Consider the following 55,095-nt stretch of genomic DNA (forward strand, 5'->3'; position numbering starts at 1 on the left):
TCGTGCGACTTGCAGCTGGAGCTCTGCAGGACGCTGACCTTGTCACCGCCCTTGCCGCCGTGACCGTCGAGGCCCTGGGCCGTGGCGGTGCCGGCGCTCAGAAGTCCGACGCTGCCGAGGGCGACGACCAGGACGGCAGCCTTGCGAAGCTTGTGCATGTCATCTCCGGTGGAGTGAGGTTGGGTTGCGATCCGTAAGGGATCGACTTCGTACAGTCACTGGAGATTAATAGGAAATATCCGATATGTCCTAGCGACGCGCCGGGTTCATAAGCGCGTGTCGCAAACACCCGGAAGCCGCGCGGCATCCGGGTAAGCCTGTTTCCATGCTGAGTCCGGAAGAGAAAAGTGCTGGTCGCAGCAGCTCGTTGAGGGCTGCGACCAGCACTTTCCCTTCACACCAGGCGTCGGGCCCGGCTCAACTGCGCCTCTGGCGCCGCCCGCTGAGTGTCGTCAGCGGGTGGCGCGGGAGCTCGCGACCGCGTTCGCCTGGCTGTTGGCCTGGTCGCAGTCGACACCGCGGGCGTCGGCGGCGGCGAGGGCGGCGACCGGAACGTTCGCGTTGAGCAGGGACTGCGGGCTGCACTCCTGGTACGGGCGGAAGAGGTTGGTCTGGTCCAGCGGACCGGACTGCGGGGCCTGCTGTGGCGTGATCTGCGGGTTGATCTGCGGGCTCAGTTGGGGGTTGAGCTGCGGGCTGACCTCGGCGCCGCGCTGCGGGGCGGGGGGCGTCTGACGCGAGCCCGGCGTGTTGGAACTCTGGACGGAGGCCTGTGAGCGGGTCCATGAGTGGGCCTGGGCGTCCTGCTGTCCGACGGGGGCCGGGGCACCGCCGTTGTAGGCAACGGGAGCATCGGCGACGCTGGGGCCGACGCCGATGGCTGACAGACCACTGGCTGCTGCGACGACGAGCGCGACGTGATGAAGCTTGCGCATGGAAACTCGGCCCTTCGTTGACCTGGCATGGAACGTATGGAATTGCTGTGAGCCATTGCTCTGACCCGTGGGGAACGAGACAAGTGCGGGTCCGGTCACGTGAGGCGGGATGCGGTCACCCATTTGCCGGGGGCGTTAATCATCAACGATGAGAAGCGCGGTTGACGGCCCGTGCGCAACGGGATGAAAAATCCGCAGAGCCTTTTATCGGATCGATGGCAATGGAGTGACGGACTTTCGTATCCCGTGACCCGGGCTGTTAATTGTCGTTGCCAGCGGGGAGAGGGCAGCGATCAGGAGTCAGAGAGGGGCTACGGGATTCGCTGTCGGCTCCAGCGTGAAGTCCACATGACAGCTCAGGCATTACCCCTGTAAGGGCGCAGTACGAATATCAGACTGAGCGCACGCAAGACTGCACTGAATACACCGGATTCCCTGTACAGGTAATGAAGGGCCGAGGGTTCCATGCGCAAGCTTCACAAGGCCGCGCTCGTCGTCGCAGCGGCCGGCGGTCTGACCGCCATCGGCGCCGGCGTCAGCGAGGCCGCCGAATATCCCGTCGGGTACAACGGTGCCGCCCCGGTGCCGGGTCCGCAGTACGCGCCGCCTCCGTACGCGGCCCCGGCGCCCGCGCCCCAGTACGCGCCGCCCCAGTACGCGCCGCCGCCCCAGTACGCGGCCCCGGCGCCCGCGCCCCAGTACGCGCCGCCGCCCCAGTACGCGCCCGCTCCGCAGTACGCGCCGCAGCCCCAGTACGCGGCGCCGATGCCCGCCCCCCACCACCCGGCCCCCCAGCAGGCCACGGCGGAGGCCCGTTCGACGGGCACCGCGGCGGTCAGCGGTCCGCGGCCCGAGCCTCAGCCGGCGCCTCACTACGCGCCCCCGGCCCCGGCCCCGGCGCCCGCTCCGGCGCCCGCCCCGCAGCAGCAGAGCGGGTACGCCTCCGCCTCGGCCTCGTCGGGAGGCTCCGCGGAGGCCTCCAACGCGCCGCGCCCCGCGCAGGCCGCTCCCCAGCAGTCGGTGCCGCAGGTCGTGCCGCAGGTCACCCCGCAGACGGCCCCGCAGGTCATGCCGCAGGTCGCCCCGCAGGTCCACGCGCCCCAGGTCTTCAACCCGGAGCCCCCGCCGCGGGTCGCCCCGCAGGTGAACCCGCAGGTCAACCCGCAGGTGAACCCGCTCATCAACCCGCTGCTCACGCCGGCCGGTCCGCCGCAGGTGCCGGGGCTCGGCCTCGGGCAGGTCCAGGCGCCTCCCGTCGGTCAGCTGGGGCTGCCGCGGCTGGGCTGAGGGCCCGTAGTTGTCCACCGTTCCAACTCGATCTGCTGCACACCAGATCCGCTCGACCAACGGAGAAGAAATGCGGAAGCTTCACAAGGTCGCCCTCGTGGGCGCCGTCCTCGGCAGTGTCGGTTCGTTGGGCGTCGGCACCGCCTTCGCACACGGCGAGAGGGGAGCCCACGACCTCGACATCACGCAGGGCATCGAGTGTCGCTCGCACGACATGAACATCGACGTCCTCGGCAGCGTCGGCCTCGTCAACGGCCTGGCGGGCAACCTGCTGAACGGCGAAGGGTCCCCGGGCGCGCAGCCCAGCCACCTCGGTTCGGACATGGGCTGCAACAGCCAGGCGCTCAGGTAGTACGTCGAAGCGTTCCGTCCGACGCCCGCTCCACCACGGGGCGGGCGTCGGACTGTTGACTCCGTGCACGGTGAGTGAAGCTTCGTGACCCTGCGTGTAGGGTGATCTCGTTACCAGGAAGGGTGGGCGACCTGTCGCATGAGACTGTCCTGTGCCGACGAGATGCTGTTGCTCAACGGATGCCCGGGCGTGATCGGCCTGGCGGCGGTCTTCTCCGGTGAGCAGCCCGACGTGGATCAGGTGCGGGCGCGCGTCGCCGAGCGGTGGACCGGCCTGGAGCGGATGAACTGCGTGCTCGACGGTGTGCCGGGCGACGCCGGGACGGGGCGTCGAAGGCCGTTCGGGCGGCGCGGACGCGTGCGGTGGGCCGTACCGGGGCCGTTCGATCCCGCCGCGCATGTCACCGTGGCCGCGAGCAAGTTGGACGACCTGTGGGCGCAGAGCGTGGACCGGCCGCTCGACGGCGAGGTCCCGCCCTGGCGGCTGTTCGTGGTCCCGGAAGCGGCGCGAGGTGGCGGTTTCGCCCTGGCGCTGGTCGCCCAGCATGCGCTGCTCGACGGGCGCTCCCTGGCGACGTTGATGCGCTCGTTGACGGACAGTCCCGCGGCGGCGAGTCGGTCGGCGCGGTCGGCGCCGCTCACGCGTACCGGGCTGCGCGCGGCGGCCGGGGAGCTCAGGCTGATGGCAGCCGCCGGACAGGCCCTTCCGATGCGGTCACCGGGGGAGACGTATCCCTCGGTGGCGGTGTGTGAACTGCCCGCGCACACGGTCCGAAACGCCCGCCGGCAGCCCGCCGACGGCCGCGGCGCCACGCTGAACGAGCTGCTGGTGGGCGCCGTGGCCGGGGCGCTGCGGGCCGAGTACGGGCCGGTGCGGCAGTGGCGGCAGCGGGAGGAACCCGTGTACACGGCCGTACCGTGCGACCTGCGCACCCGGGCGAATCCGAGGGAACTCGGCAACACGCTCACGGTGGTTCGGGTTCCGTTGCCCGTCGACGTGGACGGTCCCGTGGCGCGGCTGCGGGCGTGTCAGGCCGCGATGGCCTCTGTCCCCGAGCGGGCCGCCGCCCACGCCGGTGTGCTGTTTCCCGCTGCAGAAGCGGTTCGGCGGACGGGGCCCTGGGTGACCAGGCTCCTGACCGGTCGCGGTCGCCGCTCGTGCTTCGCGGCGACCGCGACCACCGCCATGAAGTGGCCCGGCGGGACGAGCACCTTCGAGGGGCGCCGGCTGGTGCGCACGGTGGGGCTGCCGCCCTTGCAGCACCCGGGGACCGCCAGCTTCGCCGTGGCACAGGCGGGGGACGCGTTCACGCTCACCGTGGTGTGCAACCTGCGTCCGGACGACGCGAGTCGGCTCGCCGACGCGGTCGTCACGGAGTTCGAGACATGGGCTCGGACGGCGACGCCGTCGCAGTGAGCCGGCCTGACGGCACCAGGAGATGGAGGCAGTTGCATGGATGTGGAACACGGCGACGTATGGGAAGCGCTGCGCCCGCTCTGCGCGCGGGTGATGTCGGTGCCGACGGAGGCGGTCGTGCCGCAGGCCCGGCTGGTCGCCGACCTGGGAGCCGACAGCCTGGACATCACCGAACTGGAAGTGGCGTCGGAGGAGTTGTTCGGGGTGTCCCTGCGAGGCCGCGACAAGACCGGGGTGTCCACCGTGGGTGACGTCGCCGAGCTCATCGTGCGGCTGCGCGCCCACGCGGCCCCCAGCCCCCTCGCCCGATGAGCCGCCGACCCGCCGTCGCCGTCACCGGGCTGGGCGTCCGCTGCGCGGCCGGGGCGACTCCGGCGGCGCTGTGGGAGAGCCTGGTCGAGTGCCGTCCGGCGACCTCGCTGCACGCCTTCGACGACGAGGGCACCGTCGTGGGCCCGGCGTCCGCCATGACCGACTTCGACCCGGCCGGCTACCTGTCGCCCAAGGAGGTGCGGCGGGCCGACCGGTCGGTGCAGATGGCGGTGTGCGCGGCCGTGGACGCCGTGGCGGACGCCGGGGGGCTCCATGTCCCGCCCGGGCGGCGGGCGGTGGTCACCGGTACCGGGTACGGCGGGGTGATCAGCCAGGAGAACGGCATCGGACATCCCGATGTGCTCTACGCGCCCCGGCTGATGCACAACGCCGGGGCGTACTGGATCAGCGCCCGGCTCGGCATCACCGGCCCCAGCCTGACGGTCTCCACCGCCTGCGCCTCCGGCACGCACGCGGTGGGTGAGGCGATGCAGATGATCCGGACGGGGTGTGCGGACGTGGTGGTGGCGGGCGGCCACGACAGCCCCCTCACCCCCACGACGGCGCTGGCCTTCGGACGGGCCGGCGCCATGGTCACCGAGTGCGAGGATCCCGCTGCCGCGTCCCGGCCGTTCGACGTCGGCCGGCGTGGCTTCGTGCTCGCCGAAGGGGCCGCGTTCCTGGTGCTGGAGCGGCTGGACCTCGCCCGGGCGCGGGGCGCCCGGATCCACGCCACGCTGACCGGATACGGGCGTAACTCCGACGCCCACCACCTCACCGCACCGCACCCCGACGGCGCGGGTGCCCGGGCGTGCATGGAACAGGCGCTGGCCGACGCCGGCACCACGGCCGACGCCGTCACCCAGGTCAACGCGCACGGCACCGGCACCGAGTTGAACGACCTCGCCGAAGCACGGGCCATCGCCGCCCTGTTCGGGCCCGCCGGGGTGCCGGTCACCGCTTCCAAGTCGGTGACCGGGCACGGGCTGGGAGTGGCGGGAGCGCTGGAAGCCGTGATCACGGCCATGTCCGTGCGGGAAGGGCTCGCGCCGCCGACCGCGTCGCTCACGCGGCTGGACCCCCGGTGCGAGATCGACGTCGTCACCGCCGAGCCGCGCAAGATCCCGAACGGGCCGGTGATCAGCAACAGCTTCGCCTTCGGCGGCCACAACGCCTGTGTCGTGTTCGATTCACCCCACGGCTGAGCACCGAAGGAGGCTGCGGAGCATGAGGCTGACGGCCGTCGAGGAGGGGCACCTCCGCAACCGGCTGCCGGGGACGATCGGCATCGCCGCGGTGTTTCCCGGGGGACCGTTCGACCTGGGGCAGGTGCGGTCCCGCGTTCGCGACCGGTGGAGCGGACTGGACCGGATGAGCCTGGTCATCGCGCCCCCCACCGGGCTCGCGGCGCTGTCCGGCCACCGGTGGACAGCGGGCCGCCCCTTCGATCCCGCCGCGCACGTCACCGCCACGGACCAGGAACTGGAACCCCTGCTCGCCGAGGGCGTCGCTCACCCGCTGCCGCCCGGACGACCTCCGTGGCGGCTGCTGGTCACGCCGCGCGCCATCGTGCTGCTCGCCCATCACGCACTGCTGGACGGCCGATCCCTGGAGACCCTCTTCCGGCTGCTGATGGACGACGCCGTGCCGCCCCGGCCTCCCGTACCGTCCGCGACGGTGCGGCAGCGCCCGCGCATCCGTCCCGGCGGCGTCGGCAGGGAGGTGCGGCGCATCGGGGCCCTCGGCCAGCGCCTCCCCGCGGCTCCCGCCGGTGCGGCGCGGCCGTCGGTGGCCGTGGTCGAGCTCGACCCGCAGGTGATGCGTGCCGCCCGCCGTCAGCCGGCCGGCGGGCGCGGGGCGACGCTCAACGAACTGCTGCTGAGCGCGTACGCCGGCGCCCTCCGCGCCTGCTACGGCCCCCTGCGCTCCTGGCCCGCGGGGCCGACCCCCCTCTACGCCACCGTGCCGGTCGACCTGCGCACCCGCGCCGACGCCCAGCGGCTCGGCAACGGTGTGACCGCGCTGCGCATCCCACTGCCCGTCGACACCGAGTCCCCGGTCGCCCGCCTCCAGGCGTGCCAGGACCTGGTCGCGGCGTTCCACGAGCGCAGCGACGCCCACCGCGCGATCCTTCCCGCGCTCCAGGCCGTCGCCCGTACCGTGCCGTGGCTGGCCGGGGTGATGGCCAGGAGCCTGGCCCGTCCCGAGGTCACCACGAGTCTGTGCACCGCCTTCAAGTGGCGGGACAACCCCAGCCACTTCCTCGGGCGTCCCCTGACGCGCGTCGTCCCGCTGCCGCAGCTCTCCCCGCGGGGCACGGCGAACCTCTGCCTCGTCCACACCGCCGACGCCTACACGCTCACCGTCGTCAGCCACCTGCGCGCGGGTGACGCCGGGATGCTCGGTGAGGCCGTGGCCCAGGACCTGAAAGCGGTCGCGGCGTCCGGCGCGCCCGCCGCGCGGGCCGGTTAGCCGGCGCTGCCGCCCGGTTCCGTGCCGGGCTCTCGTCCCGCGCCCAGCCGGGCGAGCGCCTCGTCCGTCAGCCGGTACACCGTCCACTCGTCCTGGGGGCGGGCGCCGAGCGCCTCGTAGAAGGCGATGGACGGGGTGTTCCAGTTCAGGACCGACCACTCCAGGCGCTGGTAGCCGCGCTCCACGCACAGCCGGGCCAGTTCGGCCAGCAGGGCCTTGCCGTGGCCGGCGCCGCGGGCGGTGGGGCGGACGTAGAGGTCCTCCAGGTAGATGCCGTGGACGCCGCGCCAGGTGGAGAAGTTCAGGAACCAGATCGCGCAGCCGACGGTCTCGCCGGTCGTGTCGTCGGCCGCGATGTGGGCGTAGGCGGCCGGGTGGTCGCCGAAGAGGGCCGTGTGGAGCTGTTCCTCGGTGGCCTTCGCCTCCTCCAGCGCCTTCTCGTAGTCGGCGAGTTCACGGATGAGGGTGTGGAGGGCGGGGACGTCGGCGGGGGTCGCGGGTCGGATCATGGGCAGAGGCTAGCCGCGGGGGTCGCGCAGGCGCCTGGCGATTTCGAGGTCCTTCTCCTCCGGTACGTCGCCGTCCTCGACGCTCCACAGGAGGTTCTGGAGCAGTCGGCCGTACGTCCACGCACGCGCGCGTGCCCGGTCCAGGCCGAGTACGTCGGTCATGGCGTCGAAGCGCCAGCGGACGTCGGCGGGGTCGAAGCGGTTGGCGAGGGCGGGCCACAGCTCGAAGCCCGGGTCGCCGGCGAGGGGCTTGGGGTCGATGGCGACCCAGGGGGCGCGCTCGGCGGCGAGGACGTTCTCGTCGTGCAGGTCCCAGTGCAGCAGGCGGTCGCCGGGTTCGTCGACGACCTCCCGTACGGCGGCGGCGCAGTCGGCGGCGATACGGCGGGTCCCCGGGTCCCCGATCTGCCTCAGTGCCCAGGGCGTCTCGTCCAGCATGTCCCGCGCGATGTCGCCGAGGCGGCGCATGTCGGCGGGCGCGGGGAAGGACGTGAGGTGGGCCAGCAGGCGGGCGATGACCAGGACGGATTCGTGGACGTCCGGAAGGTGGGCGAGCATGCGGGAGGAGTCGAGGCGTTCGAGGAGCATGGTGCCGGTGGCCTCGTCGTGGTCGAGGAGCCGTACCGCCCCGTCGCCGTCCCACACGCGCAGGGCCACCGGTTCGCCCTCGCTCTCCTCGTCGAGGAGTTGCAGCTTCAGCGCGGCCCGGGTGCCGTCGGCCGCCGTGACCGGCAGGACCAGGGCCGACCAGCCGTGCATCGGCGGGCCGTCGACGCGCAGTCCCCAGCGCTGAAGGAACTCGGCGGCCAGATCCGGCAGTCGCTCGATGAACGCCCGCCCCTCATCACCGTTGACCTCCGCCTGCACCGCCGCGAGTTTCTCCGGGATGTCGATCACCCTGCGGACCCTACTGGTGTCCCCGAATCGGCTCACGCGAATTAGCGTCCTCCCATGAGCAGTTCGGTCGCGGCGGTCGGTTGTGTCGCTCGGCGTCTCGGGTGTGGCGACGGCGAACCACGCCGCGCGGACGCTGCGGGATCTGGTCCGCTGGGACTCGGGGCAGGACGGGCCGGCCGAGTTCACCGGTCCGCCGTGAGTCGGGCACAAGTTGCGGAGCTGAGGGAAACTTTCGCCTCGGATACTCGCGAGTGCGTTGTCGTACCTGTGTGCGACCATCCCCTCAACGACCAATGATCCTGGGGGGATTCCATGTCCGACGACGACTCCTGTCCGTCGGCGAGACGGGGGCGGGCGGCCGTGTTCCCGGCCGTGTTCGCCGCTGTCGTCTCGCTGTTCGCCTCACTCCTGACCCTGACCGGGGCGAGCCCCGCCGTGGCCGCCGACGAGGAGTGCGCGCCGCTCGCCCTCGCGCCCTTCGGTGATCCGGGGGACGCCGTCGGCAAGGCGACCGTCGCGCCCGACGCGAGCGTCTGCTACACGGTCACCGTCGAGACGCCGGGCCTGTATCTGGCACCGGCGAAGGACGGCCACGGCAACGCGGTGACCAGGCAACTGCTCGCCGCCGACGGCAGCGAGGTGGACTGCCACGGCGACCAGTACGCCACGCAGGGCATGTGCGGTGTGCCCGCGGCCGGCACCTACACGCTGAAGGTGCTCAACACCGGCTGGGAGGACGCGACCACCTCCGTCACCTTCGTGCCGCTCGGCGCGACCAAGGGCTGCGCGGAGCCGGTCGGCACCCACTGGGACCAGCCCGACCTCACACGCAGGACCGTGAGCCCGGTGGAGGTGGACTGCCAGCCCTTCGAGGGCGAGCGCGGCGACCGGGTCCGGCTGAGCCACGGCACGAAGACGTACGGCGACTCCCTCGCCTGGATCACCGACGCGACCGGCGCCCGGATCTGCGAGCGGTTCCCGGAGAACGACGAGGACAGCTGCGTCCTGCCCGGCGACGGCCCGTACCGGGTGATCTCCACCGTCTGGCGCGCGGAGGGCGGCTTCCCCGCCGAGTACGAGGTGCGCGTGCGCCGGCTCAACGACCCGCAGGGCTGCGCCACCACCCCGGTCCGCGCGTACGGCCCGCTGGAGGAGCGGCCCCCGACCACCAGCCCGTGCGTCACCTTCACCGCCGCCGCGGCGGGCCCGTACACCGTGCACTCGGTGAGCGGGGACCGCGAGGTCTCGGTGCCCCGGGTGTACGACGCGGACGGGCTGAGTGTGTGCCGGTACGAGGCCGATCCGTGCCCGATCAAGAAGCCGGGGACCTACACGGCCATCGTCGGCCGGGGCACGTACCCGGTCGTCCTCGACCGTGCCTCCGACGCCGGGTGCGTGGCGACCGGGACCGGCCTGCACAAGGGTGAGCTGAGCACGGCCGGGCAGTACGACTGCCTGACGCTGTCCGTCCCGCAGGGCGCCCGGATCGCCGCGCTCACCTCGCTGTCCTCGGCCGGGCTGACCCCCGAGGTGGAGGTCCTGGACCGGGACGGCACCCCGCAGTGCGGCGAGGACGAGCTGCGGGGCGGGGACTGCGCGCTCACCGGTGCGGCGCCTTATCGGGCGCTGGTCCACACCGAGGACGGCGGGGACTCGGCGACGGGCCCGTACGCGGTGGCCTTCCACCGCACCGACGTCGCGGAGGGCTGCCCCGCGCTGCCCGCCGGCAGCTTCGGCGCGGGCGGGCAGAAGGCCACGCTGACCACGGGTGACGGTGTCTTCTCGCACTGCCTGGGCATTCCGGCGGACGCGCACACGGCCGCCGAGGTCTTCCAGCTGGTCGCCACCTCCGGGACCGCCGCAGCGGCGTTCTCGGTGCTGGACTCCGACGGCAAGCGGGTCTGTGAGCGCTACGCCACCACCAACGGCTGGACCATCTGCTCCCTGACCCCGGGCAAGGCCCACACGGTGCTGGTCACCGGCCGGGACGAGGCGGCCACATACACCCTGACCCGACGGGACGTCACCGCGAGCGCCTCCTCGGCGGGCTGCGTGAGGACCACGGCGGCGAAGGTCGGCGGACCCTCCGTCAAGAGCGCGTACGCCGGTCCCGGCACGCTCGACTGCCACCAGGTGACCACCGCCGCGGACACCGACGTCGTGCACGTCAACGTGCGCGACGCCCTCGGCACCGCCAACAGCGCGGTCGTCGCCGGGGACGGCCGTGTGAAGTGCTCCTTCCGCAACACCTCCTGCGCGGTCACCGGGTCCACCACCCACCAGGTGCTGGTGCAGACCCCGGTCACCCTGAAGGCGGCGCCCGAGTACCGCCTGGACGCCCTGCGCGTCGCGACCGCCGACGGGCCCGCGCCGGAGTGCGTCAAGGTGCCGTCGGTGGCGTACGGCTACGGGCCGGTCACCGGCACCCTGGACGAGTCGCGCACCGCGGTGTGCGCGGCGCTGCCGACCGCCGGGTTCGACCGCTTCGAGACCGACATCAAGGGCACCGCCGGGGCCGCCACCACGGCGGTGCCCGTGCTGTACAACACGAAGACCTGGGCCAACGGCTGCACGCACTACATCCCGGAGCGCTACGACTGCGCGGTGCTCGGCTCCTCCCAGGAGAGCGCGCCGACGGTGTTCCTCCTGGGCCTGCCCGAGAAGGCGTCCCGCACGGCCTACAGCGCCCGGCTGATCTGTACGCCGGTGTGCGGCACGGAGAAGACGGCCGTCACCGGGGTCAGCCCCGACACCGGGGCCGCCGGCGGCAAGGTGAAGGTCACGGTCACCGGCACCGCGCTCGGCCCGGACGTCACCGTCCGGATCAGCCAGGCCGGGAGCAGGATCACGGCGAAGGCCGACTCGGTCTCCGCGGACAACCGGACGGTGACCGCGACCCTCGACCTGACCGGCGCGGCCACCGGTACCTGGAACGTCAGCGTGCTCGCGCGCGGCTGGGAGTTCCAGCGCGGTTCGTTCACCGTGACTCCTCAGCCTCAGCTGGGGAACACGGCCGCCCCGAAGGTCACCGGCACGGCCAAGACGGGTGCCAAGGTCTCCGCCGCGCCCGGGAGCTGGTCGGCGACCCCGTCGTCGTACACGTACCAGTGGAAGGCGAACGGGACGGCGATCAGCGGGGCGACGGCGGCGACGTACACCGTCCCCGCCTCGATGGTCGGCAAGAAGCTCACCGTGACCGTCACCGCGGTCAGGCCCGGCTGGGTCAGCGGGTCGGCGACCTCGGCGCCGGTGACCGTGGGCAAGGGTGATGCGCCCAAGGCGAGCAAGCTGCCGGTGATCAGCGGGACGGTGAAGGTCGGCAGGACGCTGAAGACGTCCAAGGGGACGTGGAGTCCGGCGCCGACGACGTACTCGTACCAGTGGTACGCGAACGGCCGGGCGATCAGCGGTGCGACCAAGTCGTCGCTCGTGCTGAAGTCGGCGCAGAAGGGCAAGAAGATCACCGTGAAGGTGATCGCGCACCGCACGGGTCACAAGGACGGGTCGGCGGTGAGCAAGGCGACGAAGGCGGTCGCCGGCTGACCGGCTTCGCCGGGCACGAGGAGGGGGGAGGGGCTCCGCGGTACGCCACCGCGGGGCCCCTCCCGCATGGACAGGCTCAAGCTCGCTTGAGGCCGAGGGCGTGCCGGCCGAGGGCCAGGGACACGGCCGTGAGCGCGCTGTTGAAGGAGACCTCGGACAGGACGCCGGGCGCGGCGACCTGATCGCCCGCCAGATACACACCGTCGCCCCGGTCCACGGCCGGACGGTCGCGCCAGCTCGTGCCGGGCGGGTCGACCGCGCCGGTACGGCCGCTCGCGACGGCCTCGCGCCGCCAGGTGACGCGCTCGCGCCAGCCGGGGAAGCCCAGGTCGAGGAGCTGCTCGGCGCGCGCGACGCCGTCCGCCTTCGACTCGTGCGGGGCGACGGGGATCTGCCCCTGGACGAGTTGCTCACCGGCCGGTGCCAGGGACCGGTCCTGCGCGGTGAACCGCTCCAGCCACCCGGTCCCGTCGAGATCGGAGACGACGAAGGCGTCCCCGCGCCGGGTGCGCACGGCCAGGTCGACGAGTGTCGTACGACCGCTGGTCCAGGTCAGGGAGTCGTCCTTGAGGAGGCGGCGGGCGGCGTCGAGGGAGGTGGCGACGACGACGGGCGTGTCGGTCGGCAACTCGTCGACACGGGAGAGGGTCTCCATCCGCACCCCGAGGTTCCACGCCCGCGCCGCCATCCGGTCGATGAGGGTCGCCCAGCCGCCGCGCGGGTAGTGCGCCTCCGGAGGCAGCCTGGTGGCCCGGCGCAGCCGCTCCTGCACGAAGGCGGCGGACAGGGCGCCCGGATCGTGGTGGAACAGGGCGACGGCGGAGTAGTGCGCGGCGGCCCGGGCGCCCTCCTCGCCGGCGATTTCGGTGGCCCAGGTCATGAAGTCGACGTCGACGGGCGCCTGCGGCAGTCCCCGCCGCAACAGCTTGAGCATGGCGAACGGCGGCGTACGGCGCAGGACGCCCCGGTGTCGCAGCCGCAGCCGGGATGCCTCCAGGGGCGGGATCGGCGCGAGCGGGCCGATCAGGTCGCGCTGCCTGAGCCAGGCCCAGTGCGGGCCGCCGCTGTACAGGGCGTGCGGCCCCTCGTTCGTCCGGTACGGGCCCTCGTCGGTCCGCGCCCGCCCGCCGAGGGTGTGGTGGGCTTCGTACACGGTGACCTTGGCGCCCGCCTCGGCGGCGGTGATGGCCGCGGTGAGCCCGGCGAAGCCGCCGCCGATCACGGTGATGCGGTGCATGGCTGGAGTGCTCCCTCTGCTCGGGGTCGCGTTTTCGGTCCTCTTGCGTGAGTACGACGGGTCGAGGGCCCCGGAATGTGACATCGGTGCCGACGCCGCAGGTCAGGGGGATTGTCAGTGGTGGGGTGCAGCATGGGGTCATGGCGAGGAGAGCGATGGGCGCGGGCGGCGCGGGCGGCGGCCCGGGCAGGGGCGGTGTGAAGGGCGCGCGGCGCCCCGAGGTGCGGCTGCCGCCGCAGGAGCCCTTCCGGAAGGGGGAGCTGGAGCCGGACGGGGACTACGACGGACTGGAGTTCCAGGAGGTGGACCTCACCGGGCAGGACGGCGGGGGCGCCCGTTTCATGGACTGCGCGCTGCGGGGCTGCGCCCTGGACGAGACGAGACTTCGTCACGCCCGGATCCTCGACTCCGTCCTCACGGGCCTGAGGGGCGTCGGCACCGACCTCGCCGAGTCGACTCTGCGCGATGTGGAGCTGGTCGACGCCCGCCTCGGCGGAGTGCAGTTGCACGGGGCCGTGCTGGAGCGGGTGGTGATCCGGGGCGGCAAGATCGACTACCTGAACCTGCGCAAGGCCAGGCTCAGAGACGTCGTCTTCGAGGGCTGCGTCCTGGTCGAGCCGGACTTCGGCGGTGCCCGGCTGGAGCGGGTGGAGTTCGTGGACTGCGCGTTGAAGGGGGCGGACCTCAGCGGCGTGACGCTGACGGACGTGGATCTGCGCGGGGCGGCCGAGCTGGACATCGCGCGGGGTGTGGACCGGTTGGCGGGGGCGGTGATCAGTCCCACGCAACTGCTGGACCTGGCACCGGTGTTGGCGGCGGAGATGGGCTTGCGGGTGGAGGCGCAGTAGGGAGGGCGGGGGAGTGGAGACGCGTAGGGAGGGACGGAAGGGGGGAGGGAGGACGTGCAGGGAAGCGGGAGGGGGAACGTGTATGCTTGATCTTGAGCTGCTCGCCGGAACTCCCGGTGGACGGTGCTGCGTTGGTGGTCCAAGGAAAGACGCCCCGCTTCCTGCGGGGAGATGCAGGTGCAAGGCCTGCCCGGCGCTCTGACAAGGAGCCCCTCCCGTATCGAACGGGAGGGGCTCCTTCGTTGTCGTGGGTCGCGTTGTCGCGGGTCCGGGCGGTGACTACGCCACCCGCGGGAAGCGTGCCTGCAGCGTCCAGATCGCCGGGTTCTCGCCGAGGTCCTCGTGCAGGTCGATCAGGTCGGCGATCAGGTCGTGCAGGAAGTCGCGGGCCTCGCGGCGCAGTTCGGTGTGCGAGAAGGTCAGCGGGGCCTCCTCCGCCGGCATCCAGTCCGCCTCGATGTCCACCCAGCCGAAGCGGCGCTCGAAGAGCATGCGGTCCGTGGACTCGGTGAAGTCCAGTTCCGCGCGTTGCGGGCGGGAGGCGCGGGAACCGGCCGGATCCCGGTCGAGCCGCTCGGCGATGTCGCACAGCGCCCAGGCGAAGTCGAGTACCGGCACCCATCCCCAGGCTGTGGACAACTCCCGGTCCGTCTCGGTGTCGGCGAGGTAGACGTCCCCGCAGAACAGGTCGTGGCGCAGGGTACGGACGTCCGCGCGACGGTAGTCCGTCTGCGGGGGGTCCGGGAAGCGGGTGGAGAGGGCGTAGCCGATGTCGAGCACGTAGGGGATGGTGTCACGCCCGGCCTCATAGGATCACGGCGTGTCCCGTTTCGCACCCGTTGCCCTGACCGTCACCTCCGCCCTGCTCGTCCTCACGGCGTGCGGCGGCGGCGTCCAGGGCACCCCCGGCGGCTCCGGCCTGCGCGATCCGTACTTCCCCAAGGCCGGCAACGGCGGCTACGACGTCGCCCACTACGCCCTCGACCTCGCCTACGACCCCGACGACCGCCACCTCACCGGCACCGCCGAGATCACCGCACGCGCCACCCAGGACCTCTCCGCCCTCGACCTCGACCTGAGGGGCATGGAGGTCGAGCGGGTCGTGGTGGAGGGCGAGCGCGCCCGCTTCAGCCGCAACGGCCAGGAACTGGTCGTCCGGCCGCACGACGACCTCGACGAGGGCGAGACCTTCCGGCTCACCGTCCGCTACTCCGGCACGCCGCGGACCCTCACCGACCCCGACGGCTCGGAGGAGGGCTGGCTCCCCACCGCCGAGGGCGCGCTCGCGCTCGGGGAGCCGACGGGGTCCATGGCGTGGTTCCCCGGCAACCACCACCCGTCCGACAAGGCGGCGTACGACATCGCGGTCACCGTGCCGGAGGGGCTCCAGGTCGTCTCCAACGGGGAGTTGACCCACCGGAGCAGCCGCGACGGCCGCACCACGTTCCGGTGGCACACCGGCGAGCCCATGGCCAGTTACGTCGCCATGCTCGCCATCGGCGACTACGACATCCGCCGCTCCACCGTCGCCACGGAGGCCGACAACGGGTTGCCTGTCCACACCGCCGTCGCCCCCTCGCAGGCCGACGCCGGCCGTGCGGTCCTCGCCCGGCTCCCCGAGATCATGGAGTGGGCCGAGGACAACTTCGGCCCCTACCCCTTCTCCTCCACCGGCGCGGTCGTCGCCGTCGAGAACGCCGCCGGCTATGCCCTGGAGACCCAGAACCGGCCCGTCTTCCCCGGCGCCCCCGACACCGAGCTGTTCGTCCACGAGCTCGCCCACCAGTGGTTCGGCAACTCGGTGACGCCGAGGAGCTGGCGCGACATGTGGCTCAACGAGGGCTTCGCCACGTACGCGGAGTGGCTGTGGCGGGAGGACGACGGTGGCGACAGCGCGCAGGAGACCTTCGACGCCCTGTACGACCACGGCGAGGACGAGTACGAGGACCTCTGGTCCTTCCCGCCCGCCGAGCCGACGAGCGCCGCGCACATCTCCGACGCGCCCGTCTACCAGCGCGGCGCGATGGTCCTGCACAAGATCCGGCAGACCGTCGGCGACGTCGCCTTCCACGACATCGTCCAGGGCTGGGCGGCCGACCACCGGCACGGGAACGCGGACACGGACGACTTCACGGCGTATGTGGAGAAGAAGGCCCCGGACAAGGACTTCGGGCCCATCTGGCGGGACTGGCTGTACGGGGACGGAAAGCCCGACCGCCCTTGACGCGGGCCGGTCCGCGCCCGTTCAGTTCCCCCGGCCCGCGTCCCGGCGGGGGCGGGGGCGGGGTTGAGCGAACCGCCGAAACGCGGGAACCCCCCGGCCGAAGCCAGGGGGTTCCCGCACAGCGCAGCGTCCGTCAGACGTTCACGCCGAAGTCCTGGGCGATGCCGACCAGGCCCGAGGCGTAGCCCTGGCCGACCGCGCGGAACTTCCACTCGGCGCCGTTGCGGTAGAGCTCGCCGAAGACCATGGCGGTCTCGGTGGCCGCGTCCTCCGACAGGTCGTAGCGGGCGATCTCGGCGCCGCCGGCCTGGTTGATGATGCGGATGTAGGCGTTGCGGACCTGGCCGAAGTTCTGCGAGCGGTTCTCGGCGTCGTAGATGGAGACCGGGAAGACGATCTTGTCGATGTCGGCCGGGAGGGCGGCGAGGTTGACGTTGATCGCCTCGTCGTCGCCGGCGCCCTCGCCCGTGCGGTTGTCGCCCGTGTGGACGATCGTGTTGTCCGGGGTCTGCTTGTTGTTGAAGAAGACGAAGTGGGCGTCCGAGTAGACCTTGCCCTGCGTGTTCACGGCGATCGCCGAGGCGTCGAGGTCGAAGTCCGTGCCGGTGGTCGTGCGGACGTCCCAGCCGAGGCCCACGGTGACGGCGGTCAGGCCCGGAGCCTCCTTGGTGAGCGAGACGTTGCCACCCTTGGACAGGCTTACAGCCATTGTTGGGAGTCCCTTCCCTCGTTGCGATACGGCTAGACGCTACAGCTACCCCTATGAACGCGGAGAGGGGTGCCATAGGTTCCAGGTGTCTTTACTTTCTTTGCCAAAGAGCACCCGTTGGGGATATTCACGTGACGTGGACGGGACAGGGCAGGGAACATGGACGGCATGTCTGGTCCCCACGTCATCCGCGGCTCCGTCTCGCTCCCCGAGGCCGAGCTCATGTGGCGTTTCTCGCGGTCCGGCGGACCGGGCGGCCAGCACGTCAACACCAGTGACTCGCAGGTCGAGCTGCGGTTCGACCTGGCGAAGACCGAGGCGCTGCCCGAGGTGTGGAAGCGGCGGGCGCTCGAGCGGCTGGCCGGGCGGCTCGTCGACGGCGTGATCACCGTTCGCGCCTCCGAGCACCGCTCCCAGTGGCGCAACCGCGAGACCGCCGCCGTACGCCTCGCCGCGCTGCTCGCCGAGGCGACGGCCCCGCCCCCCAAGCCCCGCAGGCCGACCCGGATTCCCCGCGGCATCAACGAACGCCGGCTGAGGGAGAAGAAACAGCGCTCGGACACCAAGCGGGGGCGGTCGGGGCGGGACTGGGCGTAGGGCGCGTGAAGCGGCGCAGTCATGCCCACCTCGCGCCGTCGCGCACACCCTGACACCGGCCGAGCGGCCGGCGTTCGTGCCGCACGACCTCAGTCGAGCTCCAGCACGCCCACCGTCTCGCCCTCGCTGGTCTCGCCGTTGGGGCGGAATCCGAGGCCGAGGTAGAAGTTCTCCGGACCGTTCGCGCCGGGGTGCCAGGTGACGTACAGCTGCTTGCCGCCCCGGCGGCGGATCTCCGCGGCCACCGACTCGACCGCGAACCGGCCGTAACCGCGGCCCTGTTCCTCGGCGGAGATGTTCAGCCGCCACAGGCCGGAGCGGAAGACGGTGCCGTCCTCGTGCCAGTCGATGTCGAAGAAGGCCATCAGGAACCCGACCGGGCGGTCGCCGTCGACGATCAGGCGCGGCCAGGCCACGTCGGCGGGGTGGACGTATGCCTCGGCCAGGGACCGCGTCACCGGAGCGACCGCGAATTCCTGCTCGGGGCGGACGCGTATGCCGATCGCGGCCTCGAAGTTCTGGGGTGTGATCTCTTCGAGGCGCAGTGCGGAAGTCGATGTCATTCGGGGACCGTATGCCGGGTGATCGTCGACGGCCACGGATTTTCGTCCGGTGCCGGGCTGTCGGCTGTCAGTCCAAGTGGCGGTGTCGGCCGCGGAGGTGCGTCAGTGGCCTGTCGTTCGTGCTCGGCGGTGTGGTGGACAGGGTGCGGCTGGTGATCGGGGTGTGGTTGTCGGTCGTGTCAGGTTGCTGGGTGCGGTACTGCGGTACTGCGGTGGTGCCGGGCTGTCGGCTGTCAGTCCAAGTGGCGGTATCGGCCGCGGAAGTGCGTCAGCGGCCTGTCGTTCGTGCTCGGCGGTGTGGTGGACAGGGTGCGGCCGGTGATCGGGGTGTGGTTGTCGGTCGTGTCAGGTTGCTGGGTGCGGTACTGCGGTGGTGCCGGGCTGTCGGCTGTCAGTCCAAGTGGCGGTATCGGCCGCGGAAGTACGTCAGCGGCCCGCCGTCCGCGCTCGGCAGCGAGGCGGACAGGACGCGGCCGATCACCAGGGTGTGGTCGCCGGCCGTGACACGCTGCTCGGTGCGGCACTCCAGGGTCGCCAGGGCGCCGCCCACCAGGGGAGCGCCGGTCTCCTTCCCGCGGACGTACGGGATGTCGGCGAACAGCAGCCGGTCGCTGACGCGGCCCTTCATGGCGAAGCGGCCGGCGATGTGGCGCTGGCTCTCGGAGAGCACCGAGACCGCCCACAGGGGCTGTTCGGCGAGCAGGTCGTCCATCCGGGAGCCCTCCCGCAGGCTGACCAGGACGAGCGGCGGGTCCAGGGACACCGACATGAACGCCGTCGCCGTCATGCCGACGTCCTCGCCGGGCGGCGCGTGCGGGTCGTCCGGGTCCAGCGGCGGCTCCAGGGCGGTCACCAGGACCACACCCGCGGCCAACCGCGACATGGCGGCACGGAACTCGTCGTTGCTCACTCCCTCAGCATGCCCGGAGGCACTCCGGGAGGCGGGGAGGACGGCGGTCGCGGGCAGCGCGGCAGGTGAGGTCTTCGGCACGCCGAAAACGCTAATGTCGGCCGGGCCGCTCCACATCGGGCCCAGGCCCGAGACCGGACCTAGGACCACCGACGGACGCCGCCGGGAAATCACGGAGACAAAGGGTTCCGACGGACTCCCGGCAGGGCCCTGACGTGCCTGTTCAGAGCCGTTTCATGGCATCTCCACACACGCGCAGAGTTTGCGTTCGGTAAACGCACAGGAAAAACGCGGAAACACCGCTCAATTGTTCACGTTTACCTGTGACTTGAGTCACAAGGGGCATTAATTGTTGACCCTGTGTACCGAGTGGGCAGCGCGCTGTGATTCAGTGGCGGGGAAGCCAGCAAGGAACGTTACGCCGAAGAGAACCCTTGATTCGCTGCGAGGTCTCGGGGGGAGGGCGAGCATGGAGACCGAGTCGGAGCCGTACGTCCGTCTTGCGACCCTGCGAAAACTGCACCAGGTCATGGCTGACATGAACACGGCCCGAAGCCTGGCGGACACGCTGCAGACCGTCGCCGACGGCGTCGTCACCGGCCTCGGCTACGAGCTCGCGTGCGTCAACCTCGTACGCCCCGACGGCGATCTCGTCGTCGCCGCCTTCGCCGGCAACCCCGCCGCCGAGGCCCTCATCACCGGCCGGGTCGGCTCGCGCGAGTCGTGGGAGCGCCGGCTGAACATGGGTGAGCACTGGGGCGACCTGATCTTCATCCCGCACACCGAGGGCTGGATCCTCGACGACGACGACGTACCGCAGTGGTACACCGACGGGCCCGCGCCCCGCTTCGAGGACGAATGGCATCCGAGCGACCGGCTGTTCGCGCCGATGTACACGCCCGGCGTGCAGGGCGGCGCGTGCGGCGAGCTGATCGGGGTGCTGTCCGTGGACCGGCCGCGCAACGGCCGGCTGCCGGGCGCGTGGGGGCGCGAGGCGCTCCAGATGTACGCGTTCCAGGCGGCGATCGCCATCAGCAACGCACGTCTACGCGCGAATATGCAGCGGGCACTGGTCAGGCTGGAGCGCGAGCAGCAGGCCCTGCGCGCGAGTGAGGAAAGCTTCAGGCAGGCCTTCGAGTACGCCCCCTCCGGCATGGCCATCGCCGAGATGGGCGGCGACCAGCACGGCCGGATCCTGCGCACCAACGACGCCCTGTGCCGCCTGCTGGGCCGCCCGGCCTCCGCGATGCGCCGTTACTCCTTCTCCGACCTCGTCCACCCCGAGGACATCGGCACCCTGCTGCGCACGTCCGCCGAGGGCGGGCGCGCGGAGCTCAGGCTCGGTCGCCGCGACGGTACGTACGTCTGGGTCAGCCTGCGCAACAGCGTCGTGGCCGACGCCGCCGACGGACCCCGCTTCCTGCTCACCCACGTCGAGGACATCGAGGAGCGCAAGCGCCGCGAGCTGCAGCTCGCCCACCGCGCCTCCCACGACTCGCTCACCGGACTGCCGAACTCCGCCGAGCTGCGCTCCCGCCTCTCCGCCCGCCTGTGCAAGCGGCCCGCCCACGCGGGCGCCCTGGAGTCCACGGACACGGCCTACGGCCACCCCGCCGTCTACGACGCCAACGGCCACGGCTTCGACTTCCGGCCGCCCGGCGCGGCGCCGTACGACGGCTTCGACCACCACGTCCACACGGTCGCCCCGGTCGAGGGCGAGCGGGACGACGGGGCCAAGGGGCTCGCGGTGCTGTTCTGCGACCTCGACGGCTTCAAGTCGATCAACGACCGGTTCGGGCACAACGCGGGTGACGCGGTGCTCATCGAGGTGGCGCGGCGGCTGTCCCGCGCGGTGCGCGACGGCGACACCGTCGCCCGGCTCGGCGGCGACGAGTTCGTGATCCTCGCCGACGGGCTCGGCCGGGCCGACGCCCAGGACCTCGCCGTACGCCTGCGCAACGAGATCATCCAGCCGATCCGGGCCGAGGGGCGGGCCGTCCGCGTCGGCGCCAGCTTCGGCATCGGGTGGGCGCACTGCGGCATGACCGCGGACGAAGTGTTGAAGTCCGCTGACGAGCGGATGTACGTAGAGAAACGATCTCGTCCCAAACAGCACCGACGCGCCGGGTAACCCCCAGGTCAGCGAGTTGATGCGATCCGAGTCACCCGTTTGGGCCAGCGAGAGCGGGTAGGCTCGCCATCCTGACCACACGTATCGCATCCGCCCGCACCTGGTGAGGAGTACCAAAGGGATGACGTCCGGCAACAACGGCGCCAGCACGCCTGAGGACGACGACCCGTTCGGCTACCTCTACGCCGACGGGCAGGCCAACGGAGCCCAGCCGCCGTCCGGTGGCTACGGCTATCCGAACTCGGTCAACCGCGTGCGCGCGGTCGGGCAGCGCCAGTACGGCCAGCAGGCGGCCGCGCCCCAGATACCGCAACAGCAGGGCGCGTACAACCGGCCGAACGCCCACTACGCGGCGCCGGAGACGTTCCCCGGCGGGGCGCCGACGGCCCCGCAGCAGCCGGCGTACGGCGGCGGCAGCGGCCGCGGCTCAGGTCCCAACACCAAGGGCCTGCTGATCGGCGCGATCGCCGTCGTCGCGGCGGTCGTCATCGGCATCAGCGTGGCCATGCTGGGCGGCGGCGAGGGCGACAAGGACCAGGGCGGCAACGAGGCCCAGTCGGACCCGACGCAGTCCCAGAGCGCGGAGTCCAGCCCGTCGCAGGGCGGCGACCAGGCGGCGAACGAGGAGGACCTGCCGGCGATCGACGCCAAGGCGCTGGCCCTCGCCGGCGGCGCCACCACCGCGTCCGACATCAAGGGCGCCAAGGCCGACGGCGGCGTCTACGTCACCGGCTTCAACCAGGTCGGCTCCTCCGTCACCTGGACCGCCAACGGCATCCCGAAGTCCGGCAAGTACACCGTGTTCGTCGGCTACAGCGTCCCCGGCAAGGACCAGAACGCCACGCTCACGGTCAACGGCACGGCGGCCAACACCCCGGTCGACCTGAAGAACTGGGCGGGCGCCGCCGAGGGTGACTACGAGAAGGGCTGGACGGAGACCTTCAACTACGTCCAGCTCAACAAGGGCACGAACACGATCAAGGTGTCGTGTGAGCAGGGCAACCAGTGCGATGCCCTGATCGACCGGCTGTGGCTGGTCAAGGGCTGGGTCAGGTCGTAGCCGTCAGGCCGCGGTGACCTCCCCGGTCACCGCCACCCGCCCCAGCAGCTCCTCATAGGCCCCCCGGTCGAACTCCCCCGCCACCGGTGCCACCACGCTCGCCGCGCTCAGTGCCGTCGCGCGGGTCAGGCGGTCCGGCCACGGCAGGTGCTCCACCAGTCCCGACAGCAGGCCCGCGACCGCCGCGTCGCCGGCGCCGGTCGGGTTGCCGTGCAGGCGGGTGGGTGGGGTGGCTCGCCAGCGGCCCTCGGGGGTCAGGGCCAGGAGGCCGGTCTCGCCGAGGGAGGCGACGACTGCTCGGGCGCCGCGTCTGCGGGCGTCCTGCGTGGCGCGTGACGGCTCGTGGGAGCCGGTCAGTTCGGCCAGCTCGTCGGCGTTGGGCTTGATGATGTCCGGGCGGGCGGCGACGCCCCGGCGCAGTGCCTCGCCGCTGGTGTCCAGCAGGACGGGTACCCCGGCCGCCTTCGCGGCCCGCACCAGACCGGCGTACGCTCCCACCGGCAGCCCCGGCGGCAGGCTGCCGCACAGGGCGACCGCGGCGGCCGGGGTGAGGAGATCCTCGTACGTCTGCTGGAAGGCGGACCACTCGGCGGGGGTGACCGTCGGGCCGGGTTCGTTGAGCTGGGTCGTGTCGCCGGTGTGGTCGTCGACCACGGCGATCGTGCGCCGGGTCGCGCCCGTCACCGGGACCAGCGCGTCCACCACGCCCGGCGTCGCGGAGAGCTGCTCCTGTACGGCGCGGCCCGTCGCGCCGCCCACGAAACCGGTGACCATCACCTCGTGACCGAGGGCCGCGAGGACGCGGGCCACGTTCAGGCCCTTGCCGCCGGGGCGTTCGGTCACCTCGGAGACCCGGTGGGACGCGTGGGGCCGTAGGGCCCGGACGCGGTAGGTGATGTCGAGAGCGGTGTTCAGCGTGACCGTGAGGATCACCCGGGCCGACCTCCCCCGCAGAAGTTCAGAATGCGCCTGCCGTCTGTCTGCCGGACGCTTCGCCCGGAGGGTTGATCATGTCAAACGGGCGGCGGCCATCCCAGTCTCCCAGGACAACCGCCGCCCTCAACAGCGGGACACATCACCCCAGTTGGGGCTCAACCACCCATTCGCCCCGGCGCATCACGCCCTTGAGGTCGAAGGCGGAGTCCAGCACGACCAGGTCGGCGTCCTTGCCGGGCTCCAGGGAGCCGATGCGGTCGTAGCGGCCGAGCAGCCTGGCGGGGTTGGCGGACAGGGCCGCCACCGCGTCCTCGACCGGCAGCCGGTCGATCGTCACCGCCCGCTTGAAGGCACGGTCCAGGGTGAGGGTCGAGCCCGCGATCGAGCCGCCTTCCACGAGCCGTGCGACGCCGTCGGCCACCTCCACCTCCAGCGGGCCGAGCATGTAGCGGCCGTCGCCGAAGCCTGCCGCGTCCATCGCGTCCGTGATGAACGCGATCCGGTCCGCGCCCGCGCGGTGAAACGCGAGCCGAAGCGCGGCCGGGTGCAGATGCGTGCCGTCGTTGATCAGCTCGACGGTCACCCGCTCGTCCTCCAGCAGGGCGGCGATCGGGCCCGGCTCGCGGTGGCCGAGCGGCGGCATCGCGTTGAAGAGGTGCGTGGCGACCGTCGCGCCCGCCTCGATCGCCTCCAGCGTCTGCTCGTACGTGGCGTCCGTGTGCCCGATCGCCGCGATGACGCCGTGCTCGGCGAGGAGGCGTACGGAGTCGATGCCGCCCGGCAGTTCGGTGGCGAGGGTGACCATCGTCGCGTGGCCGCGCGCCGCGTCGATCAGCTTGCGGACCTCCGCCGGGTCCGGGTCGCGCAGCAGCTCCTCGGAGTGGGCGCCCTTGCGGCACGGCGAGATGAACGGGCCCTCGAAGTGGATGCCGGCGACGTCGCCCTGCTCGGCGAGTTCGGAGAGGAGGCCGGCTCGTTGGGCCAGGAAGTCCATGTCGCCGGTGACGGTGGAGGCGACGAGGGTGGTGGTGCCGTGCAGGCGGTGGGTGTGGATGCCTTTGACTACGTCGTCCGGCGTGCCTGACGTGAACGATGCTCCGCCGCCGCCGTGGTTGTGGATGTCCACGAACCCTGGCAGGAGCCAGTGGCCGTGGAGGTCGATGCGGTGGGCGTTTTCTGGGGCTGTGCCGGTGATACGGGTGCCGTCGACGATCACTTGCGCGTCTTTGACGGTTCCTGTGGGCATGACCACGTGGGCGCCGGAGAGGATCAGGGGTGCTTTGCCCGTCGCGGGGTGCGGGCTCGTCGTGGCTGGTCGCGCAGTTCCCCGCGCCCCTAGGTCCGCTGCCATCAGGGGGTTACCTCCGTACGGTCGGTGTGGTCGAGGAGATCCCAGGCCAGGAGGCCGGCACCCAGGCATCCGGCGGTATCGCCCAGGGCTGCGGGGACGATGGACGGCAGCCGCTGGAAAGTCACCCGCCGCCGGACGGCCTCCCGCAGCGGTGTGAACAACGTTTCCCCCGCCTCGGCCAGCCCGCCACCGATGATCAGGGTGCGCGGGTCCAGCAGGGTGAGCGCGGTGACCAGGCCGTCGGCGAGCGCGTCCACGGCCTCCTGCCAGACCCGTACGGCGTTCGGGTCACCGGACGCGACGGCCTTCGCGCAGTCCGCGGCGTCCGCGTCCCGGTCCCCGCAGGCGGCGGCCCACGCCTCGCTCACCGCCGCCGCGGAGGCGAACCGCTCCAGGCAGCCGCGCTGCCCGCACGGGCAGGGCGCCCCGCCGGGCCGTACGACGATGTGGCCGATCTCGCCCGCGAAGCCGTGCGCGCCCGCCTCCACCCGGCCGTCGATGCCGATGGCGCCGGCGATCCCGGTGCCGAGCGGGACGAAGAGGAAGCGGTCGGCGCCCCTGCCCGCGCCGATCCGGCCCTCGGCGAGACCGCCGGTGCGCACGTCGTGGCCGAGGGCGACGGGGACGCCGCCGAGCCGTTCGGAGAGCAGCCGCCGCAGGGGTACGTCCCGCCAGCCCAGGTTGGCCGCGTAGGCGGCGACGCCCCGCTCCTCGTCGACGATGCCGGGGACGGCGACGCCGACGGCGGCCGCGGGCTCGCCGAAGCGCTGTTCGCCGTACGCGCGCAGCTCGGCGGCGAAGTCCAGGATGCCCTCGACGACCGCGTCCGGCCCGCGCTCGCGGCCGGTCGGGCGGCGGGCCTGGTGGAGCAGGGGGGTCGCGGGGGCCCGCGCCGGCAGCCGCTGTCCGATGCCGCCCTCGCCGGGCGCAGCGGCGCTCGCCCCCGCCAGGGCGGCCTTCATCCCGGTGCCGCCCACATCGAGGGCGATGACATGTCTCACGGGGACAGTTTGGCTTGTGTACCCGCGAGAGGTCTAGTCCACTTACGTGGTGTAGACCTTAGGGGGCAATTTGTATGACGTTTCGAAAGCTTTCGAACATGGGTGTGGGGCGGTTTTGCGTGCAGCGGCGTAGGCGTACGGGAACGATCGCGGCGGTGTCCGCACTGGGCCTGACGGCGGTCCTGGCCGGCTGCGGGCTGACCGGCGGCTCGGGCGAGGTCACGCTGAAGCTGGTCGCGGCCGACTACGGCGACAGCCCGGCGAACAGCTCCGAGAAGTACTGGGACAAGCTCGTCAAGGAGTACGAGAAGGAGCACCCGGGCGTCACCATCGACGTCACCGTGTACTCCTGGAACGACGTCGACGCCAAGGTCAAGGGGATGGTGGCCGCCGGGGAGGCGCCGGACCTGGCGCAGATCGGCGCGTACGCCGACTACGCCGCGAAGGATCTCCTCTACCCGGCCGACGACCTGCTCTCCATCTCGGTCCAGGCCGACTTCGTCTCGCGGCTCGCGGACGCGGGGCAGGTCAACGGGGTGCAGTACGGCATTCCGTTCGCCTCCTCCACGCGCCTGCTTTTCTACAACAAGACCCTCTTCCAGCAGGCCGGCATCACCCCGCCGACGACCTGGAAGGAGCTGGCCGCCGACGCCGAGGCGCTCAAGGCGGAGGGCGTGAAGTACCCGTACGCGCTGCCGCTCGGTCCGGAGGAGGCGCAGGCCGAGACGATGCAGTGGCTGCTCAGCGGTGGCGGCGGCTACACCGACTACGACCTCGGCACGTACAGCATCGACTCCGCGGAGAACGTCGCCACCTTCGGCTGGCTCAAGGACAACCTGGTCGGCAAGGGGCTCACGGGGCCGGTGGCGCCCGGCGAACTCAACCGGGCCGACGCATTCTCCGCCTTCGCGGCCGGTGACGTCGGCATGCTCAACGGGCATCCCTCGCTGATGCAGATGGCGACGAGGAAGGGCGTGAAGTTCGGCATGGTGCCGATGCCCGGGGCTCAGGGGCCGACGAAGCTCTCCATGGGTGTGGCCGACTGGATGATGGCCTTCAAGCAGAACGGGCACGCCGAGCAGGTGGGCGAGTTCCTCGACTTCGTCTACGACAAGCAGAACGTGCTGGACTTCTCGCAGCGGTACGACCTCCTTCCGGTCACGAACTCCGCGTCCACGCAGATGGCGGCGGCCAAGCGGGACGCCGACCTCAAGCCCTTCCTGGCGCAGCTTCCGCTCTCCGAGCTGTACCCGGTCGGCCGGACCTCCTGGGCCGCGGTCAGCGCGGAGATCAAGCAGCACATCGGCCGGGCGGTGTCGCCCGGCGGCAACCCGTCGGTGATCCTGGAGCAGCTGCAGTCGACGGCCGCGCGGGCGGAGAGCGCGGAGTAGGCGGCGGCCGCGGCACTGTCAGTGGCTGGGGCTACGGTGCCAGGCATGAACCAGCACCAGGACGGGGGCCGGCCGGACACCGGCCTCGCCGAGCGTGAGCAGGCCATCCTCGCTCTGGAACGGCGGGGCTTTCCCGGGCCCGGCGCCAAGGAGCGGGCGATACGGGAGGAACTGGGCCTGGCTCCCGTCCGCTACTACCAGCTCCTGAACGCCCTGCTGGACGACCCACGGGCGCTGGCTCACGACCCGGTCACGGTGAACCGGTTGCGGCGGGTACGGGAGGCGCGGCGGGCAGAGCGGTGAGCGAAGGGGTACACCCGCCCCCGCCTGGATAGGGTCGCCGTATGGGCAGTCACAAGGATCTGACCGATTCCGACTCGACCGACTCCGACGCGACCGACTCCGACGCGACCGGTTCCGTGAACCCCCTGCCGACCCCCACGACCCAGCCGGGGCGGGACGGGCTGGACGCCATCCTCGCGCGGCCCGGGCGGGCGCTGGTGGCGTTGGACTTCGACGGGACGCTCGCGGCGATCGTGCCCGACCCGGAGCGGGCCCGCGCCCACCCCGACGCCGTGCCGGCGCTCGCCGCGCTCGCGCCGAAGGTGGCCGCCGTCGCGGTGATCACCGGACGTCCGGCCGAGGTGGCCGTGCGGTACGGCGGTTTCGCGGGGGTCGCGGGGCTGGAGCACCTCGTCGTGCTCGGGCACTACGGCGCCGAACGCTGGGACGCCGTCAGCGGTGCGGTCACCGCACCGGACCCGCACCCCGGTGTCGCGGCCGTCCGAGCCGAACTGCCGCGGCTGCTGGAGGGGACCGGCGCCTGGATCGAGGACAAGGGGCATGCCGTCGCCGTGCACACCCGCCGCGCGGCCGACCCCCAGGGCACCTTCGAGGCGCTGCGCGAGCCCCTGCGCGACCTCGCCGCCCGCAGCGGACTCATCGTCGAACCGGGGCGGATGGTCCTCGAACTGCGCCCGCCCGGCATGGACAAGGGCGTGGCGCTCAGCGAGTACGTCCGCGAACTCGGCGCCGAGTCCGTCCTCTACGCCGGCGACGACCTCGGCGACCTCCCCGCCTACGCCGCCGTCGACGAACTCCGCTCCGAGGGCACCCCCGGCCTCCTGGTGTGCAGCGGCAGCGAGGAGGTCACCGAGCTGTCCAAGCGCGCGGACGTCGTCGTCGACGGCCCGGCCGGGGTCGTACGGCTGCTGCGGCGGATCGCCGATCAGGCGGACTGACCGGAGCCCTCCTCCAGCGCGTGCAACTGGTCCACGAACCACTGGGCCGGCGGGAGGGCGGTCGCGGCCGCCGCCAGCCGCTTCGAGCGTTCCGCCCGTTCCGCCGGCCCCATGGACAACGCCTCGTGCAGCGCCCGCGCCGTGTCGACCACGTCGTACGGGTTGACGGCGATCGCGTCCTCGCCCAGTTCCTCGAAGGCTCCGGCTTCCCGCGACAGCACCAGCGCGCACCCCTCGTCGGAGACGACCGGCATCTCCTTCGCGACGAGGTTCATGCCGTCCCGGATGGGGTTCACCAGCGCCACGTCCGCCAGCCGGTACGCGGCCAGCGACCGCGCGAAGTCGTCCTTCACATGCAGCACGACAGGGCTCCAACCGGGCGTTCCGAACCGGGAGTTGATCTCCTCGGCCAGCCGCTGCACCTCGGCCGTGTAGTCGCGGTACACCGCGAGGTCCTGCCGCGAGGGGTAGGCGAAGGCCACGTGCACCACGCGCTCGCGCCACTCGGCGTGGGATTCCAGGAGCCGGCGGTAGGCCAGCAGGCCGCGCACGATGTTCTTCGACAACTCCGTGCGGTCGACCCGGACGATGGTCCGGCGGCCCTCGCCGATCTCCTCCCGCAGCGCCGCCATCCGCTCCTCGACGTCGCTCTCGTGCGCCCGCCTGCGCAGGAAGTCCGCGTCGGCCCCCAGCCCGTGCACGCCGACGCGCGTGCCCCCGAGCCCGCCCGCGAACCGCTCGGCGCACGCCATGAACGCGTCCGCCCACCGCTGCGTGAGAAAGCCCAGCCGGTCCGCGCCCAGCATGCCGCGCAGCACCTGCCCGGCCACGTCGTCCGGCAGCAGCCGGAAGTACTCCGGCGGTGCCCACGGCGTGTGCGAGAAATGGCCGATCCTGAGATCCGGGCGCAGTTCGCGGAGCATGCCCGGCACCAGCGTCAGGTGGTAGTCCTGGACCACGACCGCCGCACCCCGCGCCGCCTCCTCGGCGAGCGCCTCGGCGAACGCCCGGTTGTAGGTCTCGTACGACGCCCACTGCCGCCGGAACTCCGCGTCGAAGACCGGCTCCAGCGGCGTCTGGTACAGCATGTGGTGCACGAACCACAGCACCGAGTTCGCGATGCCGTTGTACGCGTCGGCGTGCACGTCGGCCGGGATGTCCAGCATGCGCACGCCGTCCTCGCCGACCCCGCGCCGGACCGCCTCCCGGTCCCCGTCGGACAGCGCGGAGCACACCCACAGCGCGTCCGCGTCCGAGCCGATGGCGGACAGTCCCGAGACCAGCCCGCCGCCGCCGCGCTTGGCGTTCAGCGAACCGTCCTCGCCCACCGCGTAGGAGACCGGGCCGCGGTTCGACGCGACCAGCACCTTGGCCGCGCCCTGCGTGGAAGCCGTGGAAGCCGTGGAAGTGGAAGCCGTAGAAGCCGTGGAAGCCATACGCCTCAACCTAGCCCGGCCCGGAAACGCTCAAACGTGCGGTTCCGCTCAGTGGCCGGTCCGTATACGGCCGGTACCGGACGTTCACGCGACCCTGCGCGCCGCGTACTCGGCGATCTCCACCATCGGCGGCCGCTCCTCGGTGTCCACGGAGTACGTGCGCGGCTCGAACCCGTCCTCGCCCCGCTCGAACTGGGTGAGGGCGGGCCGTACGAGATGCCCGCGCGCCAACCGGAGCTGGGCCGTGCGGTAGATCGCCGCGGACATCCGGCCCAGGGCCTGGCCGTCCTGGTGGCGGTGCTTGCGCACGCCCACGTCCACCTGGGCCAGGGCGTCGAGGCCCACCAGGTGCAGGGCGTCGACCAGCATGCCCAGCTCCACGCCGTACCCCACGGGGAACGGGAGCTGTTCCAGCAGCGACCTGCGGGCCGCGTACTCGCCGCCCAGCGGCTGCACGAAACCGGCCAGCTGCGGCCAGTGCATGTTCAGCAGCGGGCGGGCCATCAGCTCGGTGACCCGGCCGCCCTGACCGGCCGCCGTGCCGAGGGGGCGGTCGTACATCGCCTTGACCAGGTCGACGCCCGGCTCGGTGAGCAGTGGCCCGACGATGCCGGAGACGAAGTCCGACGAGAACTCCTTCAGGTCCGCGTCGACGAAGCAGACGACGTCCCCGCGCGTGACCAGCAGGGAGCGCCACAGCACCTCGCCCTTGCCGGGCACGGCCGGGATGCGCGGGAGGATCTCGTCCCGGTGCACCACGGTCGCGCCGGCCGCGGCGGCCACCTCGGAGGTGCGGTCGGTGGACCCGGAGTCGACGACGACGATCTCGTCGACCAGCGGAATCTGCCGCACGAGGTCGTGATGGATGATCGCGACGATGTCGCCGACCGTCTCCTCCTCGTTGAGCGCGGGCAGCACGACGGAGACCGACTGGCCCGACCGCTGCTTCGCGGCCAGTATCTGGTGCGGGGGGCGATCGGTCACGGACCAGGAGCGGGTGCTCAGCCAGCGCTCGACTTCTTCCAGCACGGTCGGCGGCTCCTCACTGTTTGTCTCGCGGTTCGGACGACTATCTCAACTGTCCTTGCCGTCGGTTACAGTCTTGAACAACGCGGATGACCATCGCATGTCCAGGGTCGGCCGCTGTCGACAACCGAATACAGCTCATCCAGAGGGGCAGAGGGACACGGCCCGATGAAGCCCCGGCAACCCTCCAGCCGGCACTCGTAGGTCACTGGCGACCACTGCGCGAGGCTCCCGGCTAGGGAAGGTGCCAAATCCGTCTCACGGCGAAGTGCGTCGTGAGGAAGATGAGGAGAAAGGGCCTCGCCTCACATGGCTGTGCAGACTGTTGCAAGCACCACCGACTCCACCGTCGACCTCGGTCCCGCCGCGGCGCTGTCCTGCCGCGAGTGCGGTCACCGGGTACCCCTCGGACCGGTCTTCGCGTGCGAGGAGTGTTTCGGCCCGCTGGAGATCGCGTACGACTTCTCGGCCTACGACACCGAGGAGCTCCGCAAGCGGATCGAGGCGGGCCCCGCGAACATCTGGCGCTACGCGCCCCTGCTGCCCGTCCCCGCCGACGTGGCCGGCAAGCCGAACCTCAACCCCGGCTGGACCAAGCTCGTCAAGGCCGACAACCTCGCCCGTGAGCTGGGCGTGACCGGCGGCCTGTACGTGAAGGACGACTCCGGCAACCCGACGCACTCCTTCAAGGACCGTGTCGTCGCCCAGGCCCTGGAGGCCGCCCGCGCCTTCGGCTTCACCACGCTGTCCTGTTCCTCCACCGGCAACCTCGCCGGCGCCGTCGGTGCCGCCGCGGCCCGCGCCGGCTTCCGGTCCTGCGTGTTCATCCCGCACGACCTGGAGCAGGGCAAGGTCGTCATGGCCGCCGTCTACGGCGGTGACCTCGTCGGCATCGAGGGCAACTACGACGACGTGAACCGTTTCTGCTCCGAGCTGATCGGCGACCCGGCCGGCGAGGGCTGGGGCTTCGTCAACGTCAACCTGCGGCCGTACTACGCCGAGGGCTCCAAGACCCTGGCGTACGAGATCTGCGAGCAGCTCGGCTGGCGGCTGCCCGACCAGATCGTCGTCCCGATCGCCTCCGGCTCCCAGCTCACGAAGATCGACAAGGGTCTCCAGGAGCTGATCAAGCTCGGGCTGGTCGAGGACAAGCCGTACAAGATCTTCGGTGCGCAGGCCGAGGGCTGCTCGCCGGTGTCGACGGCGTACAAGGCGGGGCACGACGTGGTCCGCCCCCAGAAGCCGAACACCATCGCCAAGTCCCTGGCGATCGGCAACCCGGCCGACGGTCCGTACGTCCTGGACATCGCGCGCCGCACGGGCGGTGCGGTGGAGGACGTGACCGACGAGCAGGTGGTGGACGCGATCAAGGTGCTGGCGCGCACGGAGGGCATCTTCGCCGAGACCGCCGGTGGGGTGACGGTGGGCGTCACGAAGAAGCTCATCGACAACGGCGTGCTGGATCCGACGCTGACGACGGTCGTGCTGAACACCGGCGACGGCCTCAAGACGCTGGACGCGGTGGCGGGTACGGGGCTCACCGCGACGATTCGCCCCAGCCTGGAGTCGTTCCGGGATGCCGGGCTCGTCTAGTCGTTGTTGGTCTGCGGGCTGGTGGCCCGCCCCTGAGTAAGTGATCCCACCGGAGGTTTTCACCGTGAGCGTGACCGTTCGCATCCCCACCATCCTGCGTACCTACACGGGCGGCCAGGCCGAGGTGAGCGCCGAAGGCGCCACCCTCGCCGAGGTCATCGCCGATCTGGAGAAGAACCACACCGGGATCGCCGCCCGGGTGCTGGACGACCAGGGCAAGCTGCGGCGGTTCGTCAACGTGTACGTCAATGACGACGACGTCCGTTTCGAGCAGGGGCTTGAGACGGCCACCCCGGACGGCGCCGGAGTTTCCATCATTCCGGCCGTCGCCGGCGGCTGACCGAATGACCGATCATTACCGTCGGTAATGCCAGTTACCGAGCGTTCATCGAATTGCCCCCTCCGTGAGAGAAGCGGAGGGGGCAATTCTGTGTGGTTGAGCGAGGTACAGTTGGGGAACGCGCCGCCGATCCACGGGTCGGCAGCCCTTGATTTCTGCCGCTCGCCCGACAAGAAGTAGCCAAAGTGTGCGGGTTTTATGCGGCTTTTGCTCCCTTTGCCTGGCCCGACTTGACCTGAAGTCAGGGGAATTTTCCCCACATTCCCGACCGGTCGTGCCCGGATTTCTCGTCCGATTGACCTGTTGCAGACGGCAGTTGGGCAGATACATTCAGCCGCGGTCGACGCGTTCCGGCGCACGCCCCCGACCGATGGGGGGTGAGGTCTGACCCGGATCCGCGAAGTGTGGATCTGTGCAAGGGCCAGTAATAGGGGAGTTAGGCATGGCTCAGGGCACCGTCAAGTGGTTCAACGCGGAGAAGGGGTACGGCTTCATCGCGGTCGACGGTGGTGCGGATGTTTTCGTCCACTACAGCGCGATCCAGATGGACGGGTACCGCACCCTGGAGGAAGGTCAGCGGGTCGATTTTGAGATCTCGCAGGGCCAGAAGGGGCCGCAGGCGGACATGGTCCGTCTGGCGGCCGGCTGAAGCACGCGCCGACTGACTGCAGCGACGTTCTTCTTCGAAGGGCCCGCACCTCCCGGGGTGCGGGCCCTTCGCCATGTTCCGGCCCTGTCCGGGACGGGTCCGGACCTGTTCCGGACCTGTTCCGACGTGTTCCGGACCGGTCCCGGACGTGTTCCGGACCTGCTCCCGCCCGGCCGGGCGCCCCGCCCGATCCCCGAGAGCCGCTTGCACTCGACAGGGGCGAGTGCTAATCATTGGCGTTAGCACTCTGAAGGTGAGAGTGACAAAGAAGGACCGGGTCGGTGAGGCCCGCAGGCCGGGTGGGGCAAGGAACCACGAGGTCGGCGAGCCGTCCGTCGCGGGCGCGGGCGCGGTCCGAAGGAATCACCCCCAGTCCTGGAGGGACCACTTCACATGGCCAAGATCATCGCGTTCGACGAGGAGGCGCGGCGCGGCCTCGAGCGCGGCATGAACCAGCTCGCGGACGCCGTGAAGGTGACGCTCGGCCCCAAGGGTCGCAACGTCGTCCTCGAGAAGAAGTGGGGCGCCCCCACGATCACCAACGATGGTGTGTCCATCGCCAAGGAGATCGAGCTCGAGGACCCGTACGAGAAGATCGGCGCCGAGCTGGTCAAGGAAGTCGCCAAGAAGACGGACGACGTCGCCGGTGACGGTACGACCACCGCGACCGTTCTCGCCCAGGCCCTGGTCCGGGAGGGTCTGCGCAACGTAGCCGCCGGCGCCAACCCGATGGCCCTCAAGCGCGGTATCGAGAAGGCCGTCGAGGCCGTCTCCGCCGCCCTGCTGGAGCAGGCGAAGGACGTCGAGACCAAGGAGCAGATCGCCTCCACGGCCTCCATCTCCGCCGCCGACACCCAGATCGGTGAGCTCATCGCCGAGGCCATGGACAAGGTCGGCAAGGAAGGCGTCATCACGGTCGAGGAGGCCCAGACCTTCGGTCTGGAGCTGGAGCTCACCGAGGGCATGCGCTTCGACAAGGGCTACATCTCGGCGTACTTCGCCACCGACATGGAGCGTATGGAGGCCGTCCTCGACGACCCGTACATCCTGATCGCCAACTCGAAGATCAGCTCCATCAAGGACCTGATCCCGCTCCTCGAGAAGGTCATGCAGTCCGGCAAGCCGCTGCTGATCATCGCCGAGGACGTCGAGGGCGAGGCCCTGTCCACCCTGATCGTCAACAAGATCAAGGGCACCTTCAAGTCCATCGCCGTCAAGGCCCCGGGCTTCGGTGACCGCCGCAAGGCCATGCTCGGCGACATCGCCATCCTCACGGGCGGCGAGGTCATCTCCGAGGAGGTCGGCCTCAAGCTGGAGAACGCCACGCTCGACCTGCTGGGCCGCGCCCGCAAGGTCGTCATCACCAAGGACGAGACCACCATCGTCGACGGTGCCGGCTCCTCCGAGCAGGTCAACGGCCGCGTGAACCAGATCCGCGTCGAGATCGAGAACAGCGACTCGGACTACGACCGCGAGAAGCTCCAGGAGCGCCTGGCGAAGCTGGCCGGCGGTGTCGCGGTCATCAAGGCCGGTGCCGCCACCGAGGTGGAGCTCAAGGAGCGCAAGCACCGCATCGAGGACGCCGTGCGCAACGCCAAGGCGGCCGTCGAGGAGGGCATCGTCGCCGGTGGTGGCGTGGCCCTGCTCCAGGCCTCCCAGGTCTTCGAGAAGCTGGAGCTCGAGGGTGACGAGGCGACCGGCGCCAACGCCGTGAAGCTCGCCCTGGAGGCCCCGCTGAAGCAGATCGCCGTCAACGGTGGTCTCGAGGGCGGCGTCGTCGTCGAGAAGGTCCGCAACCTCCAGGTCGGCCACGGCCTGAACGCCGCGACCGGTGAGTACGTCGACATGATCGCCGAGGGCATCATCGACCCGGCGAAGGTGACCCGTTCCGCGCTGCAGAACGCCGCCTCCATCGCCGCGCTGTTCCTCACCACCGAGGCCGTCATCGCCGACAAGCCGGAGAAGGCCGCCGCGCCCGCCGGTGGCGGCATGCCGGGCGGTGACATGGACTTCTGATCCCGCGCGGATCAGGCTTCGTCCTGACCGAGGGCGGCACTTCCTGGCGACAGGGGGTGCCGCCCTCGGGTGTGTCCGGGGTCACGGCCGGACTCCCACAGACACGGAATGCGGGATCCGCACGACCAGTTGTTTAAGTGAGTGCAACAATGCGTGCGCACATACCAACTGGTCTACAGACCCGTCTCCGAGGAGCTCCGCCGTGACCGTCGCCGAGTCCCCCGCCTTCCGTGCGGCCCAGATCCTGTCCCGGCCGGCCGTGATCAACGGCCTGACCGTCCCCAACCGCATCGCGATGGCGCCGATGACGCGCATGTTCTCCCCGGGCGGCATCCCCGGCGAGGACGTGGTGTCGTACTACTCCCGTCGCGCCGCCGCCGGTGTCGGGCTGATCGTGACCGAGGGCACGTACGTCGGCCATGAGTCGGCCGGGCAGAGCGACCGGGTCCCGCGCTTCCACGGCGACGAGCAGCTGGCGGGCTGGGCCAAGGTGGCCGAGGCGGTGCACGCGGCGGGCGGCACGATCGTCCCGCAGCTCTGGCACATCGGCATGGTGCGCGAGCAGGGCCAGCCGCCGTACGCCGACGCCCCCGCCGTCGGCCCCTCCGGTCTGCGTATCGGCGCCACCGAGGCCACCGGACGAGCCATGACGCGGAGCGATCTGGACGACGTCGTCGGCGCCTTCGCCGAGGCCGCGGCCGACGCCGAGCGCATCGGGTTCGACGGCGTGGAGATCCACGGCGCGCACGGCTACCTGATCGACCAGTTCCTGTGGGCGGGCACCAACCGGCGCACGGACGCGTACGGCGGTGACCCGGTCGCCCGTACGAAGTTCGCGGCGGAGATCGTGGCCGCCGTACGGGAGAGGGTCTCCGCGTCCTTCCCCGTCATCTTCCGCTACTCGCAGTGGAAGCAGGAGGCCTACGACGCCCGCCTCGCCGAGACCCCCGAGGAGCTGGAGGCCATCCTCAGCCCGCTCGCCGCGGCCGGCGTCGACGCCTTCCACGCCTCCACCCGCCGCTACTGGGTCCCGGAGTTCGACGGCTCCGACCTCAACCTGGCCGGCTGGACGAAGAAGCTGACCGGCAGGCCCGCGATCACCGTCGGCTCGGTCGGCCTGGACGGCGACTTCATCCGCAGCTTCATGGGCGAGGGCTCCGCGGTCAAGGGCATCGACGACCTCCTGGACCGCCTGGAGCGCGACGAGTTCGACCTGGTGGCCGTCGGCCGCGCCCTGCTCCAGGACCCTCAGTGGGCGGCCAAGGTCCTCGGCGACCGCCTCGACGAGCTGAAGCCGTACGACGCGGCGGCGCTGAAGACGCTGAGCTGAGCCTCAACTCCGGCGGCGGGTGACGCGGCCGTGCGGCCTCACAGGTTGCCCATCGGCTCGATGTCGACCCGCACCGGCGTCCCCCACACGCGCAGCACCTCGTAGTCGGTGAACTCGTGCACGAGCCGGTAGGCCATGGCGGCACGCGGTCCGCGGCGCTGGGCGGCGAGATAGAGCTCGGCCTCCCGGCGGTCGCGACGCGGGGTGCCGCAGAGCTGCCACTCCTGCCCGTTCCACAGCTCCGGCAGCCAGCGCTGCTGGGGCTGGGGGCGGTCGCCCCGGACGCCGTAGCGGGAGGGGGCGGGGTGCTCGGGGGTGCGGGGGACGGCGGGGCCGGTGCCGTTGTACTCGGCTCGGCGGGCGGCTCGGCGCCGGGTCTCGCACAGCAGGCACAGGTCGGGGGCCGCGGTGTCGACCGGACCGGTGGGGTGCTCGGGGCAGCGGGTGCTGGGAGCGGCGCCGGTGACGCTCTCGTCGAGGAGGTCGAGGGCACGGCGCAGGTCCGCCTTGACCTCGTGCAGCTTGGCGTCCGGGGTGGTGGCGGTGAGGGCCTCGCCGTGCTCGCCGAGGAGGCGGAGGGCGCGGCCCAGGGCGGTCAGCTGGGCGTGGTTCATGGGTGCCAGTCTGTGCCAGTCCCCGGGCCGTTCGCCAATGGTCAGCCCATGCTCTTCGCGCCGTCCAGGGACTCGCGGATGATGTCGGCGTGGCCGGCGTGCTGGGACGTCTCGGCGATGATGTGGAGCAGCACCCTGCGGGCCGACCAGCGGGCGCCGGGCTCGAACCACGGGGCCTTGGGCAGCGGGTGGGAGGCGTTCAGGTCGGGCAGGGTGGCCACCAACTCGTCGGTGCGGCGGGCCACTTCGTCGTACGCGGCCAGCACGCCGGCCAGGCTCTCGCCGGGCAGCATCCGGAACTCGTCGGCCCGCTCGGCCCAGTCCTTCTCCGTCATGGCGTCGAAGTCGTCCTCGGGGGACGGGCCGTGCTGGATGAAGTCCACCCAGTTCCGCTCCGTCGACGTGACGTGTTTGATCAGGCCGCCCAGACACAGCTCGCTGGCCGTGGTCCGCCGCCCGGCCTGCTCGTCGGTGAGGTCGCGGGTGGTCAGGCGCAGGAACTCCCGGTGCTTGGCGAGTGCTGCCAGCAGGTCGGCGCGCTCGTCGGTGACGGTGGTGTGCGTGGTCTGGCTCATGGCCTGGCCCTCCATGGGTCGCTGTTCCCTCGGCTGAACCCACGTTAGGAGCCATAGAGGTCAGATCCTGTCCTATTCGACGGCCGATCTGTGTTCTTCAAGCGCTCATGGGCTTCGGAACTTTCGTCCAGGACAGGACCGCCGAAGTCGGCGACGGTGGAGGCATGTGACGTCGGCGGCGCCGCTGGTGGATGCGGCGCCGTTCTGGCTCATCGAGACCGTTTGATGTCTTCGACGAAGGCCCCCCAGGCCGGGGTTCCGAAGATGAGCTTCGGCCCCTGGGGGTTCTTGGAGTCACGGATGGGTACGAAGGTGGGGAAGTCGGGGGTTACTTCGAGGCAGTCGTCGCCACCGCCGCCGCTGTAACTGGACTTGTGCCAGGTGGCCGCGTTCAGGTGCTGCTCAGGGATGTTCCTCATGGGCGTAATCCTGCGCCATCCCCTCGATCAGGGCTAGAGACTTCTCCGGCGAGAGCGCGGTGGCCACGAGGAGTTCGAAGGTCAATTTCAGCTGGGCGACGGTGGCTGGGTCGTCTTCCAGTCGTCCTACGCGGACCCCCTCGAAGTAGACCAGCGGAGGGGCGTCCTCGAAGTCCATCAACTTCAGGGCGCCCTGCATCGCCGTATGCGCTCCCGCGCTGAATGGCAGTACCTGCACGATGACCCGGCCCCGGCGGGCCAGATCGGCAACATGGTGCAGGGCCTCCGCCATCACCGACCGCCCGCCGGTCTCCCGGCGCAAGGCCGCCTCATCAAGCACCACCCACAACAACGGCTTTGTTGGGTGGTCGAGCAGGCGGGTTCGTGCCATCCGGCCTTCCACCCACTCGTTGACGGTCTCCTCGGGCGCCGTCGGCTCGTACGCGCGGTTCACGGCCCGTGCGTACGCAGGCGTTTGCAGCAGTCCGGGGATGAGCAGCGGCGCGTACTGGCGAATCGTCGTGGCCTCTGCTTCTGCCTCCGCCGCCTCTGCGAAGTGCTCGGTGTAGCGGGACTTGGCAGCCGCCCCGCAGTTCCGCTGGAAGAAGTCGCCCGTATCAAGCATCTCGTCCAGCAGTCGCGCGCTGTCCGGCTGCATACGACGCGTTCCCGCCTCCAGTTGCCCGATGAACGAGCCACTCACGAACAGCCGTTGGCCGACTTCTGCCTGACTGAGCCCGGCCTTCTCACGCGCGTGACGGAGTTCCGCGCCCAGCAGTGCACGCGGCGATGATGACGGGTCGAGGTCTTTTGGTCCTGGCATGTGCAACTCCCTGTCCACCAGCCGTGATTGTTGAGGCGCCCGTATGGCCAGATTAGAGCCGTAGCCGACACGCTGCGTTGTGAATCGCAAACTCTGCGTAGAGAGGTGAGTTCAGCGTGCGGTCGACCGAAGAAGTCGTGGTGTCCCTGCGGTTGGCGCTCGGAGGCGTGGGCATCGTGCTGCCGTCCCTGTGCGTGGACCCGGTGACCGGTGCCAGTGACGAGCCGTTCGCTCTCGTCCAGCTCGGGCGTTGCAACGTGCGGACCGCCGAGCGGCTGGCGGCGGTGTTGCGGGGGGAGCCGGTGGAACCCGCGCCGACGAAGGAGGAGCTGTTGGCGCGGGTCCGGAAGATCAACCGGCAGGGAAGACTGCCGCGTTAGTCCGACTCGGAGGCGCGGCTCAGGCGGTCGTACTGCTCCCGGGTGAGGTGGACGGCGTCCGCGCCGAGGTTCTCCTCCAGGTGCGCGATGTCCGCCGTCCCCGGGATGGGGAGGATCACCGGCGAGTGGGCGAGCAGCCAGGCGAGGACGACCTGCGTCGGCGTGGCGTCGAGTTCCTCGGCCACGGCGGCGATCTCCGACCTGGCCCCGGACTTCCCGGCCGCGACGGGCCGCCAGGGCAGGAAGGCGATGCCCGCGGCCTCGCAGGCCCTCAGCACGGGTTCGTGCTCGCGGTCGAGGAGGTTGTAGCGGTTCTGGACACTCGCGATGTCCACGATGGCGCGCGCTTCGGCGAGCTCGGCGACCGTCACCTCGGACAGGCCGATCCGGCCCACCTTGCCCTCGTCGCGCAGGTCGCGCAGGGCGCCGAGCTGGTCGGGGAGCGGTACGCCCGGGTCGAGGCGGTGGAGTTGGAGCAGCTCGATACGGTCGAGGCTCAGGCGGCGCAGGGCCTCGTCGACCTGGGCGCGCAGATCGGCCGGCTCGCCCGCATGCCGCCAGCCCTCGCCGGAGGTCGTGTGCCGGATGCCGACCTTCGTGGCGATGAGGAGGTCGTGCGGGTACGGGTGCAGGGCCTCGGCCAGGAGGTCCTCGTTGGCTCCCCAGCCGTACATGTGCGCCGTGTCGATCAGCGTGACGCCCAGCTCGACCGCGCGTCGGGCGACCGCGAGACAGTCCGCGCGGGCCTCCGCCGTCTCCGGCCGCAGGTGCATGGCCCCGTATCCGAGCCGCCGTACTTCGAGGTCGCCGCTTATGGGGAACGTCGTCGGTGCCGTCATGCGGGCACGCTAACAGGGCGAGATGTCACCGCTCGTGGCGATGAACGAAGCGCGGCCCGGGTGCGAAGTCCATGGTCGGGGCGAGTTCGCGTGCGAGGAGCTTGCGCAGGAACTCGACCATGCCGTAGGGGACGACCCTGCAGGGCACGAGGAGTTCCTGACGGTCGAAAAGCAGGACGGGCCATCTGCCGGGGTCCGGATCGCTGGTCAGCCAGCACAGGAGAGATGGCTGCCCGAGGGAAACGGCCCGAGGATCTCGATCTGGCCGATCGCCTCCTCCGAGGTGATCGAGCCGACGCCGTACACGGACATGAACGCCATGTAGTCCTGCGGGAACCCGGTGCCCCACCGTGCCTGGGCCGCCTGCCAGTCGATGTCCCGCCTTTCGGTCACGTCGGTGAGAGCTTGGGCGGCGTCTTGGTGACGCGGTGTCCTCGCAGGGGTACGGCCGTGATCCCGGCGGCGAGGGTCAGAGCCGAGACCCGTAACCATCGGGACGAGCATGACTGTCCCACAGCAGACCGGCGGCAAGGCGCTGCGAACGCCATGGGGAGGCCGGAGCGCCGCCGGGTCGGTCAGGATCCGTCCGCCCGCACGGCGGCCCGCAGATGCCCGTTCGCCTCCGCCAGGAGCCTCGTCGCCGTGGGGGCGTCGACATCGGCCAGCAGGATCAGGATCGCCGTCTTCACCTCGCCGCCCGCCTGTGTCAGGGCACGCTCGATGTCGGTGTCGTCCGCGCCCGTGGCCAGGGCGACGATGCGGCGGGAGCGGGCGCGGAGCTTGTCGTTGGAGGCGCGGACGTCGACCATCAGGTTTCCGTAGGTCTTGCCGAGGCGGATCATCGTGATCGTCGAGAGCATGTTGAGGACCAGCTTCTGGGCGGTCCCGGCCTTCAGGCGGGTGGAGCCGGTCAGCAGCTCCGGTCCGACGACGATCTCCAGGCCGTGCTCGGCGGCCGCCGCCAGCGCGCTGCCCGGGTTGCAGGACAGGCCGACCGTCAACGCGCCCCGCGCCCGGGCGTGTTCGACCGCGCCGACGGCGTACGGGGTGCGCCCGGACGCGGAGATGCCGACCACCGTGTCGGCGGGGGCGAGCGCGAGGGCGTCGAGGTCGGCGCGGGCCAGGTCCGCGGAGTCCTCGGCGCCCTCGATCGAGGTGACCATCGCCTCCGGGCCGCCCGCGATGAGGCCGACGACCTGCGAGGGGTCGGTGTTGAAGGTGGGCGGACACTCGGAGGCGTCCAGCACGCCGAGGCGGCCCGCCGTGCCCGCGCCCGCGTAGATCAGGCGGCCGCCCCGGGCCATCCGGTCCGCGATCGCGTCGATGGCGGCGGCGATCTGGGGGAGGCGCGAGGCCACGGCTGCCGGTACGGAGGCGTCCTCGCCGTTCATGAGGCGGGCGATGTCCAGGGTCGGGAGCTGGTCGATCTCGGCGAGCTCGGGGCGGAACGCCTCGGTGGTCAGGGTCTCCAGCTCGCTGCGGAGATCACGGGGGTCGGAGGTGGAGGTCATGAGGTAGGTGGCTCTTTCCAGTTCCGGGTGTGCGGTCCAACCCAAAGGGCGCGGGGCGGTGTCGCCGTGCGGCTCCGCCGTGCGGGCGCGGCGCGACCGGCCACACCGGCCCCGCGGACGACACCACGACCGTCGGTCCTGCGGTCTACCTGCGATGCCGATGCGCCAGCGCCTCATAGGACGCCGCCAACGCCGGCGCCGCCGTCTCGTAGGTCCGCTGGGCGACACCCACGAACAGGCAGTCCACCACAAGAAGCTGGCTGGTCCGCGACGACATCGCCGCGGGACGCAGTTCACTCTCCCGAGCCGTCGACGTCGTGAGGATGTGGTCGGCGTACTGGGTGACCGGCCCGTCCGGGCGGCCGGTGATGGCGACCGTCGTGGCCCCGTGCTCGAACGCGACCCGCAGGGGTTCGATGACGTCCCCGGTCGAGCCGGAGTGCGTGATGGCGATCGCCACGTCACCCGCGCGCAGCTGCACCGCGTTCGTCACGGCGAGGTGCGGGTCGCTGTGGGCGTGGGCTATCAGCCCTATCCGCAGCAGCTTCTGCGTGAGGTCCTGGGCGACCAGCCCGGACGCGCCGATGCCGTACACGTCGATGCGGCGGGCGGCGGCGGCAGCCGAGACGGCCGCGCCGAGCTGGGCCGTGTCGAGACCGGCGGCCGTGTCGGCGAGGGTCTGCTGCTCGTCGTAGGCGAGCTTCGCCACCACGTCGGCGATGGGGTCGTCCACCGCGATGTCGGTCGTTATGGCGGGCGAGCGGCCCGACTGCTGCTGGGCGGCGAGGCCGGCGAGCGCGAGGCGCAGATCGCGGTAGCCGGGGTAGCCGAGGAGGCGGGCGGTGCGGACGACCGTGGCCTCGCTGGTGCCGGTGAGTTCGGCGAGGCCGGTGACCGTGAGGGCCGCGCAGCCCGCCGGGTCGCCGGCGACCGCTTCGGCGACGCGCTGCATGGAGCGGGTCATCGACGGGGCGAGCGTGCGCACCTTGGCCGCGAGGGCGGCGGGTGCGGGCGGAGGGCCACCGCCGAAAGTTTCCTTCACGTCACGGGTCACCTTTGAAAGGTATTTTCATCTCGGTGTCGTGGTCAAGAGTGCGCACAATAGGGGCATGGAATCCATCAGTCCGCTGGAGCAGGCGCTGCACACGGCCCGCGCCCTCGTGCTCGCCGACCTCGTCGCGGGCGAGGTCGCCGAGGCGGACGTCGTGTCGCTGGTCGAGGAGGCGGTCGTACAGCGGCGCTGGTGGGTGGAGCAGTGGCCGGAAGGCGTGGCGTACGTGGCCGGGCTCGTCGCCCAGGACGTGCAGGACGCGCTGCTGGACCGGCACGGCCGCTGGCCCCTGTGCCCGGTGTGCGGCTCCGGCGACCCGCACGCGCTGGACGTCGAGCCGGAACTGGGGCCCGACCCGCACTGGGTGTGCCACAAGGCGGGGGTGAAGGTCGCGGCCGTGGGCTCGCTGGGATCGTGCGGTGCGGGCGGGACGCCGCCCTCGTGAGGGGACGGGTGAGGGACGCGTGACGTCGTGACGATCTACATCGACCCGCCGACCTGGCCCGGGCACGGGCGGATGTGGTCGCACCTCGTGAGCGACATGTCGTACGACGAACTGCACACCTTCGCCGAGCGGTTGGGCGTGCCGCGACGGGCCTTCGAGCGGGATCACTACGACATCCCGTCGCACCGGTACGCCGACGCGGTGCGCGCGGGTGCCGTGGAGGTCAGCAGCCGTGAGGTGGTGCGGTTGCTGCAGGGGGCGGGCCTGCGCAGACCGAAGAGGCGGGCGACGGGCTAGGCCCGCCGCCCCGGCCCTCGGGGTCAGGCGCTCCCCGCTACGCGAACTGCCCCGGCTGGTAGTCGCCGGCGGGCTGCTGGATCATCACGTTCATCCGGTTGAAGGCGTTGATGAGGCCGATCAGGAACACCAGGGCGGCGAGCTGCTCCTCGTCGTAGTGCTTGGCGGCGTTCTCCCAGACCTCGTCCGAGACCCCGCCGGCCCCGTCCGCGATACGGGTGCCCTCCTCCGCCAGCTCCAGCGCGGCACGCTCGGCCTCGGTGAAGCAGGTGGCCTCCCGCCACGCCGCGACCAGGTTGAGGCGCAGCCAGTCCTCGCCCGCGGCGACGGCGTCCTTGCTGTGCATGTCGGTGCAGAAGCCGCAGCCGTTGATCTGGCTTGCCCGGAGCGTCACCAGGTGCTGGGTGGTGACGGGCAGCGGCGAGTCGTGCACCACCTTGCTCGCCGAGACGATGTGCTTGATGACCTTGCCGGCGGTCGGGATCTCGAAGACGTTCAGGCGGGCGCCCATGGCGAACTCCTTGGCCGTTGTCGTGGATTACACAGCTATGACGGAACGGCTCGGCGGGATGTGACACGGGCGGGCGTGACGTGGGTCACTCACGTCTGGGTTCCGCGGCCCGGGCTAGGCCGCCTGCTGCGGTCCCCCACGGACATACAGCTGGAGCGCGCCGTCCTCGCCCCCTCCCTCTTCCCCTTCCCCTTCCCCTGCCTCTTGGGCCGTCGCCCGCACATACCCGGCGCGCGAGGCGACGCCCTGCGACGGGAGGTTGCCGGCCTCGACGGTGGCGCAGAGGAGCTGTACGTCGTCCCTGGCCAGCGCCCACTCCGACAGCGCGCTCAGCGCCTCGCTCGCGTAGCCGTGCCCGCGGGCGGCCTCCACCAGGTCGTAGCCGACCTCCGCCCGCCCGTCCTCGTCGGGGACGCCGTGGAAGCCCATGCCGCCGACCGCGCGACCGTCCTCCTTGCGCACGAGGACGAACAGTCCGAACTCGGGGCGGTGCACGCCCGTCTCGTAGGCGTTCAGCACCATCCCGGCCGCCTCCCTCGTCCCCTCGAAGGGGCCGCCCCCGACCCAGGTGAACCCGCCGTCGCCGCCCGCGCTCAGGTCGGCGGCGGCCGCCGGGGTGACGCCCTGGAGGGTGAGGCGGTCGGTGGGGATGACCAGGTTGTTGCGCCAGCGCCACTCGGTGACCGGCGCGCGGCCGGGCAGGTCGCCGCGGCCGGTGGCCCACAGCAGGGTGCCCCAGTGGTCGTCGCTCTCGCGCTGTACGTGCGGGAAGATCGTCGTGAGGACGAACTTGGGCAGTTCGGCGGGCGGTTCGTACACCAGGCCGAGGCCCTCGGCGATGTCGTGCGTGTGGAGGAGGACCTCCGCGACCCCCATCGCGGCGAAGCCCTCGCGGTTCGCGCTGCGGAAGGGGTACGGGTGGAAGGCGCGGACCTCGCGGGGGGTGGTGCGGACCGTGGCGGTGAGCAGCGCGCCGGTGGTCTCGATGACGTGGAGCAGGCCCTCGTTGTCGGTGCCCTCGTCGAGGGTGATGTCGAACGGGACGTAGTCGTTCTGGGCGCGTCCGGCCAGGTTGGCGGCGTAGGCGATGAGGTCCTCGGCGATGTGGAACGCGGTGGCGTGGCAGTCCCACTCCAGCCGCCCGGCCCGCTGGGCCGTCCAGTCCCGGTCCGCCGCCGTGCGCAGCAGCGCCACGCAGCTCGCCACCGCCGCCTGTACGTGTTCCCCGCTCATGTCTCGCATGCCGAGCAGGCTACGGGGGCGCACTGGTCACAGCGACAGCATTTCCAGCTCGGCGCAGAGGTTGTAGCGGGCCGTGGCCTCCCACTTCTCCTGGCCGTACGGCGTGCTGAACAGGTGGGGCAGGGCGAGCAGTTGGCGCAGCACCGCGGAGCGGCCCTCGCGGAAGGCGTCGTTCGGGACGAAGTGGTACTCCTCGCGGACGGCGGCCGTGTAGGCGGCGTACGCGGAGGGCGGGGCGGCGAGGATCGCGAGGTCCGCGTCGCACAGGACCTGGCCGTTGCGGTCGTCCGGCGCCGGGGCGTGGGTGGTGGTGAGGCGGACGAGGCGGGCCACCTCGGCGGTCCGCTCCGCGGGGACACCGGCCTCCGGGAGGGCGCGTTCGGCGAGGCGGGCGGAGCGCTCCTCGTTCTCCGAGCGGTCGGGCAGGTAGACCGCGTCGTGGAACCAGGCGGCGAGGCGTACGACGTCGGGGTCGTCGGCGTGGTCGGCGAGCTCGTCGATGTGGTCCAGGACCGCGGCGAGGTGGGTGAGCGTGTGGTAGCGGCGCTGCGGTTCCTGCCAGCGGGCGAGGAGATTGCCGGCGTAGGGGGCCGGGTCGGGGGTGGTGGCGGGGGAGCGGGCGGTGTCCAGGGCTTGGGTGAAGCGCGCGCGCAGGGCTTCGGGATCGGCCATGGCATCATTCTCGCGGATGCGTCGATGTGCGGACACAGCCTCCGATGTGATGATCATTCCGATGCCCTGCCCTGCCCTGCCCTGCCCTGCCCTGCCCTGCCCTGCCCTGCTCGCCCGGACATCACGCCCGCGGCGTGAGCAACCGCTGTTCGAGGCCAGGGGAACCGCAACCCGGATCAGGTGTCCGCGGGATTGATTGCCCTGATGAAACGGGGTGCCAAACAACCCGCCGCCTGACATCTTCGGCCGCAGTTGCAGCTGCGTCGGCGGCAACAGCCGGTCGCAAGTGCTCCGGCGCCCAGATACATCAGGAGTGACCATGCTCGTTCAACGCCGTACAACAGGGGGCGCATCCTCCACGCGTCCGAAGCGGAACCTGTTCCGCAAGGGGGCGCCCCTCGTCGTCGCCGTTCTGGCCCCCCTCGTGATCTTCACGTCGGGCCCGGCCTCGGCGGCGGACGGGGACGGCAAGTTCTGCTTCGGCGCGGGCACCGCGGACATCAGGAGGGCGGACCAGCACAAGGGCAGGGTGACCTATGCCGTGCAGCGTCAGCAGGCCAACAAGACCTGGCAGGACTGGGTGTGGCGCGGGCCGGTCGAACAGTGCCCGTGGAACGCCCCGCAGAACTGCACGTACACCAAGGCGATCGCCAAGACGACGTCGTACCAGTGGTCGGTCGGGTTGACCGTGGGAGGCGATGCCAAGAAGGAGCCGTTCAGCGCGATGGCCTCGCTCGTCGGGGGGTACGGCCAGAGCGGCTCCACCACGATGACCTACACGTCCGGGGTCTGGTACAGGCCGGGCCAGTTCGCCCAGCCCATCAGCGTGGTCGAGCGTCGGTGGCGGAGCGGTGACTTCGTCGGCGGCTTCGTCCGCACACCGGCGTACGACAACGTCTGCCGGAACGGGAACAAGGGGTACCGCTGGGACGCCAACATCAGGTGGGGCAACTGGGCGGACAACATCAAGGTGCGGGACTACGGGAGCTTCAACATCCACAACTGACCCGTTGACCCTCTGACGGCGAAGGACGTGGCCTTGGTGGAACCCCGACCGCAGCCCGGCGCTTGCGCAGTACCGCCCGCGGCCACCCGGCACCTGGACCACCGAGGCCCGTTCGCCGAACGATCCCTGACCGAGAAGCATCCCCTTCCGCCGGTGCTGCTGCAAACGCCGGTTGTCCGGTGTCAGGGGGGTTGAGGGGATCTTCCGTGGGGCAAGCGTACTCTGGATTGGACTAGACCTGTAGGTCCGCCGTCGCCGTCCGATGCCGAGGAATGGGGTCCCATGAGCAAGCGTGCAGTCCTGGAGGTGATCGCCCTCGGCGTCGAGGACGCGGTCGCCGCCCAGGCCGGAGGTGCGGACCGGCTCGAACTGGTCACCGACATGGCGGCGGACGGACTGACGCCGGCCGTGGCGACCGTCGCCGGGATCCGGGCCGCCGTCGACATCGACCTGCGCGTGATGCTGCGGCCGGCGGCCGGGTTCGCGGCGGGGGACCTCGACCGGCTGGTGCCGGTGGTTCGCGAGATGCGGGGTGCCGGGGCCGAGGAGTTCGTGCTCGGGTTCCTCGATGCCGACGGCGGGGTGGACCTCCGGGCCGTCGAGCGGCTGGTGGGCGAGCTGGACGGGTGCCGGTGGACCTTCCACCGCGCCATCGACCAGGCCGCCGACCGGGACGCGCTGCGCAAGCAACTGGACGGCACGCCCGGGCTGGACACCTACCTCACGGCCGGCTCGGCGGCGGGGGTGGACGACGGCCTTCCCACGCTGCTCGCCGAGGCGGCGCGGAGCGGGGAGCCCGGCTACGAGCAGCGGATCATGGTGGGCGGCGGACTGCGCCTCGATCACCTGCCGAAGCTGCTGGCCGCGGGGATCGACGCGTTCCACATCGGCGGGGCGGCGCGACCGGACGGCTGGCAGCGACCGGTTTCGGCGGAGGCGGTGGCGAAGTGGAGGCTCGTGCTGGACGGGGCTGCTTAGCCCGCCCGGCGGGGCCGCCCCCGACTCAGCCCAACTGCGGCGGCAGCGGCGCCGCATGCGTCACGATCAGGCCCGACACCGCTCGGGTCAGGGCGACGTACAGCCGTCGCAGACCCGTCCGCTCGTCCGGCTCGCCGTCCACGACGGCCTGCGGCTCGTCCAGGACGACGTAGTCGTACTCCAGGCCCTTCGCGAGGGACGCCGGGACCAGGGTCAGGCGGGAGTGCTCGGTCGTCTCCTCGCCGGGGGCCAGGTACGTGATCCCCGCGGCCGCGAGCGCCTGAGTGAGAGCCGGGACGCGGGCGTCGGCCGCGATCAGGCCGATCGAGCCCTCGTTGCGCAGCAACTCCTCGCAGGACGCGATCACTTCGGCGGTGTCCGACACCGCACGGACCTCGAAGAACCCCGGGTTCTCACGGATCGACGCCACCGGCGTCAGGCCCGGCGCGATGTGCGGGAGGAGACGGGAGGCGTACGTGATGACGTCCGTCGGGACGCGGAAACCGGCCGTCAGCTCCTCGATCACGCCGTCCGGCTTGCCGAGGTGGGCCAGCGCCTCGTCCCAACTCCGCGTCGCCCAGGGCGTCGTGCCCTGCGCCAGGTCCCCGAGGACGGTCGCGGAACCGGTCGTGCAGCGGCGCCCCACCGCCCGGTACTGCATGGGGGAGAGGTCCTGCGCCTCGTCGAGGACGACATGGCCGAGCGAAGGCGTGCGCGCGACGATGTCGTTCGCCTCGTCGATCAGCACCGCGTCCGCCGCGGACCACTTGGCCGACTTCACGCTCCGCGCCGGCTTCGCCCACAGGATCGTCTTCTGCTCGTCCTCGCTCAGCAGCCCCCGCGCGTGCTCGGCGAGGAAGTCCGCGTCCGCGAGCAGCCGCAGCACAAGCTTCGCCGGCTCGACCGGCGGCCAGATCGCCTTCACGGCCGCCTTCACCGCGCTGTTGCGGGCCACCGAGTCCTGCACCCGGTCGTCCGGCGCCTCACCCGACCGCTCCATCTGCACCAGCACCGCGTGCGCGATCCGCTGCGGCAGGGCCTCGCGGGCGGCGCCGTACCGGATGCCGCGGGCGAGCAACTCGCGGACGATCTCCTCGACTTCGTACGCCGGGACCCGCCAGCGGCGCGACCCGCGGACGACGACGACCGGCTCGGTCGGCATGGTCACGTGCGCGTAGACGGCCCGCCGCAGCACCTCGGCCATCCTCGCGTCACCCTTGACGACCGCGGCCGCCGCGTCGTCCGTGCCACGCACCTCGACATGCGCGACGAGGTCGTCCACCGTCGCCTGACGAACCGTCAACTCACCCAGGGCCGGAAGCACTTGTTCGATGTAGTGCAGGAAGGATTTGTTCGGCCCGATGACGAGCGTGCCGGTGCGGGCGAGCCGCTCGCGATGGGCGTACAGCAGATACGCCACCCGGTGCAGGCCGACGGCCGTCTTCCCGGTGCCCGGCCCGCCCTGCACGCACACGGTTCCGCCGAGCCCGGACCGTACGATCTCGTCCTGCTCCGGCTGGATCGTCGCCACGATGTCCCGCATGGGGCCGACGCGCGGGCGCTCGATCTCCTGCTGGAGCAGCTTGCTGGTCTTCGCCGCCTCCGCCGGATCGGAGAGGTGCTCGTCCTCGTACGCCGTCAGGTCGCCGCCCGTGTAACCGAAGCGGCGGCGCAGCGCGATGTCCATCGGGTCGTTCTTGGAGGCCCGGTAGAACGGCTGGGACACCGGCGCCCGCCAGTCGATGACCATCGGGTCGCCCTCGGCGTCGTGCACATGCCGACGACCGATATAGAAGCGCTCCCCCTCCGCGCCCTCCGCCGCCTCGACGCCGGGTGCGTGCAGGTAGTCGAGCCGGCCGAAGAACAGCGGGGTGTCGCTGAGGTCGGCCAGCGCCTTGATGCGCTCGTCGATCTGGTGGGCCAGCACTTCGGCGTTGACCCAGTTCGCGGTGACGTCGCTGATGTCGAGGGACTCGACGTCCTCGCGCATGGCACGCAGGGCGGCGCGGGACCGCGCGAGGTGGGAGCGCTCTCGGGAGAGCGGGTCGAGGGCGTCGTCGACGGGCGTGGACACGGGGTGCCTCCGGGGGACCTACAGGTAGGTGGGTGAGAGAACCGACCGGTTTCCGTCCGGGCGGTGGCACTCCGCGGGGGAGGCGGGCAAGAGCGGAGATCCTAGATGAGCGGGGAAGACGAACGCCAACGAATATTCACCCCCGGCGCCCTGAACGCTCCGTCCCCTAGGGGATGCCGCCCTCCTCCCTGGGGGTAAGCGGTCCGTCCGGAGGCGTACGCGGACGGTGGGCGGCTTCGCCCCGCAGGCCGATGCCGTCTTTATGTCTGCGAATCCATCATGGGAGACATGAGCGCAGCAACCATCCACCCAGCCCCCGTGGGTCCCCACGGAGCCACGGCGCTCCAGGGGAACCACCGCCACCGCCTCGGCGAAGCCCTGCGTGCCGTCAAGGTGTTCGCGGGTGCGGCCTTCGACGTGATCATCCTCGGTGAGTACGCCGAGGAAGCGGGCGTCCGCCGCAAGTGACGGTCCGCCGCGAGTGACGGTCCGCCGCGAGTGACCGTCCGGGCCGCCAGCGGCCCCGCCCCGGCGCCCGCTACCCTTCCGCGAGGATCTCGTCCGCGTCCACGATCCGGTACGCGTACCCCTGTTCCGCCAGGAAGCGCTGGCGGTGGGCGGCGAAGTCCTGGTCGATGGTGTCGCGGGCGACGACCGAGTAGAAGTGCGCCTGGTGGCCGTCCGACTTGGGCCGCAGCACGCGGCCGAGACGCTGGGCCTCCTCCTGGCGGGAGCCGAAGGTGCCCGACACCTGGACGGCGACCGTGGCCTCCGGCAGGTCGATGGAGAAGTTGGCGACCTTGGAGACCACCAGCACGCTGATCTCGCCCTGCCGGAAGGCGTCGAACAGCTTCTCGCGCTGGGCGTTCGAGGTCTCGCCCTTGATCACGGGCGCGTTCAGGTGCTCGCCCAGTTCGTCGAGCTGGTCGATGTACTGCCCGATGACCAGGATCTGCTGCCCGGCGAAACGCCGGACGATGGCCTCCGTGACCTTCCGCTTGGTGTCGGTCGTCGCGCAGAAGCGGTACTTCTCGTCCTGCTCGGCGGTGGCGTACGCGAGCCGCTCGGAGTCGGTGAGGTTGACCCGCACCTCCACGCAGTCCGCGGGCGCGATGTAGCCCTGCGCCTCGATCTCCTTCCACGGCGCGTCGAACCGCTTGGGGCCGATGAGCGAGAAGACGTCGGACTCGCGCCCGTCCTCCCGGACGAGGGTCGCGGTCAGCCCGAGCCGGCGCCGGGCCTGCAGATCGGCGGTGAACTTGAAGACGGGCGCCGGCAGCAGGTGCACCTCGTCGTAGACGATCAGTCCCCAGTCCCGCGAGTCGAACAGCTCCAGGTGCGGATAGACGCCCTTCCGCTTCGTCGTCAGCACCTGGTACGTGGCGATGGTGACCGGGCGGATCTCCTTGCGCGTGCCGCTGTACTCACCGATCTCGTCCTCGGTGAGCGAGGTCCGCTTCACCAGCTCGTGCTTCCACTGCCGGGCCGAGACGGTGTTCGTGACGAGGATGAGCGTGGTCGACTTGGCCTGCGCCATGGACCCGGCCCCGACCAGCGTCTTGCCGGCGCCACAGGGGAGTACGACCACCCCGCTCCCGCCGTGCCAGAAGTTCTCCACGGCCTGCTTCTGGTACGGCCGCAGCGCCCACCCGTCCTCGGCCAGCTCGATCGGGTGCGCCTCGCCGTCGACGTACCCGGCGAGGTCCTCGGCGGGCCAGCCCAGCTTCAGCAGCGTCTGCTTGATCTGCCCGCGCTCCGAGGGGTGCACGGCGACGGTGTCCGGGTCGATGCGGGCGCCGACCAGGGGCGCGATCCGCTTGGAGCGCAGCACCTCCTCCAGCACCGGGCGGTCGGTGGTCGTCAGCACGAGCCCGTGGGTGGGGTGCTTGCTCAGGGTCAGCCGGCCGTACCGGTCCATCGTGTCCGCGATGTCCACGAGCAGCGCGTGCGGCACGGGGTAGCGGCTGTACGTCACCAGCGCGTCCACGACCTGCTCGGCGTCGTGCCCGGCCGCGCGCGCGTTCCACAGGCCGAGCGGCGTCACCCGGTAGGTGTGGATGTGCTCGGGCGCCCGCTCCAACTCGGCGAACGCCGCGATCGCCCTACGGCACGCGTCGGCCTGCTCGTGATCGACTTCGAGGAGCAGGGTCTTGTCCGACTGGACGATCAGGGGTCCGTTCACGCGTGGCTGCCTTTCCGGATGTTCGGTGGGGCCAAACGTCAAGTGTGCCTGATCGTTCCCGGAGTCCTACAGGATGTCTTTTCATCCGTGTGAGTGGCGCGGTTTCACCTGGACGGCGGCACCTGCGAAGAATTGCCGACCGTGCCGCCCATCAGCCGTGATCCCTCCCCGCCGACCACCACTCTCGGGTACGCCCTGTTCGCCACCCGCTGGCTGCAGGCCCCCCTCTACTTCGGCCTCGTGGCCGCCCAGGGGGTGTACGTCTACAAGTTCTTCAACGAGCTGTGGGCGTTAATCCTCCGGTGCGTGACCGGGCAGGCGACCGAGACGTACGTCATGCTCGCCGTGCTCAAGCTCGTCGACGTCGTCATGATCGCCAATCTGCTGATCATGGTGATCGTCGGCGGCTACGAGACGTTCGTCTCCCGCATCGGTCTCCAGGGCCACCGCGACCAGCCGGAATGGCTCTCGCACGTGAACTCCAACGTGCTGAAGGTCAAGCTCGCCACCGCCATCGTGGGCATCTCCTCCGTCCACCTGCTCCAGATGTTCGTGGACGTCCACCACACCTCGCGCCACTCCCTGCTGTGGGGCACGGTGATCCACATGGCCTTCATCGCGTCGGCCGCGATCCTCGCGTACATGTCGGGGCCGATGGCCGCGCAGGCCGAGCGGGCCTCTCAGCACGCGCACGGCGGGCACCAGGCGCACCACACGCACCCCGAGCACGCCGCCGAGCGGCCCGCCGAGAAGGTCTTCGTCCCGGCCCAGGCCACCTCGCACGACGACGAGCCCAGCACCGAGCAGCGGCTGCGCGCCGCCGGGTTCCCCGCCCGCAAGCTGCTGGAGGACTTCGACGCCGAGCACCCCCGCTCCTTCGACCAGGACGCGGTGGCCCGGCTCGGCAAGCTGGACTTCGTCGCCGCCCGCCGCAACGTCGTCTTCGTCGGCCCGCCCGGCACCGGCAAGACGCACCTGGCCGTCGGCCTCGGCGTGCGCGCCTGCCAGGCGGGCCACTCGGTGCTGTTCGCGACCGCCGCCGAGTGGGCCGCCCGGCTGGCCGCGGCGCGGGACGCAGGCCGGCTCACCGAGGAACTGGACGCGCTCGACGCCCACCCCCTGCTGATCGTCGACGAGGTCGGCTACACGCCCTTCGACGCGGAGGCCGCCGCCCTCTTCTTCAAGCTGGTCACGCACCGCTACGAACGCGCCTCGCTGATCGTGACCACCGACCGTCCCCTCGGCCGCTGGGACGAGATCTTCGGCGGCCCCTCCGCCCTGGCGATGGTGGACCGGCTGGCCCACCATGCGGAGGTGGTGCGGATCGAGGGGGACAGTTACCGGATGCGCCGGGTCACTTCGGCGTGGGCAGACCGAGGTTGTTGATCAGCGGTCCTTCGATGGTGATCCCCTCGGTGACCAGGGACTCCGTGCCGGCCGCCGGGAGGGGCAGCGGCAGGGCCGAGGGGGCCGCCGCGGCCTCGGGGGCGAGGGCGGTGACCATCGCGGCCGCGGAGAGGACGACGGCGACGGCGGCGGAACGGGCGCGGACGGGGCGCTTTGCGGGCATGCGGACTTCAGGGCCTTTCACGTACGAGGAGCGGAGGCGACCGGGGGCGCCGGGCGCGCGGGCCGGTCCCGGGGCGCCGGGACCGGCCCGAGCCGTGCGCTGCGGTCGGGTCAGATCTGCGGGGTCTCGATGACCAGCCCGGCGACATCGACGCTGACCGCCGCCGCCTGGGAGGTGAAGGCACCCATCATCAGGGCCGCGGCGGCCAGGACGGTGGCAAGACGACGAGCTGTGCGCATGGACAACTACCTCTCTGTTGCGCTCACTTGAGCGTGATCAGGACATCCGGTGGCTGCCCGGCGCCGCGCGAGGCGATGCGGAAGGGCCCGAAAGGTCCCTCAAGAGTTGGAAGAGACCGGCGTGGCGTGCATGAAACGCCCGGTACACCCGAACGAGTGGGCCGGCGGGGCCGGCGGCGGAGCTGGGCTCAGCTCTCGTCGTCCGCGAGCTCGGCGACGCCGGTGATCCGGTGCAGCGGATACGTCCGCACCTCGTCCGCGGTGTGGTCGTACGCCGTCACGAACCCGCCCTCGACCCGCACCGGCGCGATGACCCGCTGACTCGCGGCGCCCTCGGCGTTGACGTACCCGATCCACAGCGTCTCGCCGGTCAGGACGGCGGCCTGCATGGTGGCGAGGGTCTCGGCCGAGGTGGTGCGGGGCAGTTCGCCGCCGGGGGCGGGGACCGAGTCCGCGCTCGGCCTGCGGGGTGTCGTGGAGGCGAGGTCGCCCGCCCGGATGGCGCGGATCGCGGCCGCCAGCAGCGTGGCGTCCGGCGTCGGCGGACCGTCCGGGACCGGCTCGGGGGGCGTGCGCGGCGGGGTGCGGTGGGCGTCGGCGCGGGTGATCAGGACATCGCCCTCCGCCGACTCGGCGGCCGGGGCGAAGCCCATCGCGCGCAGTCCGTCCAGCAGCGCGGCCGGGTCCGCCTGAGCGGCCAGCACCGTCGGCGCGAGCCGGCGCAGGCGCAGGCCCGCGGCGCGCTTGTCGGCGAGGATCTCGTTCAGCATCGCGTCGTCGTCGCAGCGGACGTACGCCGAAGCGGCGCCCACCCGCAGATGGCCGTGCTTACGGGCCACGTCGTCGATCAGGTACGCCAGTGGCTGCGGCACCGGCGTGCGCGCGTGCTCGGCGAGGAAGGCGTGCAGGTCGGAGGCGCTGCGGCCGGCGTCGAGCGCGCGGCGCACCGAGCCCGGCGTGAACCGGTACACCGTCGCCCCGCCCTTCGACTCCACGTCCGCGAGCACCCCCAGCATGTCGGCGAGCGGCCGCCGCAACGGCCCCGGCGCCACGGCCGTCAGGTCGGCCTGGAGCAGGACGTGGTCGAGCGGCTCGGGGAGGAGCGGGGCGAGCAGGCGGGCGGCGGCAGCGGTGGCGACGGCCTGCTCGGCCGGGGAGAGGGGCTCCGGGGAGAGGGGCTCCGGGGGGACGGACGCCGGGGGAGCGGCGGGGTGGGGGTGCTCGTGATGGACGGGGAGCTTGTCACCGGGGCCGACGGGGGAGCCGGACGGGGCCGACGCCGAGGGAGCGGCGGCCGTCGTCGTAGGACCGGCACCCGAAGGGCCGCTGGTCGAGGGGCCGCTGGTCGAGGGGCC

General features: G+C 71.4%; 57 protein-coding genes and 1 riboswitch (1 of these 58 only partly in view). Of the genes, 27 read left to right on the forward strand and 30 right to left on the reverse strand.

Annotation, left to right across the window (positions count from 1 at the left end; genetic code table 11):
- Positions 1 to 452: 452 nt before the first annotated feature.
- Positions 453 to 935, reverse strand: coding sequence for a hypothetical protein (locus tag ABZ078_RS09245; protein WP_356573237.1), 483 nt, complete (start codon positions 933 to 935; stop codon positions 453 to 455).
- Between the two features lie 465 nt (positions 936 to 1,400).
- Here ABZ078_RS09245 and ABZ078_RS09250 point away from each other — a divergent pair, with 465 nt between their 5' ends.
- The 6 genes from ABZ078_RS09250 to ABZ078_RS09275 all read left to right on the forward strand — a co-directional run bounded on the left by ABZ078_RS09250 (position 1,401) and on the right by ABZ078_RS09275 (position 6,774).
- Positions 1,401 to 2,222, forward strand: coding sequence for a hypothetical protein (locus tag ABZ078_RS09250; RefSeq protein ID WP_356573239.1), 822 nt, complete (start codon positions 1,401 to 1,403; stop codon positions 2,220 to 2,222).
- A gap of 70 nt (positions 2,223 to 2,292) precedes the next feature.
- A complete protein-coding gene (locus ABZ078_RS09255; protein ID WP_356573241.1) occupies positions 2,293 to 2,574 on the forward strand; it encodes a hypothetical protein in 282 nt (93 codons plus the stop codon).
- Positions 2,575 to 2,712: 138 nt separating this feature from the next.
- Positions 2,713 to 3,990 (forward strand): wax ester/triacylglycerol synthase domain-containing protein, encoded by a 1,278-nt coding sequence (locus ABZ078_RS09260; protein WP_356573243.1) that lies wholly within the window; start codon positions 2,713 to 2,715, stop codon positions 3,988 to 3,990.
- Between the two features lie 36 nt (positions 3,991 to 4,026).
- Positions 4,027 to 4,302, forward strand: coding sequence for an acyl carrier protein (locus ABZ078_RS09265; RefSeq protein ID WP_356573245.1), 276 nt, complete (start codon positions 4,027 to 4,029; stop codon positions 4,300 to 4,302).
- On the forward strand, positions 4,299 to 5,507 hold the full coding sequence (locus tag ABZ078_RS09270) for a beta-ketoacyl-[acyl-carrier-protein] synthase family protein (RefSeq protein ID WP_356573247.1): 1,209 nt from the start codon (positions 4,299 to 4,301) through the stop codon (positions 5,505 to 5,507). Before ABZ078_RS09265 ends, ABZ078_RS09270 begins: the two co-directional genes overlap by 4 nt.
- A gap of 22 nt (positions 5,508 to 5,529) precedes the next feature.
- On the forward strand, positions 5,530 to 6,774 hold the full coding sequence (locus tag ABZ078_RS09275) for a wax ester/triacylglycerol synthase domain-containing protein (protein WP_356573248.1): 1,245 nt from the start codon (positions 5,530 to 5,532) through the stop codon (positions 6,772 to 6,774).
- On the opposite strand, the gene ABZ078_RS09280 is transcribed toward ABZ078_RS09275, so the two are convergent.
- Together ABZ078_RS09280 and ABZ078_RS09285 are read right to left on the reverse strand one after the other, a co-directional pair.
- Positions 6,771 to 7,283, reverse strand: a complete 513-nt coding sequence (locus ABZ078_RS09280) for a GNAT family N-acetyltransferase (protein ID WP_356573250.1) — start codon at positions 7,281 to 7,283, stop codon at positions 6,771 to 6,773. The two genes, ABZ078_RS09275 and ABZ078_RS09280, sit on opposite strands and share 4 nt — an antisense overlap.
- A 9-nt stretch (positions 7,284 to 7,292) precedes the next feature.
- Complete coding sequence (locus ABZ078_RS09285) at positions 7,293 to 8,180, reverse strand: aminoglycoside phosphotransferase family protein (protein WP_356573582.1); 888 nt, start codon at positions 8,178 to 8,180, stop codon at positions 7,293 to 7,295.
- A 312-nt stretch (positions 8,181 to 8,492) separates the two neighbouring features.
- Between ABZ078_RS09285 and ABZ078_RS09290 the strand changes: the two genes are divergently transcribed.
- The gene (locus ABZ078_RS09290; RefSeq protein ID WP_356573252.1) at positions 8,493 to 11,723 is read left to right on the forward strand and encodes an IPT/TIG domain-containing protein; all 3,231 of its coding nucleotides are present in this window, start codon (positions 8,493 to 8,495) and stop codon (positions 11,721 to 11,723) included.
- Positions 11,724 to 11,799: 76 nt separating this feature from the next.
- Here the strand turns inward: ABZ078_RS09290 and ABZ078_RS09295 are convergent, their stop codons facing one another.
- Entirely contained in the window at positions 11,800 to 12,960 is a 1,161-nt protein-coding gene (locus ABZ078_RS09295; RefSeq protein WP_356573254.1) for an NAD(P)-binding protein, read from the reverse strand.
- A gap of 140 nt (positions 12,961 to 13,100) precedes the next feature.
- On the opposite strand from ABZ078_RS09295, the gene ABZ078_RS09300 reads away from it, so the two are divergent.
- Positions 13,101 to 13,808, forward strand: a complete 708-nt coding sequence (locus ABZ078_RS09300) for a pentapeptide repeat-containing protein (protein ID WP_356573256.1) — start codon at positions 13,101 to 13,103, stop codon at positions 13,806 to 13,808.
- A gap of 279 nt (positions 13,809 to 14,087) precedes the next feature.
- Here ABZ078_RS09300 and ABZ078_RS09305 read toward each other — a convergent pair whose 3' ends face one another.
- On the reverse strand, positions 14,088 to 14,588 hold the full coding sequence (locus ABZ078_RS09305) for a hypothetical protein (RefSeq protein WP_356573258.1): 501 nt from the start codon (positions 14,586 to 14,588) through the stop codon (positions 14,088 to 14,090).
- A gap of 40 nt (positions 14,589 to 14,628) precedes the next feature.
- Between ABZ078_RS09305 and ABZ078_RS09310 the strand changes: the two genes are divergently transcribed.
- Entirely contained in the window at positions 14,629 to 16,032 is a 1,404-nt protein-coding gene (locus ABZ078_RS09310) for a M1 family metallopeptidase (protein ID WP_356573260.1), read from the forward strand.
- A gap of 133 nt (positions 16,033 to 16,165) precedes the next feature.
- On the opposite strand, the gene ABZ078_RS09315 is transcribed toward ABZ078_RS09310, so the two are convergent.
- Positions 16,166 to 16,741 (reverse strand): TerD family protein, encoded by a 576-nt coding sequence (locus tag ABZ078_RS09315; RefSeq protein WP_009329473.1) that lies wholly within the window; start codon positions 16,739 to 16,741, stop codon positions 16,166 to 16,168.
- A 159-nt stretch (positions 16,742 to 16,900) separates the two neighbouring features.
- Here ABZ078_RS09315 and arfB point away from each other — a divergent pair, with 159 nt between their 5' ends.
- On the forward strand, positions 16,901 to 17,338 hold the full coding sequence (arfB, locus tag ABZ078_RS09320) for an alternative ribosome rescue aminoacyl-tRNA hydrolase ArfB (protein ID WP_356573262.1): 438 nt from the start codon (positions 16,901 to 16,903) through the stop codon (positions 17,336 to 17,338).
- A gap of 89 nt (positions 17,339 to 17,427) precedes the next feature.
- On the opposite strand, the gene ABZ078_RS09325 is transcribed toward arfB, so the two are convergent.
- Positions 17,428 to 17,901 carry a GNAT family N-acetyltransferase gene (locus ABZ078_RS09325; protein ID WP_356573264.1) on the reverse strand — a complete coding sequence of 158 codons (474 nt, stop codon included), beginning with the start codon at positions 17,899 to 17,901 and terminating at the stop codon, positions 17,428 to 17,430.
- Between the two features lie 391 nt (positions 17,902 to 18,292).
- Positions 18,293 to 18,928, reverse strand: a complete 636-nt coding sequence (locus ABZ078_RS09330) for a flavin reductase family protein (protein WP_356573584.1) — start codon at positions 18,926 to 18,928, stop codon at positions 18,293 to 18,295.
- A gap of 352 nt (positions 18,929 to 19,280) precedes the next feature.
- Between ABZ078_RS09330 and cdgB the strand changes: the two genes are divergently transcribed.
- Both cdgB and ABZ078_RS09340 read left to right on the forward strand, forming a co-directional pair.
- Entirely contained in the window at positions 19,281 to 20,942 is a 1,662-nt protein-coding gene (gene cdgB, locus ABZ078_RS09335; RefSeq protein ID WP_356573266.1) for a diguanylate cyclase CdgB, read from the forward strand.
- Between the two features lie 121 nt (positions 20,943 to 21,063).
- Positions 21,064 to 22,002, forward strand: coding sequence for a CBM35 domain-containing protein (locus ABZ078_RS09340; RefSeq protein ID WP_356573268.1), 939 nt, complete (start codon positions 21,064 to 21,066; stop codon positions 22,000 to 22,002).
- A gap of 3 nt (positions 22,003 to 22,005) precedes the next feature.
- Here ABZ078_RS09340 and ABZ078_RS09345 read toward each other — a convergent pair whose 3' ends face one another.
- The 3 genes from ABZ078_RS09345 to ABZ078_RS09355 form a co-directional block, all read right to left on the reverse strand.
- A complete protein-coding gene (locus ABZ078_RS09345; protein ID WP_356573270.1) occupies positions 22,006 to 22,935 on the reverse strand; it encodes a 1-phosphofructokinase family hexose kinase in 930 nt (309 codons plus the stop codon).
- Positions 22,936 to 23,077: 142 nt separating this feature from the next.
- Positions 23,078 to 24,184 (reverse strand): N-acetylglucosamine-6-phosphate deacetylase, encoded by a 1,107-nt coding sequence (gene nagA / locus ABZ078_RS09350; protein ID WP_356573272.1) that lies wholly within the window; start codon positions 24,182 to 24,184, stop codon positions 23,078 to 23,080.
- Between the two features lie 104 nt (positions 24,185 to 24,288).
- Positions 24,289 to 25,290 (reverse strand): ROK family protein, encoded by a 1,002-nt coding sequence (locus tag ABZ078_RS09355; protein ID WP_356573274.1) that lies wholly within the window; start codon positions 25,288 to 25,290, stop codon positions 24,289 to 24,291.
- A 155-nt stretch (positions 25,291 to 25,445) separates the two neighbouring features.
- Here ABZ078_RS09355 and ABZ078_RS09360 point away from each other — a divergent pair, with 155 nt between their 5' ends.
- From ABZ078_RS09360 to otsB, 3 genes are read left to right on the forward strand one after another with little or no spacing between them, the layout of a single operon-like run.
- Positions 25,446 to 26,681 carry an extracellular solute-binding protein gene (locus tag ABZ078_RS09360; RefSeq protein ID WP_356573276.1) on the forward strand — a complete coding sequence of 412 codons (1,236 nt, stop codon included), beginning with the start codon at positions 25,446 to 25,448 and terminating at the stop codon, positions 26,679 to 26,681.
- A 45-nt stretch (positions 26,682 to 26,726) separates the two neighbouring features.
- Positions 26,727 to 26,984, forward strand: a complete 258-nt coding sequence (locus ABZ078_RS09365) for a DUF3263 domain-containing protein (RefSeq protein ID WP_356573277.1) — start codon at positions 26,727 to 26,729, stop codon at positions 26,982 to 26,984.
- A gap of 41 nt (positions 26,985 to 27,025) precedes the next feature.
- Positions 27,026 to 27,922 (forward strand): trehalose-phosphatase, encoded by an 897-nt coding sequence (otsB, locus tag ABZ078_RS09370; RefSeq protein ID WP_356573279.1) that lies wholly within the window; start codon positions 27,026 to 27,028, stop codon positions 27,920 to 27,922.
- Here the strand turns inward: otsB and ABZ078_RS09375 are convergent.
- Entirely contained in the window at positions 27,910 to 29,289 is a 1,380-nt protein-coding gene (locus tag ABZ078_RS09375) for a trehalose-6-phosphate synthase (protein ID WP_356573586.1), read from the reverse strand. The two genes, otsB and ABZ078_RS09375, sit on opposite strands and share 13 nt — an antisense overlap.
- A gap of 153 nt (positions 29,290 to 29,442) precedes the next feature.
- Entirely contained in the window at positions 29,443 to 30,387 is a 945-nt protein-coding gene (locus ABZ078_RS09380) for a glucosyl-3-phosphoglycerate synthase (protein WP_356573281.1), read from the reverse strand.
- A gap of 132 nt (positions 30,388 to 30,519) precedes the next feature.
- A riboswitch (SAM riboswitch) is annotated at positions 30,520 to 30,675 on the forward strand.
- A gap of 18 nt (positions 30,676 to 30,693) precedes the next feature.
- Between ABZ078_RS09380 and thrC the strand changes: the two genes are divergently transcribed.
- From thrC to ABZ078_RS09405, 5 genes are all read left to right on the forward strand, one after another.
- Positions 30,694 to 31,977: a threonine synthase gene (gene thrC, locus ABZ078_RS09385; protein ID WP_356573283.1), complete on the forward strand. Its 1,284-nt coding sequence runs from the start codon at positions 30,694 to 30,696 to the stop codon at positions 31,975 to 31,977.
- Between the two features lie 64 nt (positions 31,978 to 32,041).
- Positions 32,042 to 32,317 (forward strand): MoaD/ThiS family protein, encoded by a 276-nt coding sequence (locus ABZ078_RS09390; protein WP_159667017.1) that lies wholly within the window; start codon positions 32,042 to 32,044, stop codon positions 32,315 to 32,317.
- Between the two features lie 442 nt (positions 32,318 to 32,759).
- Positions 32,760 to 32,966 (forward strand): cold-shock protein, encoded by a 207-nt coding sequence (locus ABZ078_RS09395; protein WP_016436693.1) that lies wholly within the window; start codon positions 32,760 to 32,762, stop codon positions 32,964 to 32,966.
- Positions 32,967 to 33,359: 393 nt separating this feature from the next.
- A complete protein-coding gene (gene groL, locus ABZ078_RS09400) occupies positions 33,360 to 34,982 on the forward strand; it encodes a chaperonin GroEL (RefSeq protein ID WP_356573285.1) in 1,623 nt (540 codons plus the stop codon).
- Between the two features lie 202 nt (positions 34,983 to 35,184).
- Positions 35,185 to 36,312, forward strand: a complete 1,128-nt coding sequence (locus ABZ078_RS09405; RefSeq protein ID WP_356573287.1) for an NADH:flavin oxidoreductase — start codon at positions 35,185 to 35,187, stop codon at positions 36,310 to 36,312.
- 38 nt (positions 36,313 to 36,350) lie between these two features.
- On the opposite strand, the gene ABZ078_RS09410 is transcribed toward ABZ078_RS09405, so the two are convergent.
- The 4 genes from ABZ078_RS09410 to ABZ078_RS09425 all read right to left on the reverse strand — a co-directional run bounded on the left by ABZ078_RS09410 (position 36,351) and on the right by ABZ078_RS09425 (position 38,743).
- Positions 36,351 to 36,926: a hypothetical protein gene (locus ABZ078_RS09410; RefSeq protein ID WP_356573289.1), complete on the reverse strand. Its 576-nt coding sequence runs from the start codon at positions 36,924 to 36,926 to the stop codon at positions 36,351 to 36,353.
- 41 nt (positions 36,927 to 36,967) lie between these two features.
- A complete protein-coding gene (locus ABZ078_RS09415; protein WP_356573291.1) occupies positions 36,968 to 37,501 on the reverse strand; it encodes a DinB family protein in 534 nt (177 codons plus the stop codon).
- Between the two features lie 209 nt (positions 37,502 to 37,710).
- Positions 37,711 to 37,920 (reverse strand): DUF397 domain-containing protein, encoded by a 210-nt coding sequence (locus ABZ078_RS09420; protein WP_356573293.1) that lies wholly within the window; start codon positions 37,918 to 37,920, stop codon positions 37,711 to 37,713.
- Entirely contained in the window at positions 37,904 to 38,743 is an 840-nt protein-coding gene (locus ABZ078_RS09425; RefSeq protein WP_356573295.1) for a helix-turn-helix transcriptional regulator, read from the reverse strand. Before ABZ078_RS09425 ends, ABZ078_RS09420 begins: the two co-directional genes overlap by 17 nt.
- A 116-nt stretch (positions 38,744 to 38,859) precedes the next feature.
- Here ABZ078_RS09425 and ABZ078_RS09430 point away from each other — a divergent pair, with 116 nt between their 5' ends.
- Complete coding sequence (locus tag ABZ078_RS09430) at positions 38,860 to 39,123, forward strand: hypothetical protein (protein WP_356573297.1); 264 nt, start codon at positions 38,860 to 38,862, stop codon at positions 39,121 to 39,123.
- On the opposite strand, the gene ABZ078_RS09435 is transcribed toward ABZ078_RS09430, so the two are convergent.
- From ABZ078_RS09435 to ABZ078_RS09455, 5 genes are all read right to left on the reverse strand, one after another.
- Entirely contained in the window at positions 39,120 to 39,962 is an 843-nt protein-coding gene (locus ABZ078_RS09435; protein ID WP_356573299.1) for an aldo/keto reductase, read from the reverse strand. The genes ABZ078_RS09430 and ABZ078_RS09435 overlap by 4 nt on opposite strands.
- A 25-nt stretch (positions 39,963 to 39,987) precedes the next feature.
- Positions 39,988 to 40,110: a hypothetical protein gene (locus tag ABZ078_RS09440; RefSeq protein ID WP_356573300.1), complete on the reverse strand. Its 123-nt coding sequence runs from the start codon at positions 40,108 to 40,110 to the stop codon at positions 39,988 to 39,990.
- Between the two features lie 59 nt (positions 40,111 to 40,169).
- Positions 40,170 to 40,355, reverse strand: a complete 186-nt coding sequence (locus tag ABZ078_RS09445; protein ID WP_356573302.1) for an SMI1/KNR4 family protein — start codon at positions 40,353 to 40,355, stop codon at positions 40,170 to 40,172.
- A gap of 182 nt (positions 40,356 to 40,537) precedes the next feature.
- Positions 40,538 to 41,473 (reverse strand): N-acetylmuramic acid 6-phosphate etherase, encoded by a 936-nt coding sequence (murQ, locus tag ABZ078_RS09450; protein ID WP_356573304.1) that lies wholly within the window; start codon positions 41,471 to 41,473, stop codon positions 40,538 to 40,540.
- A gap of 145 nt (positions 41,474 to 41,618) precedes the next feature.
- Positions 41,619 to 42,527: a MurR/RpiR family transcriptional regulator gene (locus ABZ078_RS09455; RefSeq protein WP_356573306.1), complete on the reverse strand. Its 909-nt coding sequence runs from the start codon at positions 42,525 to 42,527 to the stop codon at positions 41,619 to 41,621.
- 55 nt (positions 42,528 to 42,582) lie between these two features.
- On the opposite strand from ABZ078_RS09455, the gene ABZ078_RS09460 reads away from it, so the two are divergent.
- Positions 42,583 to 42,969: a hypothetical protein gene (locus ABZ078_RS09460; protein ID WP_356573307.1), complete on the forward strand. Its 387-nt coding sequence runs from the start codon at positions 42,583 to 42,585 to the stop codon at positions 42,967 to 42,969.
- Positions 42,970 to 42,996: 27 nt separating this feature from the next.
- Complete coding sequence (locus ABZ078_RS09465) at positions 42,997 to 43,266, forward strand: DUF4031 domain-containing protein (RefSeq protein WP_356573309.1); 270 nt, start codon at positions 42,997 to 42,999, stop codon at positions 43,264 to 43,266.
- Between the two features lie 37 nt (positions 43,267 to 43,303).
- Here ABZ078_RS09465 and ABZ078_RS09470 read toward each other — a convergent pair whose 3' ends face one another.
- The 3 genes from ABZ078_RS09470 to ABZ078_RS09480 form a co-directional block, all read right to left on the reverse strand.
- Positions 43,304 to 43,777, reverse strand: a complete 474-nt coding sequence (locus ABZ078_RS09470) for a carboxymuconolactone decarboxylase family protein (protein ID WP_019754974.1) — start codon at positions 43,775 to 43,777, stop codon at positions 43,304 to 43,306.
- Between the two features lie 114 nt (positions 43,778 to 43,891).
- Positions 43,892 to 45,019, reverse strand: coding sequence for a GNAT family N-acetyltransferase (locus ABZ078_RS09475; RefSeq protein ID WP_356573311.1), 1,128 nt, complete (start codon positions 45,017 to 45,019; stop codon positions 43,892 to 43,894).
- Positions 45,020 to 45,046: 27 nt separating this feature from the next.
- Entirely contained in the window at positions 45,047 to 45,691 is a 645-nt protein-coding gene (locus ABZ078_RS09480) for an HD domain-containing protein (RefSeq protein ID WP_356573313.1), read from the reverse strand.
- Between the two features lie 319 nt (positions 45,692 to 46,010).
- On the opposite strand from ABZ078_RS09480, the gene ABZ078_RS09485 reads away from it, so the two are divergent.
- Together ABZ078_RS09485 and ABZ078_RS09490 are read left to right on the forward strand one after the other, a co-directional pair.
- Complete coding sequence (locus ABZ078_RS09485) at positions 46,011 to 46,697, forward strand: hypothetical protein (RefSeq protein ID WP_356573315.1); 687 nt, start codon at positions 46,011 to 46,013, stop codon at positions 46,695 to 46,697.
- A 282-nt stretch (positions 46,698 to 46,979) separates the two neighbouring features.
- Positions 46,980 to 47,675, forward strand: coding sequence for a copper homeostasis protein CutC (locus ABZ078_RS09490; protein ID WP_356573317.1), 696 nt, complete (start codon positions 46,980 to 46,982; stop codon positions 47,673 to 47,675).
- A gap of 25 nt (positions 47,676 to 47,700) precedes the next feature.
- On the opposite strand, the gene ABZ078_RS09495 is transcribed toward ABZ078_RS09490, so the two are convergent.
- On the reverse strand, positions 47,701 to 49,749 hold the full coding sequence (locus ABZ078_RS09495; protein ID WP_356573319.1) for a UvrD-helicase domain-containing protein: 2,049 nt from the start codon (positions 49,747 to 49,749) through the stop codon (positions 47,701 to 47,703).
- Between the two features lie 288 nt (positions 49,750 to 50,037).
- Between ABZ078_RS09495 and ABZ078_RS09500 the strand changes: the two genes are divergently transcribed.
- Positions 50,038 to 50,217 carry a hypothetical protein gene (locus tag ABZ078_RS09500; protein ID WP_356573321.1) on the forward strand — a complete coding sequence of 60 codons (180 nt, stop codon included), beginning with the start codon at positions 50,038 to 50,040 and terminating at the stop codon, positions 50,215 to 50,217.
- Positions 50,218 to 50,287: 70 nt separating this feature from the next.
- Here ABZ078_RS09500 and ABZ078_RS09505 read toward each other — a convergent pair whose 3' ends face one another.
- Entirely contained in the window at positions 50,288 to 51,931 is a 1,644-nt protein-coding gene (locus ABZ078_RS09505) for a DNA repair helicase XPB (RefSeq protein WP_356573323.1), read from the reverse strand.
- Between the two features lie 132 nt (positions 51,932 to 52,063).
- Between ABZ078_RS09505 and istB the strand changes: the two genes are divergently transcribed.
- Positions 52,064 to 53,317, forward strand: coding sequence for an IS21-like element helper ATPase IstB (istB, locus tag ABZ078_RS09510; RefSeq protein WP_356573587.1), 1,254 nt, complete (start codon positions 52,064 to 52,066; stop codon positions 53,315 to 53,317).
- On the opposite strand, the gene ABZ078_RS09515 is transcribed toward istB, so the two are convergent.
- From ABZ078_RS09515 to ABZ078_RS09525, 3 genes are all read right to left on the reverse strand, one after another.
- Entirely contained in the window at positions 53,286 to 53,501 is a 216-nt protein-coding gene (locus tag ABZ078_RS09515) for a hypothetical protein (protein WP_356573325.1), read from the reverse strand. The two genes, istB and ABZ078_RS09515, sit on opposite strands and share 32 nt — an antisense overlap.
- A 110-nt stretch (positions 53,502 to 53,611) precedes the next feature.
- Complete coding sequence (locus ABZ078_RS09520; protein WP_356573327.1) at positions 53,612 to 53,740, reverse strand: hypothetical protein; 129 nt, start codon at positions 53,738 to 53,740, stop codon at positions 53,612 to 53,614.
- Positions 53,741 to 53,928: 188 nt separating this feature from the next.
- Positions 53,929 to 55,095: the final stretch of a helicase C-terminal domain-containing protein gene (locus tag ABZ078_RS09525; protein WP_356573328.1), read on the reverse strand. The gene runs 1,554 nt beyond the window's last position; 1,167 of the gene's 2,721 nt are visible here — the last part of the coding sequence; its start codon lies beyond the right edge, outside the window; the stop codon is at positions 53,929 to 53,931.

This window comes from Streptomyces sp. NPDC006385 (genome assembly GCF_040612485.1).
Taxonomy (GTDB): domain Bacteria; phylum Actinomycetota; class Actinomycetes; order Streptomycetales; family Streptomycetaceae; genus Streptomyces.

Coding starts and splice junctions, on each gene's coding strand:
- ABZ078_RS09475 (WP_356573311.1), bottom strand. CDS start 45,019: ATGCGAGACATGAGCGGGGAACACGTACAGGCGGCGGTGGCGAGCTGC.
- ABZ078_RS09290 (WP_356573252.1), top strand. CDS start 8,493: ATGTCCGACGACGACTCCTGTCCGTCGGCGAGACGGGGGCGGGCGGCC.
- ABZ078_RS09330 (WP_356573584.1), bottom strand. CDS start 18,928: ATGTGGAGCGGCCCGGCCGACATTAGCGTTTTCGGCGTGCCGAAGACC.
- ABZ078_RS09425 (WP_356573295.1), bottom strand. CDS start 38,743: ATGCCAGGACCAAAAGACCTCGACCCGTCATCATCGCCGCGTGCACTG.
- ABZ078_RS09280 (WP_356573250.1), bottom strand. CDS start 7,283: ATGATCCGACCCGCGACCCCCGCCGACGTCCCCGCCCTCCACACCCTC.
- nagA (WP_356573272.1), bottom strand. CDS start 24,184: ATGCCCACAGGAACCGTCAAAGACGCGCAAGTGATCGTCGACGGCACC.
- ABZ078_RS09520 (WP_356573327.1), bottom strand. CDS start 53,740: ATGCGCACAGCTCGTCGTCTTGCCACCGTCCTGGCCGCCGCGGCCCTG.
- ABZ078_RS09365 (WP_356573277.1), top strand. CDS start 26,727: ATGAACCAGCACCAGGACGGGGGCCGGCCGGACACCGGCCTCGCCGAG.
- ABZ078_RS09265 (WP_356573245.1), top strand. CDS start 4,027: ATGGATGTGGAACACGGCGACGTATGGGAAGCGCTGCGCCCGCTCTGC.
- ABZ078_RS09275 (WP_356573248.1), top strand. CDS start 5,530: ATGAGGCTGACGGCCGTCGAGGAGGGGCACCTCCGCAACCGGCTGCCG.
- ABZ078_RS09315 (WP_009329473.1), bottom strand. CDS start 16,741: ATGGCTGTAAGCCTGTCCAAGGGTGGCAACGTCTCGCTCACCAAGGAG.
- ABZ078_RS09295 (WP_356573254.1), bottom strand. CDS start 12,960: ATGCACCGCATCACCGTGATCGGCGGCGGCTTCGCCGGGCTCACCGCG.
- ABZ078_RS09395 (WP_016436693.1), top strand. CDS start 32,760: ATGGCTCAGGGCACCGTCAAGTGGTTCAACGCGGAGAAGGGGTACGGC.
- ABZ078_RS09270 (WP_356573247.1), top strand. CDS start 4,299: ATGAGCCGCCGACCCGCCGTCGCCGTCACCGGGCTGGGCGTCCGCTGC.
- ABZ078_RS09325 (WP_356573264.1), bottom strand. CDS start 17,901: ATGACATCGACTTCCGCACTGCGCCTCGAAGAGATCACACCCCAGAAC.
- ABZ078_RS09420 (WP_356573293.1), bottom strand. CDS start 37,920: ATGAGGAACATCCCTGAGCAGCACCTGAACGCGGCCACCTGGCACAAG.
- murQ (WP_356573304.1), bottom strand. CDS start 41,473: ATGACCTCCACCTCCGACCCCCGTGATCTCCGCAGCGAGCTGGAGACC.
- ABZ078_RS09480 (WP_356573313.1), bottom strand. CDS start 45,691: ATGGCCGATCCCGAAGCCCTGCGCGCGCGCTTCACCCAAGCCCTGGAC.
- ABZ078_RS09460 (WP_356573307.1), top strand. CDS start 42,583: ATGGAATCCATCAGTCCGCTGGAGCAGGCGCTGCACACGGCCCGCGCC.
- ABZ078_RS09470 (WP_019754974.1), bottom strand. CDS start 43,777: ATGGGCGCCCGCCTGAACGTCTTCGAGATCCCGACCGCCGGCAAGGTC.
- ABZ078_RS09515 (WP_356573325.1), bottom strand. CDS start 53,501: ATGCCCGCAAAGCGCCCCGTCCGCGCCCGTTCCGCCGCCGTCGCCGTC.
- ABZ078_RS09260 (WP_356573243.1), top strand. CDS start 2,713: ATGAGACTGTCCTGTGCCGACGAGATGCTGTTGCTCAACGGATGCCCG.
- arfB (WP_356573262.1), top strand. CDS start 16,901: ATGGACGGCATGTCTGGTCCCCACGTCATCCGCGGCTCCGTCTCGCTC.
- ABZ078_RS09340 (WP_356573268.1), top strand. CDS start 21,064: ATGACGTCCGGCAACAACGGCGCCAGCACGCCTGAGGACGACGACCCG.
- ABZ078_RS09485 (WP_356573315.1), top strand. CDS start 46,011: ATGCTCGTTCAACGCCGTACAACAGGGGGCGCATCCTCCACGCGTCCG.
- otsB (WP_356573279.1), top strand. CDS start 27,026: ATGGGCAGTCACAAGGATCTGACCGATTCCGACTCGACCGACTCCGAC.
- cdgB (WP_356573266.1), top strand. CDS start 19,281: ATGGAGACCGAGTCGGAGCCGTACGTCCGTCTTGCGACCCTGCGAAAA.
- ABZ078_RS09255 (WP_356573241.1), top strand. CDS start 2,293: ATGCGGAAGCTTCACAAGGTCGCCCTCGTGGGCGCCGTCCTCGGCAGT.
- ABZ078_RS09410 (WP_356573289.1), bottom strand. CDS start 36,926: ATGAACCACGCCCAGCTGACCGCCCTGGGCCGCGCCCTCCGCCTCCTC.
- ABZ078_RS09500 (WP_356573321.1), top strand. CDS start 50,038: ATGAGCGCAGCAACCATCCACCCAGCCCCCGTGGGTCCCCACGGAGCC.
- ABZ078_RS09490 (WP_356573317.1), top strand. CDS start 46,980: ATGAGCAAGCGTGCAGTCCTGGAGGTGATCGCCCTCGGCGTCGAGGAC.
- ABZ078_RS09435 (WP_356573299.1), bottom strand. CDS start 39,962: ATGACGGCACCGACGACGTTCCCCATAAGCGGCGACCTCGAAGTACGG.
- groL (WP_356573285.1), top strand. CDS start 33,360: ATGGCCAAGATCATCGCGTTCGACGAGGAGGCGCGGCGCGGCCTCGAG.
- thrC (WP_356573283.1), top strand. CDS start 30,694: ATGGCTGTGCAGACTGTTGCAAGCACCACCGACTCCACCGTCGACCTC.
- ABZ078_RS09415 (WP_356573291.1), bottom strand. CDS start 37,501: ATGAGCCAGACCACGCACACCACCGTCACCGACGAGCGCGCCGACCTG.
- ABZ078_RS09250 (WP_356573239.1), top strand. CDS start 1,401: ATGCGCAAGCTTCACAAGGCCGCGCTCGTCGTCGCAGCGGCCGGCGGT.
- ABZ078_RS09300 (WP_356573256.1), top strand. CDS start 13,101: ATGGCGAGGAGAGCGATGGGCGCGGGCGGCGCGGGCGGCGGCCCGGGC.
- ABZ078_RS09245 (WP_356573237.1), bottom strand. CDS start 935: ATGCGCAAGCTTCATCACGTCGCGCTCGTCGTCGCAGCAGCCAGTGGT.